General features: G+C 37.4%; 47 protein-coding genes, 3 pseudogenes, 1 riboswitch and 1 other annotated feature (1 of these 52 cut by a window edge). Of the genes and pseudogenes, 22 read left to right on the forward strand and 28 right to left on the reverse strand.

Translation table 11 applies throughout. From position 1 onward, the window contains the following. Together B2R82_RS02515 and asnB are read right to left on the reverse strand one after the other, a co-directional pair. Positions 1-230, reverse strand: a 230-nt coding sequence (locus B2R82_RS02515) for a hypothetical protein (protein ID WP_286923362.1), incomplete at its 3' end; no start/stop codon positions are given. A gap of 228 nt (positions 231-458) precedes the next feature. Next, positions 459-2,296, reverse strand: a pseudogene (gene asnB, locus B2R82_RS02520) (asparagine synthase (glutamine-hydrolyzing)). 292 nt (positions 2,297-2,588) lie between these two features. Here asnB and B2R82_RS02525 point away from each other — a divergent pair. Further along, positions 2,589-3,842, forward strand: a complete 1,254-nt coding sequence (locus B2R82_RS02525) for an NAD(P)/FAD-dependent oxidoreductase (protein WP_286923363.1) — start codon at positions 2,589-2,591, stop codon at positions 3,840-3,842. Between the two features lie 68 nt (positions 3,843-3,910). On the opposite strand, the gene B2R82_RS02530 is transcribed toward B2R82_RS02525, so the two are convergent. Both B2R82_RS02530 and B2R82_RS02535 read right to left on the reverse strand, forming a co-directional pair. Further along, positions 3,911-4,603, reverse strand: coding sequence for an AIM24 family protein (locus B2R82_RS02530; RefSeq protein ID WP_054771381.1), 693 nt, complete (start codon positions 4,601-4,603; stop codon positions 3,911-3,913). Between the two features lie 310 nt (positions 4,604-4,913). Continuing rightward, positions 4,914-6,185 carry an L-lactate MFS transporter gene (locus B2R82_RS02535; protein ID WP_286923364.1) on the reverse strand — a complete coding sequence of 424 codons (1,272 nt, stop codon included), beginning with the start codon at positions 6,183-6,185 and terminating at the stop codon, positions 4,914-4,916. Between the two features lie 912 nt (positions 6,186-7,097). On the opposite strand from B2R82_RS02535, the gene B2R82_RS02540 reads away from it, so the two are divergent. The 7 genes from B2R82_RS02540 to B2R82_RS02570 all read left to right on the forward strand — a co-directional run bounded on the left by B2R82_RS02540 (position 7,098) and on the right by B2R82_RS02570 (position 15,141). Next, positions 7,098-8,669: an ATP-binding protein gene (locus tag B2R82_RS02540; protein WP_286923365.1), complete on the forward strand. Its 1,572-nt coding sequence runs from the start codon at positions 7,098-7,100 to the stop codon at positions 8,667-8,669. Next, positions 8,666-9,334: a response regulator gene (locus B2R82_RS02545; protein WP_286923366.1), complete on the forward strand. Its 669-nt coding sequence runs from the start codon at positions 8,666-8,668 to the stop codon at positions 9,332-9,334. The genes B2R82_RS02540 and B2R82_RS02545 overlap by 4 nt, the downstream gene beginning before the upstream one ends. Positions 9,335-9,636: 302 nt before the next feature. After that, positions 9,637-10,680 carry a DctP family TRAP transporter solute-binding subunit gene (locus B2R82_RS02550; RefSeq protein ID WP_286923367.1) on the forward strand — a complete coding sequence of 348 codons (1,044 nt, stop codon included), beginning with the start codon at positions 9,637-9,639 and terminating at the stop codon, positions 10,678-10,680. Positions 10,681-10,737: 57 nt separating this feature from the next. Next, positions 10,738-11,781 carry a DctP family TRAP transporter solute-binding subunit gene (locus B2R82_RS02555; protein ID WP_286923368.1) on the forward strand — a complete coding sequence of 348 codons (1,044 nt, stop codon included), beginning with the start codon at positions 10,738-10,740 and terminating at the stop codon, positions 11,779-11,781. 403 nt (positions 11,782-12,184) lie between these two features. Then, positions 12,185-12,682: a TRAP transporter small permease gene (locus tag B2R82_RS02560; RefSeq protein ID WP_283869230.1), complete on the forward strand. Its 498-nt coding sequence runs from the start codon at positions 12,185-12,187 to the stop codon at positions 12,680-12,682. Next, positions 12,663-13,931 carry a TRAP transporter large permease gene (locus B2R82_RS02565; RefSeq protein ID WP_054771378.1) on the forward strand — a complete coding sequence of 423 codons (1,269 nt, stop codon included), beginning with the start codon at positions 12,663-12,665 and terminating at the stop codon, positions 13,929-13,931. The genes B2R82_RS02560 and B2R82_RS02565 overlap by 20 nt, the downstream gene beginning before the upstream one ends. A 10-nt stretch (positions 13,932-13,941) precedes the next feature. Further along, positions 13,942-15,141 carry an MFS transporter gene (locus B2R82_RS02570; protein WP_286923369.1) on the forward strand — a complete coding sequence of 400 codons (1,200 nt, stop codon included), beginning with the start codon at positions 13,942-13,944 and terminating at the stop codon, positions 15,139-15,141. Positions 15,142-15,183: 42 nt separating this feature from the next. Here the strand turns inward: B2R82_RS02570 and B2R82_RS02575 are convergent, their stop codons facing one another. From B2R82_RS02575 to B2R82_RS02590, 4 genes are all read right to left on the reverse strand, one after another. Next, a complete protein-coding gene (locus tag B2R82_RS02575) occupies positions 15,184-16,275 on the reverse strand; it encodes a DMT family transporter (RefSeq protein ID WP_286923370.1) in 1,092 nt (363 codons plus the stop codon). A gap of 269 nt (positions 16,276-16,544) precedes the next feature. Further along, positions 16,545-17,756, reverse strand: a complete 1,212-nt coding sequence (locus B2R82_RS02580; RefSeq protein WP_286923371.1) for an amidohydrolase — start codon at positions 17,754-17,756, stop codon at positions 16,545-16,547. Next, positions 17,753-19,003, reverse strand: a complete 1,251-nt coding sequence (locus B2R82_RS02585) for an amidohydrolase family protein (RefSeq protein WP_286923372.1) — start codon at positions 19,001-19,003, stop codon at positions 17,753-17,755. Before B2R82_RS02585 ends, B2R82_RS02580 begins: the two co-directional genes overlap by 4 nt. A 42-nt stretch (positions 19,004-19,045) precedes the next feature. Then, entirely contained in the window at positions 19,046-20,605 is a 1,560-nt protein-coding gene (locus tag B2R82_RS02590; RefSeq protein WP_286923373.1) for a glutathione ABC transporter substrate-binding protein, read from the reverse strand. Between the two features lie 182 nt (positions 20,606-20,787). On the opposite strand from B2R82_RS02590, the gene B2R82_RS02595 reads away from it, so the two are divergent. The 7 genes from B2R82_RS02595 to B2R82_RS02625 are packed head-to-tail and all read left to right on the forward strand — an operon-like array spanning position 20,788 to position 27,426. Then, positions 20,788-21,690 carry an ABC transporter permease gene (locus tag B2R82_RS02595; protein ID WP_286923374.1) on the forward strand — a complete coding sequence of 301 codons (903 nt, stop codon included), beginning with the start codon at positions 20,788-20,790 and terminating at the stop codon, positions 21,688-21,690. 13 nt (positions 21,691-21,703) lie between these two features. Next, complete coding sequence (nikB, locus tag B2R82_RS02600; RefSeq protein WP_286923375.1) at positions 21,704-22,624, forward strand: nickel ABC transporter permease; 921 nt, start codon at positions 21,704-21,706, stop codon at positions 22,622-22,624. A 14-nt stretch (positions 22,625-22,638) separates the two neighbouring features. After that, positions 22,639-23,652, forward strand: coding sequence for an ABC transporter ATP-binding protein (locus B2R82_RS02605; protein WP_286923376.1), 1,014 nt, complete (start codon positions 22,639-22,641; stop codon positions 23,650-23,652). Further along, positions 23,649-24,635: an ABC transporter ATP-binding protein gene (locus tag B2R82_RS02610; protein WP_286923377.1), complete on the forward strand. Its 987-nt coding sequence runs from the start codon at positions 23,649-23,651 to the stop codon at positions 24,633-24,635. Before B2R82_RS02605 ends, B2R82_RS02610 begins: the two co-directional genes overlap by 4 nt. 37 nt (positions 24,636-24,672) lie before the next feature. Continuing rightward, on the forward strand, positions 24,673-25,425 hold the full coding sequence (locus tag B2R82_RS02615) for a sensor histidine kinase (RefSeq protein ID WP_286923378.1): 753 nt from the start codon (positions 24,673-24,675) through the stop codon (positions 25,423-25,425). A 38-nt stretch (positions 25,426-25,463) separates the two neighbouring features. Beyond that, positions 25,464-26,162 (forward strand): response regulator transcription factor, encoded by a 699-nt coding sequence (locus tag B2R82_RS02620; protein WP_286923379.1) that lies wholly within the window; start codon positions 25,464-25,466, stop codon positions 26,160-26,162. 4 nt (positions 26,163-26,166) lie between these two features. Continuing rightward, the gene (locus B2R82_RS02625; protein WP_286923380.1) at positions 26,167-27,426 is read left to right on the forward strand and encodes a permease; all 1,260 of its coding nucleotides are present in this window, start codon (positions 26,167-26,169) and stop codon (positions 27,424-27,426) included. Positions 27,427-27,484: 58 nt separating this feature from the next. Here the strand turns inward: B2R82_RS02625 and B2R82_RS02630 are convergent, their stop codons facing one another. Together B2R82_RS02630 and B2R82_RS02635 are read right to left on the reverse strand one after the other, a co-directional pair. Then, positions 27,485-28,405, reverse strand: coding sequence for a DUF4181 domain-containing protein (locus tag B2R82_RS02630; protein ID WP_286923381.1), 921 nt, complete (start codon positions 28,403-28,405; stop codon positions 27,485-27,487). 49 nt (positions 28,406-28,454) lie between these two features. Then, positions 28,455-28,934, reverse strand: coding sequence for a sigma-70 family RNA polymerase sigma factor (locus B2R82_RS02635; RefSeq protein WP_286923382.1), 480 nt, complete (start codon positions 28,932-28,934; stop codon positions 28,455-28,457). 275 nt (positions 28,935-29,209) lie between these two features. On the opposite strand from B2R82_RS02635, the pseudogene B2R82_RS02640 reads away from it, so the two are divergent. After that, positions 29,210-29,509 (forward strand): annotated as a pseudogene (locus B2R82_RS02640) (IS3 family transposase); the annotation flags it as partial. 158 nt (positions 29,510-29,667) lie between these two features. Next, a pseudogene (locus B2R82_RS02645) lies at positions 29,668-30,003 on the forward strand (transposase); the annotation flags it as partial. 209 nt (positions 30,004-30,212) lie between these two features. On the opposite strand, the gene B2R82_RS02650 reads toward B2R82_RS02645, so the two are convergent. The 5 genes from B2R82_RS02650 to B2R82_RS02670 all read right to left on the reverse strand — a co-directional run bounded on the left by B2R82_RS02650 (position 30,213) and on the right by B2R82_RS02670 (position 37,533). Then, positions 30,213-31,070 carry a PhzF family phenazine biosynthesis protein gene (locus B2R82_RS02650; protein ID WP_286923383.1) on the reverse strand — a complete coding sequence of 286 codons (858 nt, stop codon included), beginning with the start codon at positions 31,068-31,070 and terminating at the stop codon, positions 30,213-30,215. A gap of 193 nt (positions 31,071-31,263) precedes the next feature. After that, on the reverse strand, positions 31,264-33,681 hold the full coding sequence (leuS, locus tag B2R82_RS02655; protein ID WP_286923384.1) for a leucine--tRNA ligase: 2,418 nt from the start codon (positions 33,679-33,681) through the stop codon (positions 31,264-31,266). Positions 33,682-33,771: 90 nt separating this feature from the next. Next, positions 33,772-33,983: a binding site (T-box leader), on the reverse strand. A 64-nt stretch (positions 33,984-34,047) separates the two neighbouring features. After that, a complete protein-coding gene (locus B2R82_RS02660; protein WP_286923385.1) occupies positions 34,048-35,787 on the reverse strand; it encodes a SulP family inorganic anion transporter in 1,740 nt (579 codons plus the stop codon). Positions 35,788-35,841: 54 nt separating this feature from the next. Next, the gene (locus B2R82_RS02665) at positions 35,842-36,189 is read right to left on the reverse strand and encodes an ArsR/SmtB family transcription factor (RefSeq protein ID WP_283869239.1); all 348 of its coding nucleotides are present in this window, start codon (positions 36,187-36,189) and stop codon (positions 35,842-35,844) included. Between the two features lie 165 nt (positions 36,190-36,354). Then, positions 36,355-37,533, reverse strand: coding sequence for an MDR family MFS transporter (locus B2R82_RS02670; protein ID WP_286923386.1), 1,179 nt, complete (start codon positions 37,531-37,533; stop codon positions 36,355-36,357). A 995-nt stretch (positions 37,534-38,528) separates the two neighbouring features. On the opposite strand from B2R82_RS02670, the gene B2R82_RS02675 reads away from it, so the two are divergent. Beyond that, positions 38,529-39,485 (forward strand): TIGR01212 family radical SAM protein, encoded by a 957-nt coding sequence (locus tag B2R82_RS02675; RefSeq protein WP_286923387.1) that lies wholly within the window; start codon positions 38,529-38,531, stop codon positions 39,483-39,485. Further along, on the forward strand, positions 39,482-40,060 hold the full coding sequence (locus tag B2R82_RS02680; protein ID WP_286923388.1) for a class I SAM-dependent methyltransferase: 579 nt from the start codon (positions 39,482-39,484) through the stop codon (positions 40,058-40,060). The genes B2R82_RS02675 and B2R82_RS02680 overlap by 4 nt, the downstream gene beginning before the upstream one ends. Before the next feature lie 136 nt (positions 40,061-40,196). Here B2R82_RS02680 and B2R82_RS02685 read toward each other — a convergent pair whose 3' ends face one another. The 3 genes from B2R82_RS02685 to B2R82_RS02695 form a co-directional block, all read right to left on the reverse strand. After that, complete coding sequence (locus B2R82_RS02685; RefSeq protein WP_286923389.1) at positions 40,197-40,829, reverse strand: superoxide dismutase; 633 nt, start codon at positions 40,827-40,829, stop codon at positions 40,197-40,199. A 170-nt stretch (positions 40,830-40,999) separates the two neighbouring features. Further along, positions 41,000-42,508, reverse strand: a complete 1,509-nt coding sequence (locus B2R82_RS02690; RefSeq protein WP_286923390.1) for an alanine/glycine:cation symporter family protein — start codon at positions 42,506-42,508, stop codon at positions 41,000-41,002. Between the two features lie 127 nt (positions 42,509-42,635). After that, positions 42,636-43,442: an alpha/beta hydrolase gene (locus B2R82_RS02695; RefSeq protein WP_286923391.1), complete on the reverse strand. Its 807-nt coding sequence runs from the start codon at positions 43,440-43,442 to the stop codon at positions 42,636-42,638. 134 nt (positions 43,443-43,576) lie between these two features. Between B2R82_RS02695 and B2R82_RS02700 the strand changes: the two genes are divergently transcribed. Then, a complete protein-coding gene (locus tag B2R82_RS02700) occupies positions 43,577-44,098 on the forward strand; it encodes a gamma carbonic anhydrase family protein (protein ID WP_286923392.1) in 522 nt (173 codons plus the stop codon). Positions 44,099-44,285: 187 nt separating this feature from the next. On the opposite strand, the gene metK is transcribed toward B2R82_RS02700, so the two are convergent. After that, entirely contained in the window at positions 44,286-45,482 is a 1,197-nt protein-coding gene (gene metK / locus B2R82_RS02705) for a methionine adenosyltransferase (protein ID WP_286923393.1), read from the reverse strand. Positions 45,483-45,976: 494 nt separating this feature from the next. Then, positions 45,977-46,094: riboswitch (SAM riboswitch) on the reverse strand. Between the two features lie 536 nt (positions 46,095-46,630). Here metK and pckA point away from each other — a divergent pair. After that, entirely contained in the window at positions 46,631-48,217 is a 1,587-nt protein-coding gene (gene pckA, locus B2R82_RS02710; RefSeq protein WP_286923394.1) for a phosphoenolpyruvate carboxykinase (ATP), read from the forward strand. Between the two features lie 222 nt (positions 48,218-48,439). Here the strand turns inward: pckA and B2R82_RS02715 are convergent, their stop codons facing one another. Together B2R82_RS02715 and B2R82_RS02720 are read right to left on the reverse strand one after the other, a co-directional pair. Further along, entirely contained in the window at positions 48,440-49,216 is a 777-nt protein-coding gene (locus B2R82_RS02715; RefSeq protein WP_286923395.1) for an alpha/beta hydrolase family protein, read from the reverse strand. Continuing rightward, positions 49,200-49,664 carry an NUDIX domain-containing protein gene (locus tag B2R82_RS02720; protein ID WP_286923396.1) on the reverse strand — a complete coding sequence of 155 codons (465 nt, stop codon included), beginning with the start codon at positions 49,662-49,664 and terminating at the stop codon, positions 49,200-49,202. The genes B2R82_RS02715 and B2R82_RS02720 overlap by 17 nt, the downstream gene beginning before the upstream one ends. 359 nt (positions 49,665-50,023) lie before the next feature. Between B2R82_RS02720 and B2R82_RS02725 the strand changes: the two genes are divergently transcribed. Further along, positions 50,024-50,413: a hypothetical protein gene (locus tag B2R82_RS02725; protein WP_286923397.1), complete on the forward strand. Its 390-nt coding sequence runs from the start codon at positions 50,024-50,026 to the stop codon at positions 50,411-50,413. A 93-nt stretch (positions 50,414-50,506) separates the two neighbouring features. On the opposite strand, the gene B2R82_RS02730 is transcribed toward B2R82_RS02725, so the two are convergent. From B2R82_RS02730 to B2R82_RS02760, 7 genes are all read right to left on the reverse strand, one after another. Beyond that, positions 50,507-51,430, reverse strand: coding sequence for an aminopeptidase (locus B2R82_RS02730; protein WP_286923398.1), 924 nt, complete (start codon positions 51,428-51,430; stop codon positions 50,507-50,509). Between the two features lie 13 nt (positions 51,431-51,443). After that, positions 51,444-52,205, reverse strand: a complete 762-nt coding sequence (locus B2R82_RS02735) for an IclR family transcriptional regulator (protein WP_286923399.1) — start codon at positions 52,203-52,205, stop codon at positions 51,444-51,446. Positions 52,206-52,552: 347 nt separating this feature from the next. After that, a complete protein-coding gene (locus tag B2R82_RS02740; RefSeq protein WP_286923400.1) occupies positions 52,553-53,824 on the reverse strand; it encodes a M20 family metallopeptidase in 1,272 nt (423 codons plus the stop codon). Continuing rightward, positions 53,814-54,770, reverse strand: coding sequence for a DUF1177 domain-containing protein (locus tag B2R82_RS02745; protein WP_286923401.1), 957 nt, complete (start codon positions 54,768-54,770; stop codon positions 53,814-53,816). Before B2R82_RS02745 ends, B2R82_RS02740 begins: the two co-directional genes overlap by 11 nt. A 153-nt stretch (positions 54,771-54,923) precedes the next feature. Continuing rightward, positions 54,924-55,910 (reverse strand): ABC transporter ATP-binding protein, encoded by a 987-nt coding sequence (locus tag B2R82_RS02750; protein WP_286923402.1) that lies wholly within the window; start codon positions 55,908-55,910, stop codon positions 54,924-54,926. Beyond that, on the reverse strand, positions 55,897-56,916 hold the full coding sequence (locus tag B2R82_RS02755; RefSeq protein ID WP_286923403.1) for an ABC transporter ATP-binding protein: 1,020 nt from the start codon (positions 56,914-56,916) through the stop codon (positions 55,897-55,899). The genes B2R82_RS02750 and B2R82_RS02755 overlap by 14 nt, the downstream gene beginning before the upstream one ends. Before the next feature lie 19 nt (positions 56,917-56,935). Continuing rightward, positions 56,936-57,671 carry the 3' portion of an ABC transporter permease gene (locus B2R82_RS02760; protein ID WP_286923404.1) on the reverse strand. It continues 131 nt past the right edge of the window, so 736 of the gene's 867 nt are visible here — the last part of the coding sequence; the start codon falls outside the window, past its right edge; its stop codon occupies positions 56,936-56,938.

Below are 57,671 nucleotides of genomic sequence, written 5' to 3' on the forward strand. Positions count from 1 at the left end.
GTTTTCACTGACAACGGAGCGGTTTTACTTGGCACCCGAGCAGTTTGGACTGACAACGGAGCGGGTTTACTTGGCACCCGAGCAGTTTTCACTGACAACGGAGCGGGTTTACTTGGTACCCGAGCAGTTCTGACTGGCAACGGAGCAATTTTATACAATACCCGAGCAATTCTAGCAGTCAACGGAACAGATTTACTCGTTACAAGTAAATTTAATTGCTTTCGCCACATGCAAACGCTGCCAAAGATAATTGTAAACAAGATATCATTTACGCCCCAGCGTAATTGCATAAACCACTTGTAATCTTAACATATTTATAGGTAAACAGACGCATTATTCTATCAAAAAGTTCTAGCTTTAGGCTAGTCCATCAAAAAGACAGTAAATTTATTTTTATTCTGATAATAAAATGCTCAAAATAATCGGTGGAGATTAAAAAACCTCCACCGACTCAGTAGCTATTTCATGTCTATAAAAAATTGTTTATACCATACTAAGAATACATAGGCAGTCCAAATATAGCGCCCACGATTTGCCTTACCTTCATAATGCTCATCGAGATAGCCTACTAATTGCTTTGTATCAAAGAATTTATTGGCAAAATCTGTTGTGAACATTTCTTTTACCATGTTGTAGTATTTCTCTTCACGTAGCCAATGACGGATTGGTACTGGGAAGCCTAGCTTTGGACGTTTTGCCCATTCCTCTGGTAATTCCTGATGAGCTGCTTGACGAAGCACATACTTCGTATCAATGTCGTTGACACGATATCTTGATGGAATGTTTTTCGCTAATTCCATTACTTCTTTATCTAAAAATGGTACACGTAATTCAATTGAATGCGCCATACTCATTTTATCTGCTTTTAATAAAATATCGCCAGGCATCCATAGATTTAAATCTAAGTACTGCATCTTTGTCACATCATCATCGCCAGGTACTTCATCATAGATACGCTTTGTTATGGACTTAACAGATGGACCATTTTTATAGTCTGGTTTTAATACATTTAATGCATCTTCTTCATCCCAGACAACCGCTTCACCTATAAAGCGTTCTTCGACTGATTGTCCACCTTTTATAAGGAAGTTTGTGTATTGATTTTTAGGTAATGCCTCTGCAAGACCTCGTAATGCCTTACGAATACCAAAAGGAATTTTTTCGTATTGTTGCATTTTACCTGAGTTTTGATACCATGAGTAGCCACCAAAAATTTCATCCGCTCCTTCACCTGAAAGGACAACTGTTACGTCCTTCGAAGCTAGCTCAGAAAGGAAATAAAGTGGTACAGAAGATGGATTGGATTGTGGCTCGTCCATATGCCATTGAATTTTTGGTAAAGCCTCAAAGCATTCATCAGCTGATATATATTTACGCTCATTTTGAATGTTTAATGTATCTGATAAATCTTTTGCTAAGTTTGTTTCATTAAACATATCTTCATAGTCAGAAAAACCAACAGAGAAGGACTTATCAGGACGCAGTAATGCCGTTATATAGCTTGAATCAATTCCTCCTGATAGGAATGAACCAACCTTTACATCGCTGATTTGATGTGCTTCTACTGATTCTCTTACTGTAGAACGAATGTCTTCTACATATTTTTCAATTGGTGCCTCTTTCGCATGGAATTTTTTATCCCAGTACTGCACGATTTTCTTTTTCCCATTTTGAATTAACATATAATGCGCTGGTGGTAGTTTAAACACACCTTTAAAGAAAGTTTCATCCATTGACGAATATTGGAAAGTTAAATATGGACGAAGGGCATTTTTATTTAATTCTTTAATAAAGGATGGGTGGGGTAAGAAGGATTTAATTTCTGAACCGAAAATAAAGGTTCCATCTGTTGTATTCTCTGAGTAATACAACGGCTTAATACCAAAACCATCACGGGCAATAAATTGTAAATCATTCTTTTTATCCCAAATGCAGAATGCAAACATACCTCGTAATTGTTTAACAAACTCTACACCATATTCTACATAACCATNNTATCAGATTGTGTTTTAAATGTATGTCCTTTAGCAATTAAATCTTCACGTAGCGCTTGGAAATTAAAGATTTCTCCATTAAATACAAGCACAATATTACCATCTGCACTGTACAATGGTTGATTTGCCACATCTGACAAGTCGATAATACTTAATCGTCGGAATCCCAACGTAACTTTATCGTCACTGTGAATACCACCGCTATCTGGTCCACGGTGAATAATTGTATTCATCATATTTTCAATCGTTTGATGATGATCGATTACATTTGTTCCATTAATATAGCCTATAAATCCGCACATTCTATTTTTCACCTCATAATTTAGTGCATAACCTTTTCCATAATAGCACGAATAGACGTTCATTTCATGCTGACAACACAGAAAAAAAAACTTTCATCGGGTAGCCTGTTTTACATAGATAATCGTATTCCGATTCTTGAATTAACAAAAAACTAACTTTTCATCGGTTTAGATGAGATAAGGAATTATAAAACACTTTCGTATTATTTTCAATGTGAAAGAAGCCCCTCTATATAGACTTCATGTATAATAGGAAGGATTCCTAATTTGAACAGAAAGTGAGTTTCTATATATGTATGATGTAATTGTGATAGGTGGAGGTCCCTCAGGCTTAATGGCTGCAATCGCTGCTGGAGAACGAAAAAAGAAAGTATTACTAGTAGAAAAAGGGAATAAGCTTGGTAAAAAGCTTGCTATTTCTGGTGGGGGTCGCTGTAATGTGACAAATCGTTTACCTATAGAAGAAATTGTTAAACATATACCAGGTAATGGGCGGTTTTTATATAGCCCATTCACAGTTTATAATAATGAGGATATTATTGCCTTTTTTGAAGGGCTTGGTGTTGCCCTAAAAGAGGAGGATCATGGGCGTATGTTTCCCGTGTCTAACCGCGCGCAAGATGTTGTTGACGCATTAATCCGTCAATTACAGCGTTTGCATGTAGAGGTTCGGTTAAATACCCCTGTCAGTAAGCTTTTAATGGATGAGGAAAAAATTCTTGGTGTACGCATTGCAGACGGTTTAGAAGTCCGTAGCGAGGCTGTAATAGTGGCTGTGGGTGGAAAAGCGGTTCCACAAACAGGCTCAACTGGTGATGGTTATCCATGGGCAGAGCGCGCAGGTCATACAATTACAACGTTATTCCCTACAGAGGTTCCTGTGCTTTCGAAGGAAGACTTTATACAAAATCGTGAGCTTCAGGGGCTGGCTTTACGAGAGGTTGCTGTTTCGGTTTTAAATAAAAAAGGTAAAGTGCTCGTAACCCATCAAATGGACATGCTCTTTACTCATTTCGGATTAAGTGGTCCTGCTATTTTACGCTGTAGCCAATTTATCGTAAAAGAATTAATGAAAACTGGCTATGAACCAGTGACAATCCGTATTCAAACACTTGTCCATTATAATGAAGAAACATGTCTGCAATCCTTAAATAAGCTATGGAAAGAAGATCCAAAGAGAGCGGTTAAAAACGTATGGAAAGGAATAGCCCCTGAACGATGGCTATTGTTTTTATGTGAACGTGCTGGCATTGATGTACAAATGACAGGCACTGAAATAGCACAGGAAAAAATTCGCCATTTAGCTCATTTGCTTGTCCATTTTACGATGACTGTAAGTGGAACACAATCTCTTGAAAAGGCATTTGTCACTGGTGGGGGTATTTCTGTTAAAGAAATAGAGCCGAAGACAATGGCCTCTAAGAAAAAGAATGGTTTATTCTTCTGCGGTGAAATCCTTGATATTCATGGCTATACAGGAGGCTATAATATTACATCTGCACTTGTTACCGGACGTATTGCTGGAATGAACGCAGGACTGAAATAATTTTCCACGCGAATAAGACACTTCTTATCATTGAAAAACGTGTCCTGAATAATTAGGACACGCTTTTTTTAGCTTTCGCTAGACATATAAACTTCCTCAAATGGTTGAATAATGACAAAACCTTCACCTGAAAATGCCATTTGAATGGATTCGCCACTTCCTCGACCGATAAATGTACGGAAGCTGATATCTGTTTTAAACTCAGGTGCTAAATTACCTGACCATGCTACTGTGGCATGAGGATCGGTATATACCGTCTCACCTGGGCGTACTAATAGTGTTAAAGGTTCAAAATGGGTGGTAATGGCTACCTTCCCTGTTCCTTTTAAAGTTACATTAAACAATCCGCCTGACATGATACCTGCCATTTTACGCATTAAATGAATATCCCAATCGATGCTTGGTTCAAATGCAAGCAAATCATTGCCATTGACGCAAATACTTTCATTTTTCAAATCGAAAATCGTAACCTTCTTCCCTTGATCAGCTAAATAAAGTCGCCCTTTACCTTTTGCCTTCATAAGCTGTGTTCCTTCACCTGTTAGTGCCTTTTTAAACATTTTTCCTAATCCATGCTCCAGTACACGCTCTCGCTCAAACTTAATGTCGCCTATGTAAGAAATCATAGCGCCCATTTTAGACCAAACCTCTCCATCTAAATTGATCTCTAGTACACGTTCCGTTTCTAGCTCAAAATAATCGTTTTCATTATCATCCTGCTGTGTTTTATTGATGAACTCATGTAAAGAAAATTTCCCCATCTTCTATCACTCCTTATTACCTTACATACGCTTTAGTCGAGGAAAAGATTCAACATTTCAACAATAGCTAAAATGTTGCTCCTAACTTCTATAGTTTGCTTTTCGTTTCGAAATTGCTCTTTTGGTAGCGAAATCACTTTATTTCCCGCAATGTTATTGACATTAGACAACCTCTGTTATACATTAAACAAAGATTAATCTATTGTTATATAACAATCGCTACAACAAAAAAACCATACAAGCATCATGTGCGAAATGATACTTATATGGTCAAGACCTAGTACCTTCAAGTGCGAATTGAAAGTAACGTTTATTGTGTAGCGGAGACGTCTCCAACATTTTGTGCTGCTGCTTTTAAAGCTGTTCGTTTACGTACATCTGCACGTAATGTTAATGAAATAATTAATGATGCTGCGATTAACCCAGCAAATACATAGAATACTGGAATGTAACTTCCATAAGCATTTTTAATTGTGCTCACCAGTAAAGGACCAAAAATACCGCCTAATGACCAAGTCGTTAATAAATAACCATGAATAACACCTAGTTGCTTTGTACCAAATAAATCACTTGCAAATGCAGGTAAATTCGAGAAGCCACCACCATAGCAACTAACAACTAAGAAAATAAGTGCTTGGAAAAGTATCACGTTCGTCGTATGTGGTAACACAATAAATGTAATTAACTGTGCCGTAAAGAAAATAACAAAGACGTTCGAACGACCAATATAGTCAGACACAGCCGCCCAAATTAAACGACCACCACCGTTAAATAACCCCATAATACCTACCATTGCTGCAGCTCCCGCAACTGATAATCCCACAATTTCTTGGGCCATTGGAGAGGCGACAGAAATCATCATAATCCCTGCTGTTACATTGACTAAATGCATTGACCATAGCATCCAGAAATGCTTTGTTTTAACAGCCTCACGAGCAGACATAACTGCTAAATCTTTTTTTACTACTTCTTTACCACCATTTGCAGCAGCCTTCATGTTTGCTGGCATATAGTCAGGTGCAGGCGGTGCAATATATAAAGCCCCTAAAATCATTAACGTGAAATAACTTGCCCCTAAAATAAAGTATGTTGTAGAAATTCCTACAGCCTCCATTAAGTTTGCTGCTACTGGTGCTGTAATTAATGCTCCAGATCCAAATCCAAGTACAGCCATACCTGTTGCCAAGCCTCTACGGTCTGGAAACCATTTTACTAATGTTGATACAGGCGCAATATAGCCTATCCCCATACCTAATCCACTTAGCACGCCATATGTTAACCAATACAATGTTACAGAATCCATTGAAATTGCTACACCAGCACCAGCTTGTCCCGCCCCAAATAGAACAGCTGCTACCATCGCAGATTTACGTGGCCCCAATTTTTCTACTAAACTACCAAATAGTGCGGCTGAAAAACCCGCAAGCCCCATCATAATCGTAAAGGCAACCGTTACCTTTGTTTCACTCCATCCCATCTCTGTGACAATCGGTAGCTTGTATACACTGTATGCATAAGCTCCACCGATTGAAAGGTGAATAGCGATTGCAGATAATGCAATTAACCATCTATTTTTATTCATAAATTCTCATTTCTCCCCTCTTTTGCTACCTGTGAAAATTCTATGAACGTCCATGTAAAACAATTTACCACTTAGAATTATTCAAATGCAAGATGTTTTTCTAAAAAATATTATTTCTCCAAAAAGTATTTTCTTTATCAGCGTATTATATCTCCGTCATAAATCCTACAGCCTCTAAGTGAAACAACGCTTATCAAAGAGAAATCGCAACATATTTTAGATAATAATATTTTTCTACTCTATTATCTCCATAACTTAAAATTATTTAAAAATAATTTTATTTGTGCATATATTCACATTCTCATGGCGTATATTACTCTTTTTTCGATTAGAATATTGACCACATTTCTCTCGAATAACAACATAATCAAATTTTTATCATAGAGAAATATTAAGAACGAAAGAGAATTTTAAAACTAAAATGCACAAAATTTATCTACACAAAGTGGAAGTAAAAAAGAAATCTAGTTATCAATTTTCCCTTTTTCTAGTTTAATATCCAAATAATTATAATGCATGTTTTGTATATTCCATTTCGAATAATCTTTTCTTATTCATTTTTATTATTCAAATATAAATTTTTCTTTAGGAAACAAGGGATACTCCTCTCCTCCTCATAATCAAATGATGCTATATAAAGTAATAAGAAAGCACTGTGTTTAATTACATCCACAAATTTGTTATAGTACACAAATGAAAACAGTACTTTTCAACTAAAGTTGTATTACAACAAACTAATTATTTATGTTAATTTATAATAGAATGAAATTCCTAGTTTGGTCCTCCCATGTACTCTTATCATTTTTTTACAAGAATTGTTCGTTCATCTAAGATTCATTGTCTTACAATTATCTTTATTTAAAGAGGTGTTGAATTAAGTAAAGGGGGTACTCCTATTCCTTTCACATTCCTATGAAAAATATTTCTTTACGACTAAAAATGTTTATTTTTTCATTCATAATTGTTATTTTTTCAATTGCCACAAGTGGAGCTATCATGATTCATAATCTTGGAGGAGCTTTTGAAAAAGAGTTTGGTGCACGAGCGATCGCAATTGCAAGAACTGTATCACAGCTTACAGATGTTCAAAATAATGTAGGCAAGCCGGCTGGTTTTGAAATTATTCAACCAATTGCAGAGCGTATTCGCTTAACAACTGATGTAGATTATATTGTGATTATTGATATGAATCGAATTCGTTATTCACACCCATCAGAAAGTAAGCTAGGTACAGTCTTTGAAGGTGGAGACGAAATAGAAGCCTTTTCTCAGCATGAGTATATATCGAAGGCAAGAGGTGTTTTAGGATATTCTATCAGAGCATTCGTACCTATAATGAATGAAGAAGGTACAAGGCAAGTTGGTGTTATTACTGTCGGATTACTTGCACCAAAATGGTATAACCTTGTAGATGAATATCAATTTGATATCCTGATGTCTCTTTTTTGGGGATTAATCATCGGCTTAGGTGGGTCTGTATGGGTTGCCAATCATTTAAAGCGCCAAACCTTTAATTTGGAGCCTTACGAAATAGCCCGATTAGTAGAAGAACGGTCTGGTATTATTCAAGCGATGGATATCGGGATCTTAGCAACTGATGAAAGCGGTAATGTCACCTTTATTAATCGTTTAGCAAGGCAATATACACATTTCTTCGGACAGAAGATTTCTAGAAAAGCTTTGTTTAAAGGAACCTGGCTCGCAGAGGATACGCTACAACAGCATGAAGTATATAGACCTCTATTGATGTTTGAGCAAATGTACTTAGTTCGCACCTTTCCTATTCGTATCATGGAACAAAATGCTGGCTACCTTATTATGCTAACCGATCGAAAAGAAGCAAATATGTTAGCTGAAGAATTAACTGGCATAAAAATACTAGTGGATTCATTACGTGCTCAGCAACATGAATATATGAATCGCTTACATAGTATTGCAGGATTAATACAATTGGAACGGGATGATGATGCTCTAAGCTTGATTATTGATGAAATTACAGATGAGGAAGAGATTATTCAAAGCTTGCATGACAAGATTCATGATTATTCGATTCAAGGATTATTACTTGGTAAATTTTCACGTGCAAAAGAGCTTGGTGTGGAGCTGACAATTGATGAGGACTCAAAGCTCGTTGATTTTATGAGTGGTTTTTCCAGTGGTGACATGGTAACTATTATTGGTAACTTATTGGACAATGCAATGGAAGCATGCTTTGAATGTGCTCATAAAGATGTTCATATTACATTAATTGGCCATAAACATCATTTATTCATTGAAGTACAGGATAGTGGTAAGGGAATTACTGGTTTGCCAAACCGGATTTTCGATTATGGCTTTAGCACAAAACAAAAGGATGGTCATGGTATTGGACTTGCTCTTGTGAAACAGATTGTGGAATCAAACAATGGAATTATTCTAGTAGAATCAACCGTCAATGTTGGAACAATCATTACAATAGAAGTAGGGGTGACTGAAGAACAATGAGTAATCTTTCAGTGTTTATCGTAGAAGACGATCCAATGGTACTTGAAGTAAATAAAGGGTTTTTAAATAAATTGAATGGTTTTCAGCTCGTGGGTGAATCAGTCAATGGTCGTGAAGCCTATGACAAAATTATAAGAAAGAAGCCAAATCTAATTTTACTCGATATGTTTTTACCAGATATGACAGGCATGGAACTATTCTTAAAGCTTCGTGCAGAACGTGTCCCCTCGGATATTATTATGATTACTGCTGCAAGAGATGCGCCAACAGTTCAGGAGGCACTTCGACTGGGAGCCATCGACTATCTCATCAAGCCATTTCGTTTTGATCGCTTTGAAAAAGCATTGCAGCAATACAAAAGCTCTACCAAAAAGCTACAAAGCTCGCAGGCATTTAATCAAGAGGACATCGACAAATGGCTAGGAATACAGCATGAAACAACGGAGCTTCCCAAGGGACTAAACACGATAACAATGCAACAGATTCTTGATTATTTAACGACACACCGTGCAGCTATTACCTCAGAGCAGCTAGCTCAAAATGTCGGAATGGCCAGAGTAACTGTGCGTAAATACTTGGATTTTTTGGCTACTAAGGGAACTGTCTCGATTGAATTACAATACGGGACAGTAGGTCGTCCGACAAAATACTATTCCATTAAGTAGAAAAAGATTTAGTTTATTAACTAAATAGCAAGAATCTGCCCTTCCTCGAATATATTCCAATTCCTACATAAGATTGAAATGTATTCTGTTAGCTTGTATCAAGGAATAAGGCAGGTTCTTTTTCTTTACAGATTTTTAATAAGGATTTCTTTTGGATCTGTTTTGTAACAGTTTTTTAAAATAACAAATTGTTATATACCATAAATACCAAAATGTCCATTAAAACCATAATATTGAGTATTTAATGAAATGAACTACAATGAAAATCGTTCACATCTTATAGAGATTAGGGGTGAATTTGTATGTGGAGTAATCGTTTTGCACGCAGTTTTGTTAGCGTTCTCATTTTCATAACAATTCTGTTAGTTTCATGTCAGGAAGACGTTTACCCTACCGACAATGAGCAGTTAAGTCATGAGGAACAAATCGTTATTCGATTTTCACATGTAGTTGGTGAAAATACACCGAAAGGAATGGCAGCCGTAAAATTCGCAGAGCTAATCAAAGAACGTAGTAATGGACATGTCGAGATTCAAGTGTTTCCAAATGGGGTTCTTTATAAAGATGGCGAAGAAATGAATGCATTATTACGTGGGGATATTCAAATGATTGCCCCTGCTATTTCAAAAATTACAACGCTTGTACCAGAGTGGTCAGTTATGGATCTACCCTATGCATTTAAAAATGCAGATGAAGTGCATACATATGTCAACAGTGATGTTGGTCAATCGTTAATGACAAAATTAAATGCTCATAATCTATTTTCCATGGGCGTTTGGGATAGTGGATTTAAGCAATTTAGTAATAGTATTCGACCTATAGAAACTGTGCAAGATTTGAATGGCTTGCGTATGAGGATTATGCCAAGTGATGTTTTATCTGAACAGTTTTCCATTGTTGGGGCCTATCCAAAACGCATTGACTTCAATACTGTTTTTCATCAACTACAAAGAGGCAATGTCGATGGTCAGGAAAATACGCTGACAAACATTACAAGCAAAAATTTACATTCACTACAAGACTACTTAACGATTAGTAACCATGGCTATCTTGGTTATTTACTGCTAATGAATCATGAATTTTGGAATTCCCTACCAGAAGATGTGCAAACTCTGCTCATAGAAACACTAAAGGAAGTACAAGAATGGGAATGGCAACTTGCAGAAAATTTAACAGCAGAGCGACTTGAAGAAATGGAAGCATGTGATTGCATTAAAATCTACAATTTATCAGATGAAGAGAAGGAAGAATGGGAATCTGCATTCGAGCCTGTTTATCGCTATTATGCAGAAAACTATGGGAAAAAATATATCCAAGCACTTCCTAAAAATCAATCACAACACTAGCATGGGTTAAAAAGGTTCACCTTTTAACTATAATCATAACATTTAGGGGGATATGTAATGAAAAAATGGCTTTTCATGTCACTTATGGCTGTACTAGTTTTAGCACTTGCAGCTTGTAGTGGTGACAAAAAAGAAACATCTGCACCAGCAGCTGAGGGTGATGGCGGATATACTAAGGACAAACCGCTTGTTATTAAATTCTCACATGTAACATCAATTGATAGTGTAAAAGGAAAAGCAGCTGATGCTTTTGCGAAATTAGTAGATGAAAAAACAGAAGGTAAAGTAAAAGTTGAAGTTTACCCTTCTTCACAATTATATGGGGATAATGATGAACTAGATGCGCTAGTATCTGGAAATGTTCATATGATTGCTCCTTCTGTAACAAAAATGGTTAAAATCGACCCACGTTGGCAATATGTTGATATGCCTTATCTATTTGAGAACGAAGAGCACGTACGTAAATTCTTTACTTCTGACGTAGCTAAAACAATTCTTGAATCGAATCAATTAGCAGCAAATGATATTAAAGGTTTAGTATTCTGGGAAAATGGCTTTAAACATTTCTCAAATAACAAGCATCCACTTGAAAAAGTAGAAGATTTTAAAGGATTGAAATTCCGTGCACAAGCAGGAAAAGTATTAGAAGCTCAATTTAAAGCGCTAAATGCCGGCTCTGCAACAATTGCATTTGGTGAAACATATGCTGCCTTACAACAAGGAACAGTTGATGGACAAGAAAATACATTCAACAACTTTGATACACAAAAATACCAAGAAGTTCAAAAATATTTCTCAGTATCTGAACATGGTCGCCTTGACTATGCAATCTTTGTTAACAAATCATTCTGGGAGAAAATTCCTGCTGATTTATTAACAGCAGTGGAAGAATCATTAGATGAAGCAACGAAACTAGCTTGGGATTTAGCTGCTGATGAAAATGCAAAATCATTCGAGAACATTAAAAACTCTGGTATTGAAGTTCTTGAGTTAACGACTGAACAAAAAGAAGCTATTAAAGCAAAACTTGAACCAGTATATGAAGAGTTTGGTGAAGTGATCACTGAAGAATTAATTAATGGTATTCGTGATCTAAAATAACGTAATTTTGGGTTATTAAAAAATCTTTCTATTCGGGGAATTAAATCGTTTAAATAAGAATCTGCTCATTTTCACGGATAAGCCACAGGGTTCATCATACAGATGAGCCTTGTAGGTATAATCCGCAGAATTCATGCAGATTCTTTTTCAAAATCCGTGCCATCCGTAGGGAATTGAGGTCAACATTATACACTACGCTTTGGCACAGTAAAGATCTGCTGAATAAAGATGGGGAATTATTGAATTTTAATAAATCGCTTACACAAAACCTGTACGAACGGGTGCTAAGACGCTCACTACAAGCAGCAACATTACTATAGTGGGAGATTAAGCACCCGTTTGTACTTAAATGATGAATAATCATCATTCCCTTTTCAAATATATACATGAAGGAGGCAATTGAATGAAGGCCTTACATAAAATCTGGGGCTATTTAGAAGAAATCCTAGCTGGAATCTTTTTTGTAGCAGGTGTAGTTCTTATTTTTTATGGCGTAATTATGCGTTACATATTCAATGAACCGCAAGCATGGGTAGAGGAATTAGCTCGTTATTCAATTATTTGGGGTACATTTCTAGGATTTGGCTTAGCCCTTCGCCACAATCAACATATTCAAGTAGATATTTTATACGATAAATTAAAGCCTTCTATGAAACGTGTACTGGATTTAGTAGCAACTGGGTTAAGCATTGCCTTTTGTTTAATTTATACGTATTACGGCTTTGTTTTAGTAGAAAACCGTTATACATCAGGCATGGTATCACTTGATATTGGGATACCAATGTGGATTGTATACTTAGTTTTACCGATTTCAGGCCTTTTATTTTTACTAAGATTCGTAGAAAGATTAATCAACATTCTACGAGGAAAGGACGAAGAATATGCTAATCCTCTTACTTAGTTTCTTTTTATTACTATTCCTACGAGTACCGGTCGCGATTAGTTTAGCACTATCGACAATTCTTGTGTTCTTCCAAATTGATTTTAATATGAATATGATTCCTCAGCGTATTTTTACTGCACTAGATTCGTTCCCGATGATGGCAATTCCAGGCTTCGTCCTTGCGGGGGTATTAATGGCGCGTGGCGGAATTTCAAAATATCTTATTGAAGCCTTACGTGCATGGATTGGCCATCTTCCTGGAGGTCTTGCTGTTGTAACAATCATCGCCTGTGCTATTTTCGCAGCGATTTCAGGCTCTTCACCTGCAACGGCTGCTGCAATTGGTTCTATCATGATTCCTGCGATGATTTCTGCTGGCTATAAGAAGCGCTACTCTATGGGGCTTGTTGCCGCTGGTGGTACATTAGGTATTTTAATTCCACCAAGTGTACCGCTAATTATTTATGGTATTACATCAGAGCAATCCATTGGTGAATTATTTATGGCTGGTGTTATTCCAGGACTTGCATTAACAGGCATTTTAATAGTGGCAGCTATTTTTTATGCGAAACGCAATGGTTTTAAAGGAGATGCACCAGCTTCTTGGAGTGAGCGTGGTCGTAAATCTTTAAAAGCAATTTGGGGTGCATTTTTACCATTTTTAATTTTAGGAACAATCTATTCAGGGGTTGTAACACCAACTGAATCAGCCGTTATTGCCGTTTTCTATGGTCTTATCGTATCCCTGTTTATCTATCGAGAAATGAAGCTAAAGGATTTCCGGGAGGTCTTGGTAGAGTCCATTAATATTACAGCCATGATTTTCTTAATTATCGGTGCTGCTTCATTATTTGGACTATATTTAACAAATGCACAAGTACCACAGCAGGTTGGCGCATGGATTGCCGAAAGTGATATGAACAAGTGGATATTCATGATAATTGTTAATATTCTATTCTTTGTTATGGGGATGTTCTTAGAGGCTGTATCCATTATTTTAATTACTTTGCCAATTCTATTACCGATTCTAGCACATTTCGATATTAACCTGATTCACTTTGCTATTATTATGACAATTAACATGGAGCTTGGCATGATTACACCGCCAGTGGGACTGAATCTCTTTGTCGTAAGTGGAATTGCTAAAGAAAAGCTAGGCGAGGTTGTAAAAGGGGTCATTCCTTTTATCGTTTTAATGATTATTTTCTTAGGTTTAGTGGTTTTATTGCCACAATTATCACTTTGGTTACCAGAGCAAATGAAATAAGGGCCTCTCTATGGAATCATTGACAAAGAGGTATTCGATTAAGGATCGCCAATTTTGGACAATTGTGATTAGCTTAGGAGGAGCTTCGGTGTTTGTATTTGCAGCAATGTACTCAGTACAGCCGCTGCTCCCCTTTTTTACAGAGCAATTTCAAATTTCTGTCTCCACTGCAAGTCTGGCCATGTCTGTAACAACTTTATCCGTAATTATCGGGTTAATTGTTTTAGGTTTTTTATCTGATCGATATGGACGAGTCCTGTTTATTCGACTTTCGATTGTTTTAACGATTATCCCTTTTCTCTTAATGCCTTTAACGGATTCTTTTTCTATGATTATTTTTTTGCGTTTTATCCAAGGCTTTGCGATTGCTGGTGTGCCCGCAGCAGCACTTGCCTATATCAGTGAAGAAATAAATCAACAATCAATGGGCTTTGCAACAGCACTTTACATTTCCTGTAATGCTCTAGGTGGAACAATTGGTCGTCTGATGATGGGCTATCTGACAGAAAATAAATCTTGGGAGGTTGCATTTTTCTCTTTAGCACTTTTGGGTGGCATTATATTCATTCTAGTGTGGCTTACCCTTCCAAAATCAAGAAATTTTTCAGTCCATCAGCGTACTATTCAAAAGGATTTACATGGTTTTTGGCTGCATTTAAAAAATCCAAATTTATTAATTCTTTTTGGATTTGGGATCATTTTGCAGCTATCTTTTACAGGAATGTGGTCATTTATCCCGTACTATTTAGCTGAACCACCGTTCTTATTATCGTTAAAAACGATTTCCTTTATTTTTTTAGCATATGGCTTAGGAATTATTGGTTCGCCAATTGCTAACTCCCTTGCAGGTAAAGTCGGCATCAATATGATCCGAACATTTGGAGTACTTCTATTAGTGTGCGGGATTTTATTAACGTTAAGCTCCTCCCTTATGATGATTATTGTTGGGCTCTGTATTGCATGCTTAGGTTTTTTCACCGCTCATGCCTTAACCTCTGCAACAGTTAGCCGGACAGCGATTCATCAAAAGGGGCTTGCATCCAGTTTATATCTCGTTTCTTATTATATAGGTGTTGCATCAGGTAGTACTTTACTCAGTCCAATCTGGCTGCATTTTAAATGGCAGGGAATTGTCATGATTACCGTACTCCTTCCTATCCTATATATCGCTTTTTTAAATTACACATTACACAAAAAAAATCAAAGCTAAGCAAGCTAAAAAGAGATGCTCTGAAACGATTCAAACATCTTTTTAGCTCGCTTTTCTTTTTATAAAAGATAAAGCTTTTATTTCTTTATAATAAACACATAGCAGAATACCTAAGAGAATCAATAAAGAGCCGTAAATCTGAATGATGGTGGGCAGTTGTTGTAAAAAAACGGCACTTAAAATCATCGCAATGGCTGGTTCAAAATTTAACAAAAGTGAGGCATTTGTAGAGCCAATATCTTTCATTTTTCTATTCCACATTAAATTACTAATCCCATGAATAATTATGGCTGACACGATTAAAAGGAACCAATATGGAAATTCCACTGGCATATTCTTTTGCGTCAATATAGTTGTACCAAATGGTGTAAGCGCGATTAATCCTACTAAATTTGTATAAAACGTAATAGCCTCAGCCGGAATTTTTAGACTAAGATGATTCACAATAATAAGGAACAGGGCAAAACTTAGCATTGTCACCAAGCTTAGAATCTCACCTTTACCAATTGAAATAACAAGTAAGGCTCCCTTCGTAATGATCAGTGATACGCCCATTAACGAAATAATAGTACCTATCCAAAAAATACTGTTTCGATATTCCTTATAAATCATTTTATTAAGTAGTGACGTAACAATTGGTGCACAGGCTAATATAAGGGCTGCTGTAATGGGAGAAGTATGCTGAAGACTTGCATAAAAGCTGTAATGATTAATGGCAACACCCAAAATGCCAGCAATCATTAATAATAAAAAATCATTACGCGTAAATGTTACATGGACAATCGCTTGCCAATGAATACACCCTAAAAAAAGAACAATGATTATTAGTCTGTAAATAGCAATTACTATAGGCTCCCAATGATTAATAAGGATAGAACCAATAATAAAATTACTTGCCCAAAAAAATACACAGCTAAATAAAATCATGTATGTCGTTAGTTGTTTCATCTCTTGCACCTTCTCACATGATAATGTCAATATACTAGCTTCATTGGAAAAAATCCGCTTCGCTTCCCATGCAAAGTAGCGCAATCGGTATGATAGCGAAACGGTAGCACGGAATGTAAGCGGATTTTCATCTATATCAATTTCGCCTTGGCGTAATTGCGTCCGGATTTTGAATTGTGCCTGCACAATTCATTCCTTTGAAAATCCGTGACATACGCTGGAGGCTTTATCTTCATTCAGTAGGTGTTTGGACACCCACTGAAAAGGAATCAACTGCATTCATCTCTCCAACTGTAGAGGTGAGAGTCTTCTGTATCTGCCACTGTCGCTACGCTTACACGCATAAAACATCTGCCGTTATGCTTTCGATACAAAAAACATTTGCTGAATGAAGATAAATTTGTATAAGGGGGTATAATTTAAATTGGCAACTACACAGTATGCAGTTCCAATGTCTAGCGAATAAATTTTCCTTTAGACATCACAATTCGATCTATTGGTCTTCTAGCAATGACCTCAGCACTTGATACCGCGTCAAAGAATACAAAGCTAGCTTCATCTTTAACATTTGGCCAAACCATTTGACCCTCTGTATCCAACGGCGTAATACCATTTGTAATATATTTCAGTACTTGGCGAATAGAGCGTTCATCAAGTTTTCTAGTTATATCTGCGAAGGTAGTTGCTTTTTCTAATACATCTCCTGACCCATATGGACTCCATGAATCATAAAATCCATCACAACCAAAATGAACATCGACACCATGCGCTGACAATAAATCAATCGGTGGCATTACACGATTAATATTAAATGGTACGGTTGACATGATTTTTATTTGTTGCTGTGCGAGTCTATCAGCAATTGTATGCTGCTCCATTAGAGAGACATCTCCTAATGCGAAGGCATGGCTAATTGCTGTTCGTCCTCGGTAATTTGCCTCTTCAACAATATCAATCCATTTGTCAATTGTATAGTAGCCAACATGTCCTCCATCATGTAAATGAATATCAACATCAACATTAAATTCATGTGCAATATCCATTGTCTCGTAAAGAGAACGTTCAATGGTGTTATCTATTCCTGCTGGATCAAGCCCACCAATCATTGTAGCACCGTTACGTAATGCCTCACGTAGTAGCTTTGGCACATCATCCCGTAATAAACCGTGCTGTGGAAAGGCAATGACCTCAGCTGTCAAAATATCTTTATAGTCATCTAAGGCTGCTAGTACACCCTCTAAATTTTTCAACCCTATATATGGATCAATATTGACATGTGTCCGAATATGATTAGTGCCATTACTAATGATTTTTTCAATCATAGCAAGAGCACGCTGTTTGCCTGTAGTAGCTAAAATAGGTAACTCTCTTGCTTCTTGCTCTAGTCGATCCTTTAGGTTTTTTGCTGGTACTACCGCTTTCCAAGGTAAGGAAAGATACGTTTTATCTAAATGATTATGCATTTCCTTAAAAGGAGGTAATAGTAGCTTCCCCTTCATATCTGTAACCTGTTGTGAAGAATCAATGGGTTGTGCTGCAGATATGATTTGTGAGATAAAACCATCAGTAATCTCAAGGTTAAAAAGCTCAACCTTCGTGCCAACTGTCTCATTCTCTTTTATATACTCTCCTGTTTCAAGTAGAACGTTTGTAAGCCATTGCTTCATCTGAATTCTCCTTTCAACTCTCCCACTTCCTGCTGGTGAATTACTTTGCCTTGAGAAATAACAGTAGATATCGGGCATCTTCTAGCCACAATATGGGCTGAGCTCACGCCATCTACTAAAAGCATATTCGCAGCATCACCAACCTTTGGCCATACACGCTCACCCTTATCATTAAGAGGTGTTATACCACCTGTAGCATATTTCCATGCACGACTTAAAGAATATTCATCCATGAAACGAAATCTTTCTGCCATAATATTTAATTTTGTAATTGTATTTCCTGTACCATAAGGGGACCAATGATCTGTTAAGCTATCATGCCCTACCGAAACGTTTACTTCATTGTCATATAAATAGGGAATTGGAATTGTAGAGCGATTAATAGCCACAGGCACTGTTGTTGTCACATCCATTTGTACAGAAGCCATCGCTTGTACTAGGCTTTCTAGCTGAGGCTGTGGTAAATCAGCTAGTGCCATCGCATGACTGATTGTAACCTGTCCTTCTTTTTTGGCCTGTTTTGTCAAATCAATCAACTTATAAAATTCAAATTCTCCCAATGTATTGGGTGTATGAATATGAATATCGATACCAGCGTTATAGTCCTGTGCAATGTGCATTGTTGTTTGTAGTGATCTTTCAATATCTCGATCAACGATGGATGGATCAACGCCACCAACAAGCGTTGCTCCCATTGTCATTGCCTCACGAATAAGTTCCTCCACATTGGATCGTAGTAAGCCATGTTGTGGGAACGCTACAATATCATAGGTGATCTGATCTTGATATTTTTCTAAAACTTGTTTCGTAATTTCAATATGCTTTGTCCCAATTTGTGGATCCACATTACAATGGGAGCGAATATGTGTATGTCCCTGTGCTATTAGCCACTTGACCATTTCTTCTGCTCGAAAGGCAGCTGTTGGCAATTGTTTTGGTAAAAGCGTTCTTTCTTCTTCAATACGCGTTAATATCCCTTTTGTAATCGGTCTTGGTGCCTGCCATTCTCCACCAAAATAAGTTTTATCGATATGAATATGCATTTCACGGAATGAAGGAACTAGTAGTTGCTTTTGAGCATCCAATACCTCTACATCTCCGTCAACCACTATATTTTTATCCACTTGTTGGACATGTCCACCTTCAATTAGGACATCATAAATAGCTGTACGAGTTCCGACAATATGTTCATTTTCGTACTCATAAGCTTCTTCTAATCTCACATTTTTCAGCAGTAGTTTACGCATAGTTTCCTCCTAATTGGTATTTTTATTGATCACCAAGTTTGATTATTCTACAATTTCAACGCCACTAATTATTGTGTAGTTTGATGCATCTAACCAGAAACCTTTCACAGCATTGCTGTAAACTGCTAAATGCTCATAGTTACGAACTGGCATATACACAGCATCTTCTAACTCCATTTGCATTGCTTTTTTGTAGATTTCATTACGAGTTGCTTGATCGGATTCAGAGCGTCCTTCCTCAATTAGCTTATCTATCTCAGGATTACTGTAATAGAAATGATTTCCTGGTGCACCCATAGAGGCTGAATGGAATAGATTGTATTGGTTATAATCAGCGTCACCTGTAGCATTGCCCCAGCCACTTATAAACAATTGATGCTGTTCTTTTGTGATTTCTGAGATAAATGCGCCATACTCCATAACTTGAATATCTACATCTAAGCCAATGCCCTTTAATTGCGATTGTACAACCTCTGCCATATTAATTCGTTCTTTACGATCACTTGTTAGTAGTTTAATTTTCGTTCCTTCTTTAATTCCTGCTTCTTTTAAAAGCTGTTTTGCTTTTACAACATCATAATCATATGCCTTCGTTTCGCTTGAATAGCCAATCACCTTTGGACTCATTGCTGAATTCGCAAGTGTCCCTACATTATCATAAATTCCGCTAATAATTGCTTCACGGTCAACTGCATAGCTTATTGCTTGACGTACTTTAACATCAGATAATAAAGAGTCTTTCACATTGAAACCAATGAATTCTACTGCAAGTCCTTCTGCACGGAATAGATTCATAGACGGTGAATTTTCAATGCGATCTATTTCTGTTACTGGTACTTGCTCAGCAATATGGGCTTCTCCGCTTTCAATCATTGCTAAACGAGTAGAATCTTCTGGTACCACTTTAAATGTTACTTTATCTACTTTCGGAACATTGCCCCAATAATCTTTATTTGTATTTAGTGTAATTTCCTGTCCAGATTTCCAAGATTCAAATACAAATGGACCTGTCCCTACTGGATGTGTTGCTAATTCATCTGCCGCTTCCGCAATAGCTTTCGGGCTGATCATACTTCCTTCTTGGCTTGCTAAAATAGATAAAAGCGGTGCATATGGTTCTTTTAACTTCAATGTCACAATATACGTATCATCTACTATTACTTCACTAATCATTGATAACTTATCACGCTGTGGTGAACCAGTTGCAGGATCTAAAATACGATCAAATGTAGCTTTTACAGCCTCTGCATTAAAATCTGCTCCATCATGGAATTTAATGCCTTCATTCAATGTAAATGTCCAAGTAACATCATCTTTTTGCTCCCACTCTTTTGCAAGTAATGGAACAATTTTTCGATCTCTATCAAAAGCAACAAGTGTTTCGTAAACCTTGCCATGAATAATATTTGCTGAAGGAATATCTGTAATAAAGTGTGGATCAAGGCTTGTCGCATCCGAAGCCCTTAAAATAACCAATTCCCCTCCTACACTTTTTGCCCCCTCTTTGGAACCCTCTGCACTTTTATTACTAGCAGTCGAGCATGCCTGCAAAACTAGAACTGTAATTAGTGTCATGAATAAAAACAGCTTCATTTTCTTCATAAACATTTCCTCCTTGTGTGATTTGATACTTACATTTCGAATTATAAAGAAATAAAATTCACTTGTTTTTTAAATTTTTTACGTGTTTTTTAAATTTTCTGACTAATATCCTCTAAAATATTTACATTCTTTACGCTTTTCACTAAATTGAAATCACATCAAATAGAAAAGGAGCATTCGGTATGAATAAAGTAACTACTACTATCGATCATTCTGTTTTAGTGAATGCACGCAAGGCATCTAGAAAAAAGAATCTTGTTTCATTCCTAAATAAAATCAAAAAAAATAAAGCAGCTGTCGCAGGAGGCATCATCATTCTTCTCTATATATTGATGTTTCTCATTGGGCCAATTATAGCCCCCTACGATCCCTTTGACGTACAGTTAGATCAAAAATTACAGGGACCGAGTTTAGATCACCTAATGGGCACTGATGACAAAGGACGAGATATTTTAAGCCGAATACTATATGGCTCACGTTTATCTATTGGTGTTGGTATTTCAGCTGTGTTGTTTGGTGGAACAATTGGAACACTTTTAGGGCTCATCTCTGGCTACTATGGCAAATGGGTTGATTCTATTATTAGTCGTATTTTAGATATCATGCTTGCCTTTCCAGGTATATTACTAGCTTTAGCGATTGTCAGTGCATTAGGACCAAGTCTTATTAATGTAACAATTGCAGTTGGCTTTTTCTCTATTCCAATGTTTGCTCGTATTGTACGTGGATCGACAATGGAAGTGAAAAAGTTGGAGTATATTGATGCGGTTAAAACACTTGGAGCGAATGATATGACTATATTAATCAAGCATATATTCCCGAATATTTTATCACCGATTATTGTTCAAGCATCTATGCGCTTAGCGACTGCTATTCTATCTGCTGCAGGACTATCATTCTTAGGGCTAGGTGCACAACCACCATCTCCAGAATGGGGTGCCATGCTATCAAACGGTCGTGATTTCCTGTTTACCGCTCCTTATATGGCGTTATTCCCAGGTATTATGATTTCTTTACTTGTACTCGGGTTTAACCTATTTGGCGATGGATTACGCGATGCTTTAGACCCTAGAATGAAAAATTAAAGGAGAGAAGACCATGACATTATTTATCCTAAAACGACTTGCTCAAATTATCCCTGTGACGCTCGGTGTAACGCTTGTTGTTTTCCTAATTATGCAAATGATCCCTGGCGACCCAGCGATAATTTTAGCAGGTGAAGGCGCTTCACAGGAAACTGTTGCAGAATTACGTGAAAATTTAGGGCTCAATAAACCTTTATCTGTTCAATACACAGATTACATTAAAAACCTACTACAAGGTGACATGGGGAATTCGTTAAAAAATAACCAACCTGTATTCGAGGAAATTACTGCTCGTTTACCTATCACAATTGAGCTAGCCTTTTATAGTATTTTAATCACAATTGTTCTAGGGCTTATTGCGGGCATCATCTCAGCAATCCGCCCCTACTCATTTATGGATGTTGGATTAATGGTTGTTGCATTATTAGGGATTTCTCTGCCAAGTTTTTGGTTAGGTATTTTATTAATGTATGTTTTCTCTGTACAATTACACTGGCTTCCTGTGGCAGGCTGGGATAGTGCCAAACATATTATTCTTCCAGCTGTTACGCTTGGTGCTGGTGGTGCTGCCATCGTTGCACGGATGACTCGTTCTAGTATGTTAGAGGTCGTAAACCAGGATTATATTCGTACTGCCAAAGCAAAGGGCTTAAAAGGTTACATTATCATTTTAAAGCACGCATTACGCAATGCCCTGATTCCCGTTATTACAGTTGTAGGTTTACAGTTTGGTAGTTTACTTGGTGGAACAGTATTAGTAGAATCTGTTTTTGCTGTCAATGGATTAGGGCGAATGATTGTAGATGCTATTCGTACACGAGATATACCAGTCGTTCAGGGTGGCGTTCTTGTCGCCTCATTAATATTCGTTTTCATTAATCTTTTCGTAGACATTATGTATCGATTCTTTAATAAGCGAATGGATTTAAACTAGGGAGGGGAAAAAAGATGAAACAAGAAACAGTGTTGGAAGTAAAAGACTTACAAACTTATTTCTATTCAAGTGAGGGAGTCGCCAAAGCAGTTGACGGTGTGTCATTTACACTTCAAAAAGGAGAAACGTTAGGCATTGTTGGAGAATCTGGTTGTGGGAAATCAATGACTTCCCTATCATTACTACGTTTAGTACCTTCACCTCCTGGTAAAATCATCAATGGTAAAATTCTCTTAAATAATACAGATATCTTGAAATTATCAGATGAAGAATTACGCAAAATACGGGGCAATAAAATATCAATGATTTTCCAAGAGCCAATGACAAGCTTAAATCCCGTGTTATCTGTTGGGGAGCAAATTGCTGAATCTATACGTTTGCACCAAGGCTTATCACGCAAAGAAGCATGGCAAAAGGCTGTCGACATGATTCGTCTTGTTGGGATTCCTGCACCTGAAAAAAGAGCAAAACAGGAGCCCTATCAGCTAAGTGGCGGGATGCGTCAACGCATTATGATTGCAATGGCACTTGCCTGTACACCAGACGTGTTAATTGCTGATGAACCGACAACTGCTCTAGATGTGACCATTCAGGCTCAAATTATTGATATTATTCAAAATCTGCAAAAACAATTAGGGATGAGTATAATCTTCATTACCCATGACCTTGGTGTAGTTGCAGAAATATGCGATAAAATAGCCGTTATGTATGCGGGTCAAGTTGTAGAGGAAGGGACAACAGAAAGTCTTTTTGAAAAACCGTTACATCCCTATACGAATGGACTCATTCAATCCTTACCAAAGCTATATGAAGATCAAGAGGAATTATCTACTATTCATGGAACCGTTCCAAGCCCATACAATTACCCAATTGGCTGCCGTTATGCAGAGCGCTGTCCATTTGCTACAGATTTATGCCATGAAAAACAGCCTGAACTCCTTACTGTTGAACCAGAGAAAAAAGTAAGATGCTGGATGTACAGTAATGAATGGCAAGGCGAAACACATATGAAGGAGATGACAGTATGACATCAAAGCAGCAACCTCTATTAGAAGTAAATAATTTAAAGCAACATTTTTTCTTAAAAAAAGAAAAGCTTTTCGGTCCACAGCAGGTTGTTAAAGCTGTGGATGGTGTTTCCTTCGCTATTCTTCCTGGAGAAACACTCAGCATCGTTGGAGAATCGGGTTGTGGAAAATCAACAACTGGTCGTTCAATTTTAAGATTGGATGAGCCTACCGCTGGAGAAGTGTTGTTATTTGGTAAAAACCTAGTGAACATGAACAAAAAAGAGCTGCGAGCTGCGCGTAAGGATATACAAATTATTTTCCAAGATCCCTATGCATCTCTCAACCCGCGACGAACAATTCGTAAAATGTTAATGGAGGCTATGTCTATTCAAAAAATAGTACCACCAGCGCAACAAGAGGCACGCATGATTGAGTTAATGTCGCTTGTGGGTTTACGTCCTGAATACTTAGAGCGCTATCCACATGAATTTTCAGGTGGACAGCGTCAGCGTATTGGTATTGCAAGAGCCCTTGCTGTCAATCCAAAAATAATTATTTGTGATGAATCGGTTTCTGCCTTAGATGTTTCCATTCAAGCACAAATTTTAAACTTACTGAAGCAACTACAAAAAGATTTAGATTTAACCTTTTTATTTATCTCTCATGATCTAAGCGTCGTTCGCCATATTTCAGATCGAATTATGGTCATGTATCTTGGAAAAGTGGTAGAAATCGCTGATAAGCATTCACTTTTTTCACAGCCACATCATCCTTATACAAAAGCACTTTTTTCATCGATTCCAGTAATCGATAAGCACCATCGCAAAGAGCGCATTATTTTGAAGGGGGACCTACCTTCACCACTTAATCCTCCTACTGGCTGTAGTTTCCATACGCGTTGCCCATTCGCAACAGATAAATGTAAAGCAGAGGTGCCAGCATTACGAGAAATTTCTGCAACGCATAAGGTAGCTTGCCATTTTGCAGAAAATTTAGTTTAATGTAACTTACACTAATAAAATAAATGGAGAGGTCATTATGTTACAACTAGAAACCTTCAACATATATATTCTCCTATGTGTAATTGCTCCAATTATTGGAGCTTTTCTGCTTACGTTTATTTTTATATTTGAAAAACAAATTGATAGCCTTGAGGAAGAGAAAAGGCATTTAGAGCTAGAGCAGGATTTACAAAGAGCCAATATTCTGCAATTAAATCAGCAAATACAGCCACATTTCTTTTTTAATGCCTTAAATTCATTACTGAGCCTTGCCCGCATCAATCGGAAGGAAGATTTGGTTGCGGGCATTGAGTCCTTAGCAACGTTTTTTAAATTTAAATACAATAATCACGAGGTATTAATTGCTTTAAAAAACGAGGTACAATTTGTCGATAGCTACTTAAATATTCAACAACTACGCTTCGGGCATCGTTTAACGATCCACAAGTATGTCGATGATGCGGCCCTATCCGTACAAATACCTCCATTTATTCTCCAGACCATTATCGAAAATGCATATAAACATGGCTTTGAAAAACATATAGGACCTGCAGAGCTATCCATTTTTATCAAAAAAATGGACAAGTTTTTATTAATAGAAATAAAAAATACACAACCATCAGCAAAAATAGAAACTGTTATTGAGCAGGTAGAGGATGAATTGCAACAAGGCTATGGTCTTGAAAATATTAGAAAACGACTTGAGCTCATTTATGGACTCGAAAATATTTTATTCTCGATTCAAAATAATGAACAGCTTTACACTGTAACGATCCATGTTCCCGCTTAGGCTTTCTAGAAATTTGAATGTGAAAGGAGAACCTCACCATGAATATATTAATCGCAGATGATGAGCCGTTAGAGCTTGAGCAAATGATTTATTTGTTAAAGCCTCATTTCCCTAATTGGACATTCCATACTGCTCAGGATGCCTCACAAGCTCTGCAATTAGCTAAAAAACACCGTATGACTATCGCCTTTTTGGATATTCAAATGCCTGGGAAAGATGGAATCACTTTGAGCAAGGAATTAAAAGAGCTTTATGAAGTAGACATTATTATGGTGACAGCTTATCAAACCTTTGAATATGCCCAACAAGCATTACGTATCGGGGTTAAGGATTATCTTACAAAACCTGTTATCGCTAGTGAGTTAGATGCTATCGTGGAGAAATATAAAGTATGGAGCTCTAACCATGATGCCATTCAAAGTGCTCTGTCCTATATTCATGAAAATTATCATGAAAAGCTAAGTTTAAATATTATTGCTGAAAAAATTCATTTGAATCCTAGCTATTTAAGTCGCAAATTTTTGGAGGAGCAATCCATCGGCATTAATGAATATATTAATAATTATCGCTTAGAGATGGCTATCAAAAAAATAAGTGAAAATCTAGACACAAGTATGTCTGCTATTGCTGAGAGCTGTGGATTCAATAGCCAACACTATTTTAGTGTAGCTTTTAAGAAAAAATATCATCAATCACCTCGCCAATATAAAACCTCTAAAATGAGTAAAGGGTATTAATTGTATGTTAAAAAAATCTTCATCGCTCATACCGTTTGCAAGTTTAAGCACAGCAGCAGGGGTCATTATTCTTTTAGCTAGATGGATTAATGGTAATTTACTATTGTCCTCTCCTTCCGCCCTTATTTCTTATGGTTTTATGGCAGGCATTTGTTACACACTAGCAACAGCCATATCGTTTATTGTGCTTGGTTCATTTTTAAAGAGAAGTGGCTTTACGCAAAGCCATAACAAACAAAGTTTTTTGATTCTGAAAATACAGGAAAAATTAAGTGGCATTAATTTAAAAGTCATACAATTATTCTATTTAGTAACAGGCGTTGAAATATGGCTAATTCAATTAATAACCGTTAGTGTTTTATCAACAATTATGTTTAATATACCAATGCCGATAACACTAATCGTATTTTTAATCGGAGTGTTATTATTGGATCGATTCCTATCGATAAAAGGAATATTATGGATGGATATTTTATTTATCGTTACACTTTTTTCTTTACTTATTTTTATCCCTATTTTTTATTTTGTACAAAATGGTGCTAGTACTGTATATGAAGGAATTCGATTGTATCATCCATATTTGTTTTATTTTAAAAACAGTGAAATCCTTTTGTTTTATGTTGTATTACAATTAGCAATTTTAGGACAAGTATTGTTCGATAAATCAACATGGTTTCTAATTGCTTTTATTAAACCTAAAAAAATACGTCGAAGTTTATTTTCGGCAGGCATTATTTTAGCTTTATTAACTCTATCCTTTACTGCTGTCTTAATGATCGCCCTATATAGCGGCTCTTATGGACAATTTCAAATTTTAGTCCTTACCTTTTTATATGAGGTACAGCCAGGTTTCCTTACTTTTGCTTTTTTTGTCTTTACATTTTTAGCTATTGTGACAACCTTACTTGTTGAAATGCGAGCAACGAAACGCTTCTTTTCCACAAAAAAACCCTATTATTACTACTTGATAGGCCTTATACTATTCTCGTTTACCTTATTTTTATCAATCGATATGACAATTTTAGGGGTTATTTACATCTTTGCTTTTCTTCACATCACCATGCTGCCCTTTATCATTATTCTTTTATTTACAAAGCGAATGATTCATAAGCATAGTTGGTTTGCAATATTTCTTTCTATAATAATCGGTGTCGGTATTGGTGTATACTTTAACTTTTTATATGGTCTAGCTGTTAGCTTTATGATCTCATGTATAGCTCAATTCTTGCTTCAGACTGAAAATATGGATAGTCGAAACATATGAGCTCGATTGAAATCGAGCTCAATGCTAACTCATCTTCCATTTTGCTAACCGAATACAGCTAAATAATATACATAAAGAATATAAAAAAAGCTAGAAGCATTACAATAGAAGAAATAATTGATACATAATGTCTTTTCTCTTTGCTGCCATAGTAATACTCAATCATTATAGAACTTATTATTTCTACAGCTAGAAATGCACATGTAGCAGCTGTATACAAGAACCAACCATTTATCGAAAATAACAAAATAAAAATTACATTCAGAAATTTCAAGATATACACGGAGCGTTGATGACCTTTATTTACGTATTTCGGCTCTTTAGGAATATTAAACTTCCTTCGCAAAAGTTTAGCAACTAGCCACCCGATAAAGATAAAAATAATTAAAAAAGTAATTAATTCAGAACTGTTAATAGAAAATTCACTTTTCTGTACAAGATTTTTATAAGCAGATGCTATGTTTTCATTCTTTACTTTGTAAGATATGTTTGTCTGTTGATCCGTGAAAACTAATTCGGTATCGTTTAAGTACATCTTTAGCTTTATGACCTGCTCATTATCAAACTCGACCCATATATCACTCTTCGCATAAGCGATAAAATTATTATCCCTCAGTGTAACAGTAGCTTGTTGAAATATTTGTTTCAGCAATTTTCTTTCTGATTCTTCTTTATACGCTTGCTGTCCTATAATCCAACCAGCTCTTCCAGCTTTAAAGGATCCCTCATCCCAATTCTGTACCATAGTAAACTGTTTAATTTCTGCCTGTTCTGCTAATTCAACAATCGTAGCAAGTTTCGTAGTTTCCACTTGTCCCCAAGGACCTATTACAAATAACCACAGTAGTGTTATCATGACTGCTCCAATAGCTATCAATGGATATTGCCTGCTTCTTCTCGTGTTGTGCTTAACATGCTGTAAAATGCGCTCTTGTAATGGCTGTGAAAACCGTGGCGTATCACCAAGCTCTTTATCCAATTTGTCCTTAAAGGATGTCATCCCCCAACACCTCCCAATCATTTCTATCTTATTTTTCTTGTAGCTTTTGTCTCGCTCTACGTAATCTAGTTTTTATTGTATTTTCCGTAGATGCTAGTATTTCTGCTATCTCTCGTATTTTTAATTCTTGGTAATAATAAAGAATAAGCACTTCCCTATAGGGTAATGGAAGTTCAAACAAAGCCGTTGTCAAAATCCGACGATCATCCTTCTCTACTAGCTCCTTTTCAGGTGTTCGCTTACTTACGCCAATATGCAATCTTTCTAATAACATATGACGCTTATTTTTCCAGCTTCGTAAATGATCGTGGCTCTTATGTACTGTGATTTTTACTAAATATGTTTTCAATGAGGATCGTTGTTCAAAACGCTCCTGTTGACGATAATAGGCGAAAAATACATCCTGAACAATTTCCTCCGCTACGGCCCAGTCCCTCACATAGAGATAGGCCACCCGTAAGCAATATTCACCATGCTCATCCATAATTGCTGCTAAATGCTCACTCAAGCAAACACCTCCTATTCCCATTCAAACTATAGTCGTAACAACATTTATATTAGTTTCAATATAATAAAAAAAGTGCCCAAATGTTTTTTATTAAAAGTCAACAATTTGTTTACAATTGTTAATGTAACAATACTTTTATAAAAGGTTGCACATAAAATTAAAAAAAATTAAGACTGAATCGAATCTAAACCCTATAAGATAGACACTTTGAAAAAAGTCTATCCTATAGGGCACTTTTGTTTATAATGAGAAAAAAGATGTAGGAGTAGAGTGTAATGACCAAAAGATACTTTACAAAAAATGAACAAAAACAGCTAAAATGGAATCCGAAAGTACAAGCAGTTAGTAAGAAAGCGATCACCTATACGGACGAATTTAAACGTCATTTTATTGCGGAAAATGGAAAAGGTAAGTTACCAGGAGAAATTTTTGAATTAATCGGAATAAAACGAATCGAATCTTCAGGAAATCGTTGGCGAGCTGCTTATCGTAACGCGGGTGTAGAAGGTTTACAAGATACACGTAAAATAAATTCAGGGGGACCTTCTGAACGCGAATTGACATTGGAAGAGAAAATGATGTTGGTTTAATAGAGTTTGATTATAGATCACTTGTATATAGCCATCATTTTGAATAAAGATTGATTGGCACTGACCTAAAAAAATGAGACAAATAAAAACACCTTTCGTTGAAAAATGGGTATTGTACCTTATCAACGTGGAGGTGTTTTTCTATGGGAACAAGAGTGAGTTACCCAGTAGAAGTGAAAATGAAAGCAATTGAAATGAGATTAGCAGGGATTCCTGTAAAACAAGTACTAGAGGAGCTAAATATTCGTAACCATTCTCAGTTAAAAACATGGATGAAATGGTACAGGAACGGCGAATTACATCAACTTGAACAGCCTGTAGGAAAACAATATACATTTGGCAAAGGACCTGAATATGAAAGCCGCTAAGTTACAAGCAGAGAATCGTTATTTAAAGCAACAAATTGAAGTGTTAAAAAAGTACGCAGAGTTGGAGAGGAAGTGGTCCCAAAAGTTGTAGTAGAGCTAGTAGAGGAATTAAAAGAAAAACGGAAACATACGGGACAACCAGCTCAACTTGCTCTTTAGACAAAAAAACACCCCTTTAGACCAATATAAATCTAAAGGGATGTTTCGTCCCAACTTTATTTCAAATCTACAGTAGAGTTAGAAAAGGATAAGGTACTACTTGAAAAAAGTTAGTACTAGAAATTATTTTCTCAACCTTTTTATTCGGTGTTTTTTTATTTTCACTCAATATTTTCTACATTTATACACTTAGTTTCACAGTAATAGCCTTTGCCACCAACATAAACTTTTTCTATTTTATTCTTGCTATTGGTTGCTAATTTAACTAATATTTCGGAAGGCGAGTGTAAAGAATAACCTTGTTCAAATACATAGACTTCTTTTTGCAAGTAGTGCTGTTCATAAATGTAGCAAGCTAATGCACCGTTTGAAGTTCCAGTCGCTGCTTCTTCATTGATGTCGTAGAGTGGAGCAAAATTTCTGCATATAATTCGATTGTCATTAAAAGTATATAGATGCATCCCGACAACATTATAATACTTGCTGATTTCTTTAATTTTTTCAAAATTAGGTTGCAGTGCATGTAATCGTGTTTCACTTTTTATAGGAATTAAAATATCTTTTAAGCCTGTGGAGACAATTTGAATTGGGTATTTATTGTCTATAGCTTTTATGTCAAAACAGTCGATGAACTCGTTTGGAGACACAACATCATAGAATATCGGTTTGTTTTGTTCCATGAATATGATGTCATCTTTTATGGTAATAGTAAGAACACCGCTGTTCGTTTCAATTGTATAGTGATTCCTGAAAAGTTTATTTAAATGCATCAGTATCGCGAAAGAGCCAATTGTGGCATGACCACATAAATCAACTTCTTCTTTTGGTGTAAAATACTCAAATTTATAATCAGCAATTTCAGATTCTGATATAAATGCGGTTTCCGCATAGCCCAGTTGTTTGGCTATTGCCATTTTTTGAGTAGTGGTCAAGGTATTCTCAAAAAATACCACTCCTGCTTTATTTCCGCCTTTATGATCCTTGCTAAATGCACTTGCAACATAAACGGATATTTTCATAAGAAACCTTCGTTCCTCACTTAAAGTAAATTGTAGCATAGAAAGCACTACGTCTAAATGTTGTTGGATAACTATAAAGAAAGAGACAAACTATTTTTAGCATCTGAACTCTCCAAAAATAGTTTGTCTACAGTCTGAAGGTACTAACTTTAAAAAAGTTAGTTTGTTACATAGTAGGACACATTTTTTATCTTTATTTTACTACGATATTGACAAGCTTACCTGGAATAACAATGACTTTTACTAAGTCTTTGCCTGTCATATGCTCTTGTACTTTGCTGTCAGTAAGTGCTACTTTTTCGATTTCTTCCTTAGAAGCATCTTTTGCTACGATAATTTTTGCTCGTACTTTACCTGCAACTTGCACAGCGATTTCCACTTCATCATCCACAAGCTTAGATTCATCATACACTGGCCACTGCTCATAAGAAAGTGTTGCATTATGTCCTAGTAGTTGCCATAATTCCTCAGCAATATGTGGGACGATTGGTGCTAGCATTTTTACGAAGCCATCCGCGTAAGCTGCTGGAATGACATCTGCCTTGTAGCAATCATTGATGAAGACCATCATTTGTGAAATAGCTGTATTAAAGCGGATGCCTTCATAATCCTCTGTCACCTTTTTCACTGTTTGGTGATAGGATTTCTCGAGTGTTTTATCATCTGAAACTTGAATTTTTGAAGAAATTGCACCATCTTCTTCATTGACAAATAAACGCCAAATACGATCTAAGAAGCGACGTGCTCCGTCTAAGCCATTTGTAGACCATGCCACAGACGCCTCAAGTGGTCCCATAAACATTTCATAAAGACGTAATGTATCCGCACCATGTGAAGAAATGATTTCATCTGGATTAACTACATTGCCTTTTGATTTAGACATTTTTTCATTACCTTCGCCAAGAATCATGCCTTGGTTAAATAATTTTTGGAATGGCTCTTTCGTGTGAACAACGCCTAAATCATATAACACTTTATGCCAGAAGCGTGCGTATAGTAAATGTAATACAGCGTGCTCTGCACCACCAATATAAATATCAACTGGTAACCAACGTTTTAGCAATTCTGGATCAGCTATTGCTTCTGAATTTGTTGGATCAATATAGCGTAAGAAGTACCAGCTTGAGCCTGCCCATTGTGGCATTGTATTTGTTTCACGGCGTCCTTTTTTACCTGTCTCTGGATCAACAACATTTACCCACTCTGCAATATTTGCTAATGGAGATTCACCTGTACCAGAAGGACGGATATTATCTGTTTTTGGAAGCATTAATGGTAATTCAGATTCAGGCACTGGTGTAATTGAACCATCTTCCCAATGAATCATTGGGATTGGCTCACCCCAGTAACGCTGACGAGAGAATAACCAGTCACGAAGACGATAAGAAATTTTCTTCTCCCCTACGCCCTTTTCCTCTAACCATTCAATGGCCTTCGCAATGCCATCTGCTTTATTTAAGCCATTAAGGAAATCGGAATTAATATGCTGACCATCACCTGTAAATGCTTCTTTACTAATGTCTCCACCTTCAAGGACAGGAATAATCTCTAAATTAAACTCTGTAGCAAACTCATAATCGCGTTCATCATGCGCTGGAACTGCCATGATAGCACCAGTACCATAAGAAACTAGTACATAGTCTGCAATCCAAATTGGCACCTTTTTACCGTTAATCGGATTCACTGCATAGGCACCTGTAAATACGCCTGTTTTTTCTTTTGCTAAATCCGTACGCTCTAAGTCAGATTTCATTTTTACCTTTTCTAAGTAAGCATCAACAGCTTGTCGTTGATCAGCCGTTGTAATTTGCTCCACTAATTTATGCTCAGGTGCAAGCACACAGTATGTAGCACCAAATAAAGTATCAGGACGCGTTGTAAATACTGTAAAACTTTCATCGGTGCCATCAATGCCAAATGTGACTTCAGCACCTTCAGAACGACCAATCCAGTTACGTTGCATATCTTTAATAGACTCTGGCCAATCAACTTCCTCAAGGTCGTCGATTAAACGGTCCGCATAAGCTGTAATTTTCAGCATCCATTGCTTCATTGGGCGACGCTCTACAGGGTGACCACCGCGTTCTGATTTTCCATCAATAACTTCCTCATTTGCCAATACTGTTCCTAATGCTGGGCACCAGTTTACAGCTACTTCATCTACATAGGCTAGGCCTTTTTTATATAGCTGAATAAAGATCCATTGTGTCCATTTATAATATTCTGGGTCCGTTGTGTTTATTTCACGATCCCAATCATAGCTGAAGCCAAGCTCTTGAATTTGACGTTTAAATGTCGCAATATTTTTTGCCGTAAATTCAGCAGGATCATTTCCTGTGTCAAGTGCGTATTGTTCTGCTGGTAAACCGAATGCATCCCAGCCCATTGGATGTAGCACGTTAAAGCCTTGCATGCGCTTGAAGCGTGACAGGATATCTGTCGCTGTATACCCTTCTGGGTGTCCCACATGAAGACCAGCTCCAGATGGGTAGGGGAACATATCTAGCGCATAAAATTTTGGTTTTTCTGCTTCATTTACTGTTTTAAACGTTTTATTATCAGCCCAATATCGCTGCCACTTTTTTTCAATTTGTTGATGATTAAAACTCATTTTTTTCCTCCTTTAATTGTGCCATGCTTTTCACCTTAAGAATTGACAAAATATTTAAAAAATAAAAAAACTCGCCCCTTTCTTCATTAAGAAAGGGACGAGAGAATTCGTATCTCCCGCGGTACCACCCAAATTAGTGATCACACTCGGCTCTAGCTTCCTTAACGCGGAAGGAACGGCACGCGTTGCTTCACGCGGGCAGACTCAGAAGGTGAGTTCGATTTGCTTTCTTACTAGCTTCCACCAGCCGCTAGCTCTCTAAAAAGAATCACAAATTTACTATTCCTCATCACTGTCTTTACATGTATTGCATTTATTCTAATGGAAAGTGTTGAAAAGCACAAGCCTTTGTTCATATACTAACCATTACTGTACAATTAAATCCCTTTTTTCCTTAGATTGTGATAATTCCTGACATTCACGGAAGGCAAAATGTTTACATCCTATACACTTATTTGTATCTAAATAGCGAAAAGCCTCATTAATTGCTTCTCCTGTATGTGGATAAAAATGAGCTTCCCCTATTTCATCATAGAGACCATTATGCTGAAGCGCGACTTTCATTTCATCCTGTAGTCCTGTTATTAAAATGGTACCACCTTGCGTTTTGAAATTCCGAATAATACTACCAAAATATGTCTCACCTGTTGAGTCCATAAAGGGCACTTTCCCCATTCGTAATATTAAAACTTTAGATTGGTGAGTGGGAGCGGCAATGGCCTGCTCGAAAGTAGACGCTGCCCCGAAAAAAAGCGGCCCCTCAATTGTATAGATACTAATTTGTGGACAATCATGCTGCTGATGAACAACGTGTGATTGTACTTTTTCATGCTTTAATGAGTGATCTGGTAATACTTTCGTGACGACAAGCTTCTCACTCATACGCTTTGCAAATAACACAACAGCTAACACCAGCCCAACCTCCACAGCTAGTGTTAAACTTGTAAAAACAGTCAGTAGGAAGGTAATAATTAAAACTAGTGAATCTCCTGATTTCAACTTCACAATATGTGCAAAATGCTTTTGTTCACTCATATTCCAGGCAACAACCATTAAGACAGGCGCCATACTCGCTAAAGGAATATGAGAAGCATACGGAGCTAATAGCAATAAAGTAAGTAAGACAAATACACCATGAATAATACCTGACATTGGCGAAACCGCACCTGTTTTGATATTTGTCGCTGTACGGGCAATAGCACCAGTTGCCGGAATTCCTCCAAACAATGGTGTAACAATATTCGCAATGCCTTGGCCAACAAGCTCTCGATTGCTATGGTGTTTACTATTTGTCATACCATCCGCGACAACCGCAGATAAAAGTGATTCAATACCACCAAGCATTGCAATAACAAAGGCTGGTCCTATAAGTAGCTGTATTCTTTCCAATGTGATATTCGGTATTGCAAAATCGGGTAAAGTGCTTGGAATTTGACCATAGGCAGTCGCTATTGTAGCAACTTGTCCTGAAAAAAAGAACGTTGCAATAAGTGTGGAAACAACAATACCTACTAACGCTCCTGGTACTTTCGGTAAAACTTTCGGTGTCAATAAAATAAAAACGAGACAAATAATTGCTGTGACAATACTATAAAAATTCGTTGTGCCAATATGCATCACAATTTCTTTTAAATTGGCAATAAAATACTCGTGCCTTGTCATATTTGTCAGTCCTAAGAAATTGGCAATCTGCCCCGTAAAAATAATCACGGCAATTCCAGCAGTAAAACCTACTGTTACAGGACGTGGGATAAACTTAATTAAGGAGCCTAGCTTAAAAATACCCATTAAGCACAGCATAATCCCTGCCATCAAACCAGCAATTAATAAATTTTCGTAGCCATATGTTAGAACGATTCCTAGAAGAATTGGCACAAATGCACCTGTTGGACCACCAATTTGATATTTCGAACCACCAAAGATTGAAATAAGTATACCAGCAATACAAGCTGTATATATTCCATACTCTGGCTTGACACCCGAAGCAATCGCAAAAGACATTGCTAGCGGGATTGCTACGATTCCGACAATAATCCCCGACAGTAAGTCTTTCTTAAAATGATGAACTGAATATCCTTCAAATCTCCCTATTATCAGTGACTTCATACATAAATCTTCCCTTCGAAATAATAAGCAAAGCAAATTTTTCAAAAAATATGATTATATATTTTCTTCGTCACTTCCATTAATGGTCATTTCTTCCAATCTTGTAATTGTATTAATTAAGTGATTGTTAAAAATCTCCTTGGCTACTCCAAGCAGCTCACCAATCATCGGATCACTTAAGGAGTAGTAAACTTTTTTTCCCTCTTTTATCCCATAAACGATATTTTTTGCTCGTAAAACACTTAACTGCTGAGAAACAGCCGAGCCCTCTTTTTCTAAACAGCTTTGTATCTCATTGACACTTTTTTTACCATCTACTAATAATTCTAGTATTCTTATTCGTAATGGATGAGCTAAGGCTTTAAAAAAATCTGCCTTAAACTGCTGTAATCCCTCTTCCACTTTCATCCCTCCAAGGAATTTCACTTCAACATATTCAAATATTTGAATATGTATGATTGTACGCCCGTTTTTACTTTTAATCAATATCCAATCAAAAAAAGAGTGAAAACTATACTTATTGCATAGTTTTCACTCGTTTACATACTTTTTTTGTTAAATCAACCATCATTCGGTGGATGTTTGATGTTTTCGTAAAGGATAGTCATAGATTAAACATGGCACAATGGCAAACAATACAATGATTACTAGTATTAAAACAAGTACGATCATCCCAAACTGATCAACCATAATACCACCAAACAGGGGTCCAATCATCCTACCAGCTGTTGCCGCACTGTTGATAATTCCTTGGTAGAAGCCCTGTCGTCCCTTGGGTGCAAGCTGATTTGCAATCGTTGGCAAAGCAGGTGTATAAAACATTTCGCCGAAAGTTAAGACAACCATAGCAGCCGCAAACATTGTAAAATCACTCGCAAAGGCAATAATTCCAAATGAAAGTGCAATCAACGTAACGCCAAATACTAATTGACGTTTTAATGTATGCTCCCATCGCTTGACAAGTGGCGCAATAAGTGGTTGCCCAATAACAATGAGAAGACCGTTAATTGTCCACAGTAGGCTATATTGTTTCAAGCCTAATCCTAAATCCTGTGTATACGAAGAAATAGTCGCGCTCCATTGCGAATAAGCCACCCAGCATAGCACAGAGGATGCACTAATAATTAATAATGCATAAAATGGTGCTTTATTAATGATTTTCTTACTCTCACCTACCACATTTTTCGGCGCAATACTGCCTACCTCTAATCGCTTAAAAGTAAATAACGCTATAAAAAAGAATAAAATATACATGACTAGATTTACCTTGAATACGTAGTCAAATTGATAGTCAGCCACGATTCCCGCAAGTGCTGGTCCGATAGCAACCCCTACATTTTGAGCAAGATAAATAGCATTAAAGGCCTTTCTTCCGCCCTCAGGCCATGCCGTTCCAGCTAAAGCAAACATTCCAGGAAATACGATACCTCCACTAAAGCCAAGAATCGTTAAGAACCATACATAATGCGGCCAGCCATGCCAAATCGTTAACCCTATTAATGAGGCAATCGTTAAAAGAATGCCAAGCATAATTGACTTATAGCCACCTATTCTATCAAATAAATAACCACCTAATAGATTACCTAGTACCCCAGCAGCAGAATTCAACATTAATACAAAGCCAGCCATCGCCAGTGACTTCCCTAAATAATCGTGCATATAAATGGCGTTCAAAGGCCATAAAAATGAATTGCCCGTTGTGTTCACAAGCATTCCAATAATTAAAAACCAAACACTTTTTGGCATAGAATGACCTCCATTATTTCGCTACTCTAAATAGTTAGTTTATGCTGAAAAATACAAAAGCACAAGGAAAATAATTTTACCTTTTTTACAGTGACAACACAATATAAAAAAGTGTATCTGTGTTTAAGCTAATTTCTTTGTTTTCTCTTTATTTTGCTCGGGGTGGACGTCTTTTCGCTCGGCTTTCCTCTTCGTATTCGCTCGGGGTGACCGGCTTTTGCTCCGTTTTCCTCTTCTTCCGCTCGGGGTGACCGGCTTTTCGCTCCGCTTTCCTCTTTACCAGCTCAGGGTGACCGGCTTTTGCTCCGCTTTCCTCTTCATCCGCTCGGGGTGACCAGCTTTTCGCTCCGCTTTCCTCTATATCCGCTCGGGATGACCGGCTTTTCGCTCAGCTTTCCTCTTTACCCGCTCGGGGTGACCGGCTTTTCGCTCCGCTTTCCATATCATCCGCTCGGTCTAACTGGTTTTCAGCTCCGCTTTCCATATCATCCGCTCGGGATGGCTAACTTTCCGCTCCGCTCTCCTCTTCATCCGCTCAGGGTGGACGGCTTTCCACTCTGGCTTCCTCTATATCCGCTCGGGGTGGCTGGCTTTCCGCTCCGCTTCCCTCTTTATTCGCTCGGGGTAACCGGCTTTTCGCTCCGCTCTCCTCTATATCCGCTCGGGGTGGCTGGCTTTCCGCTCCGCTTCCCTCTTTATTCGCTCGGGGTGACCGGCTTTTCGCTCCGCTTTCCTCTATATCCGCTCGGGTGGCTCAACTTTTCGATCCGCTTTCCTCTTCTTCCGCTCGAGTAGCTCAACTTTTCGCTCCGCTTTCCCTTTTTCTGCTCAGGTTGCCTAAAATTGAAGCAACTTTACGTAAAATGAATTGGTGTAAAATACCCCTATGGGAATACAGAAAATACCTCTGTTTGAAGTTTCGCTTTATTGAATTCTTCCCTCATGACGGAAAGCACTAGTACATGATAAAATATAGTGTTAGAGGAGTGAAATAAATGACAGAAACAAGCTTTCCTTTTCCTTCAGATGGGAAAAGATACTATACATGGAATCGCTATTTACGTGAGCAATTTGGTCATAAAGTCTTTAAAGTAGCACTGGACGCAGGCTTCGATTGTCCAAATCGTGATGGTACCGTTGCTTTTGGTGGCTGTACTTTTTGCAGTGCAGCAGGCTCTGGTGATTTTGCTGGCAATAAAGTCGATCCTATAGATGTGCAATTCGCTGAAATTCGAGACAAAATGCATCAAAAATGGAAGGATGGCAAGTACATGGCTTATTTCCAAGCTTATACAAATACACATGCCCCACTTCCCGTATTAAAAGAAAAATTTGAAGCGGCACTGGCGCAGGATGGCGTTGTAGGTTTATCGATTGCTACTCGTCCAGATTGTCTTCCAGATGACGTAGTAGAGTATTTAGCTGAATTAAATGAGCGTACTTATTTATGGATTGAGCTAGGTCTTCAAACAGTGCATGAAAAAACAGCAAATCTAATAAACCGTGCCCATGATTATGCCACATATGTTGAAGGTGTTGAAAAGCTTCGAAAACATGGTATACGTGTATGCTCACACATTATTAATGGCCTTCCTCTTGAAGACTATGACATGATGATGGAAACTGCACGTGAAGTGGCAAAGCTTGATGTACAAGGCATAAAAATTCACTTGCTACACCTTTTAAAGGGGACGCCTATGGTCAAACAGTACGAAAAGGGCATGCTAGAATTTTTAGATCAGGATGTTTATACAAAGCTTGTAGCAGATCAACTTGAGATTTTACCTCCGGATATGGTGATTCACCGTATTACAGGGGATGGACCCATTGATTTAATGATCGGCCCAATGTGGAGCGTTAATAAGTGGGAAGTATTAAATGGCATTGATGCAGAGCTTGAACGCCGTGGAAGCTGGCAAGGGAAATTTTATCAGGCTGAGGTTGTCAAATGAAGCTACAACGTGTTTTACAATATGCTCAACAACTGTTAAAGGCTACAGTTGAGGAGGGTGATACAGTGGTCGATGCCACTGCAGGTAACGGTCATGATACATTATTTTTAGCACAGCTTGTCGGGGATAGTGGTCAAGTATATGCCTTTGATGTTCAAAAAAGTGCTGTGGATGCCACACTACTTCGCCTGCTTGATCATGGCTTAGAGCATCGTGGACTTGTCTTACATAGAGGGCATGAGGAAGTTGCTAAATATGTACACAAGCAAGTGGCAGCCGCCATATTTAATTTAGGTTATTTACCTGGTAGTAATCACGATATCATTACAAAGCCAAATACGACAATAGTTGCCATTCAAGATTTACTAAAGTTACTGAAGATTGGTGGACTGATTGTTTTGGTCATTTACCATGGTCATCCAGGTGGCAAGGAGGAACGAGATGCTGTCATAGAGTATGTAAGTCAGCTTCCTCAAAAATATGTACATGTACTAAAATATGAGTTTTTAAATCAACAAAATGATCCACCTTTTATTATTGCTCTGGAAAAAATGAAAGATTACCCAATCGAATAATTTTAAGGCATGGCTTCGATTCTTATCGAATTCATGTCTTTTTTGCTTATCAAAAGGAAATATCCCCCGATGGCGCGGGGGATAGGGAGGAGTTACTTATTTTCATGTCAAATTACCTTCATTAACTTAGCTTAAGTTAACGTTTTAAAGATTGTTGTTTCATTGCTTCTACATAGCGTTGATTAACTTTATCCCAATCGACAGTATTCCACCAATTTTTAACAAAATCAGGGCGACGATTTTGATAGTTCAAATAATATGCATGTTCCCACACATCGATTACGAGCAAAGGAATTTTTCCTTCAATTAAAGGTGTATCTTGGTTAGCTGTACTCATAATGCTTAGTTGATTATCCTCCAGCACTAGCCATCCATATCCACTTCCAAAGCGAGTAATTGCTGCTTTAGAAAGCTGATCCTGAAAATTATCAAACGTTTTAAAATAATATTCAATTGCCTGTCCAATATCAGCATTAGCCTCACCACCGCCATTGGGACTCATCATTTCCCAAAATAAACTGTGACAGTAGTGTCCTCCACCATTATTTTGTATGGCAGTCTGAATGTCAACTGGAAGCAAATCAAGATTACTTAATAAATCTTCCAATGATTTATTTTGTAGGTCATTATAGCCTTCTAAGGCCATGTTTAAATTATTTACATATGTTGCATGATGCTTTGAATGATGAATCTCTAACGTTCTAGCGTCAATATAGGGCTCTAATTGATCGTAGTCATATGATAGTTGCGGTAAATGGAACACAGTCATTTTTTCACCACCTTCTAAAAAGTTTCTTAAAGGAAAAATAATTTCCTTAATACAAAATATATATTCTTTTTCCATTGTCGTCAATAGGAATTTTATTTTCTTTTTGCAAAAACAAAAAAAGCTATCAAATAGAAATAAAACATTCTATTTAATAGCTTTCCCTATATTACCTATTTATTTTGACGTTTTTTATTATAATCAACCCAGAAATCTGCCCCTTTAATACCAAGTACTTGAGGATCAAAAACAGGATCTTTTCCTTCTTTTTTCTGTTTCTCATAATCCTTCAATGCCACTATTGCAGGTTTCATAATGATTAAAATTGCTATAACGTTAATCCATACCATCAGTCCAAGTCCAACATCCCCCATTGCCCAAGCAAGGTCTGAAGTACGAATTGTACCATAGAATGCAGCTATTAAAATCGCAAACTTCGCAATCCATATGACGACTTTTTCAGCTGAACCAGAGAACAAATAAGCCACATTTGTTTCAGCAATATAGTAATAGGCCATAATTGTTGTAAAAGCAAAGAAGAATAATGCAATTGCTACAAATGGACCACCGAATCCTGGTAATGCAGAATCTACAGCAAATTGTGTGTATGCTGCACCTTCCTTAATACTTTTTGCAAATGTTAGTTGATCTTCTCCAGAAAGGCCATTTTTGTTAAATTCTCCAACGTGAATAAATGGATCAGTACCTTCTGCTGCCTTTTCATCCTGTACATTATACATGCCCGTAAATAAAATCATAAATGCTGTAGCTGAACAAATTAATAATGTATCAATGTATACGGATGCTGCTTGCACAATTCCCTGTTTTGCAGGGTGCGATACTTCTGCTGCTGCCGCTGGGTGCGCTCCAGTTCCTTGACCAGCCTCATTTGAATAGATACCACGCTTAACGCCCCAAGCAATTGCAGAGCCAATAATCCCACCAAAAATTTCTTGAGCACCAAAAGCGCTAGAAAAAATAAGTGCAAATACGGATGGGATTTCTGTGATATTCATCCCAATAATAATGATAGCCATAATAATATAAGCTAAAGCCATAAACGGAACGATAATCTGTGCAGCATTCGCAATCCATTTAACTCCACCAATAATAATTGCACCTAATAATACAACAATAATAAGACCCGTAATCCAAGTTTGAATACTGAAAGCGTTTTCAACAGCAGTTGCAATTGCATTGGATTGAACACCTGGCATCAAGATTAACATTGCTATTAAGGCAGCAATTGCAAAAATTATTGCGAACCATTTTTGACCCATTCCCTTTTCTATGTAAAAGGCAGGTCCACCGCGATATTCAGTATCTTTCTCTTCTTTATAAATTTGTGCTAACGTTGATTCTACATATGCAGTTGCTGCGCCAATAAAGGCGATTGCCCACATCCAAAAAACAGCACCAGGTCCCCCCATACCGATGGCTGTAGCTGTACCAGCAATATTACCTGTACCTACTCTCCCAGATAACGCAATAGACATTGCCTGGAAAGATGAAATCCCTTTTTCCGATTTTTCGCCTTTAAACATTAAAACAAACATATCTTTAATGTGTCTTACCTGTAAGAACCGCGTAATGATTGAAAAAAACAATCCAATTAACAAAATACCATAAATAAACCACGGTCCCCACAAAATATCATTCAATTTTCCAACAATTGCCTCCATTTTACCCCTCCAATGTGAAAATTCTATTTTATAAGTCATTATAGTATTACACTTTTCTGAAAATTACAACATTATATTTCAGGAATAATAAATTAGTAATTTTCTAGTAAATTGGAGAGGTCAAACATTACTCAATAATATAGCCAATTCTACGAAGAGCATTGTTGATAAAATCACGAATATAGACAAAAATCTCTTCCCGCTCTAGTTCATGAAATAGATTATGATAGCAATTCGCCCATTCCTTAAACTGAAACTCTGTAAATTCCTGCTGATGAAGCCAATTACGAGTTTGTTTAGTTTCCGTTATACTATCTTTTTCAGCTGTCATTACAAGCATAGGCATATTTGGGAATTCAGCCTTTGGTAATAATACTAAATTCCGCATCATTTGCTGTAGCTCTCGATACCATTTCACTGAGACAACTGACATAAAAGGAATCTCATCCTTCATCTCTTCTCTCCCTTCTACACTGCGAGTCAATTTCTCCAATGTAATTTCATGTGTTATTTTAACATTAGCTGTAAGCGCACTTAAACTTGTTAAAGCATTTGATAGTTTACCTGGCAACAGCTTTAATTGAAGCCATGGTGAAGTTAGTATAATGCCTGCACTTTCATATTTTTTCTTGTGCATAGTATGTAGTAATAATGTTGCACCAAGCCCATGCCCTATTAAAAACACAGGTAAATTATATGAAAAAGCATTCTCCATTAAATGTCTAGTATACTTGTTGTATTCTTTAAAATCCTCATCATGAACACGTGAAAACCTTGCATTGACACCATGATTCGGTAAATCCCCCATGACAATGTGGAAGCCTTCCAATCTAAGTTTTTCTATCAGCCATGCATACCAGCGGTGATTTTCATATGCACCATGAAGAATAGCAACCACAGCCTTTGCTTGTCCATCAGCTTCCCATTTCCACATTTACATAGTCCTCCTAAAAAAATTATTACATATTGATTATAACGAAATACTTAACTTCATTAATTTTATATTTCCATCAAGTTACGTATTTGATACGATAATATTACATCATAGAAAGAAAAGAGGCGATTCTCATGATCTATCCATTTAAAGGTAAAACACCAACCATCGATCCATCCGTTTTTATTGCTGATTATGCGACCGTTACTGGCGACGTTACAATAGGTGCTGAAACAACTATTTGGTTTAACACTGTTATTCGTGGTGATGTGTCACCAACAATTATCGGTAAACGAGTAAGTATTCAAGATCTTTGTTGCTTACACCAAAGTCCGAAATACCCGCTAATTATTGAAGATGAAGTAACAGTGGGACATCAAGTAACTTTACATAGCTGTACAATTCGCAAAAATGCCTTAATAGGTATGGGATCAATCATATTAGACGGAGCAGAGATTGGAGAGGGTGCATTCATAGGAGCTGGCAGTCTAGTACCTCCAGGTAAGGTCATTCCACCGAATAGCTTAGCATTAGGTCGTCCGGCTAAGGTTGTTCGTGAATTAAATGCTGAAGATAAAGAAGATATGGAACGTATCGTCCGTGAGTATGCAGAAAAAGGACAATATTATAAATCTCTTCAAGCAAACAATAAATAATACTAAGTAGCCCCATTTCATCAATTCATCTCTTCACCTGTAGAGAGTCTTCTGTATCTTCCGCTGCCGCTACGCGCATAAAACATCTGCCGCTGTGCTTTTGATACAAAAAACATCTGCTGAANNCCCTTTCTAATTAATACTTTAATATAATTTATAATTCACTTTAACACTTTAGCGGGATAGTTTATAAACGTGCTCTTTCTCTTAAAGCCTCTGCTCTATCTGTTTGCTCCCAAGGCACATTTAAGTCAGTACGACCGAAATGTCCATATGCAGCAGTTTGCTTATAGATAGGGCGACGTAAATCAAGCATTTTAATAATCCCTGCTGGACGTAAATCAAATAGCTCACGTACCCACTCGACAATCTCGCTTTCCTTCACTTTTCCAGTACCAAATGTATCAACAGCAATGGATACCGGCTGAGCAACACCAATTGCATAGGCTAATTGTACTTCAGCTCGTTCTGCTAAACCTGCTGCCACAATGTTTTTGGCTACATAACGTGCTGCATATGCTGCTGAACGGTCAACCTTTGTTGCATCCTTTCCAGAGAACGCACCACCGCCATGACGCGCATAGCCACCGTATGTATCTACGATGATTTTGCGTCCAGTTAGACCGGCATCACCTTTCGGACCACCGATAACAAAACGACCAGTTGGGTTAATGAAATATTTAGTATTTGCATCTAGTAATTCACTCGGAACAACTGGTGCAATTACGAACTGTTTTAAATCTTCCTGAATTTGCTGAAGTGTTGCCTCTTCATCATGTTGTGTTGAAATGACAATCGTATCTACTCGTACTGGTATATTGTTTTCATCATATTCAATCGTCACTTGCGTTTTTCCATCGGGACGTAAATACGCTAGTTCACCAGATTTGCGCGCTTCTGTTAAGCGACGTGCTAATTTATGCGCTAGACTAATTGGTAAAGGCATAAGCTCGGGTGTTTCATTACATGCATAACCAAACATTAAGCCTTGGTCACCCGCACCGATTGCTTCAATGTCAGCGTCTGTCATAGAGCCTTCACGAGCCTCTAGTGCTTGGTCAACTCCCTGTGCAATATCTGGTGATTGCTCACCAATCGCTACAAGCACTGCAAGATTTTCTGCATCAAAGCCATATTTCCCACGTGTATATCCGATTTCGGCTACAGTATCTCGGACAATACCTTTAATATCTACATAGGTAGAAGTAGTAATTTCCCCTGCTACTAATACTAAACCTGTTGTTACTGTTGTTTCACACGCTACACGTGCATTTGGATCTTCTGCTAAAATGGCATCTAAAATGGCATCCGAAATTTGGTCACAAATTTTGTCTGGATGTCCTTCTGTCACGCTCTCTGATGTAAACAGTCGACGGTTTGTCATTTGGTTTTCCTCCTATTACTCTTACAAAAAGTATTTGTGAATACGGTACTCATTACCCATGTCAAGTCCGATCCTAAGGATTGAACTCTCAAGCCGTTACTGCTGTCGCTTCGCTTTCGTATCAATTTCGCCTTGGNNCTTTGAAAATCCGTGACATCCGCCAGAGGCTTTATCTTCATTCAGTAGATGTTTGGACACCCACTGAAAAGGAACCAAAATCGCATTTATCTCTACCTCCTAAAGGTGGAGTCTTCTGTATCTGCCGCTACGTTTACGCGCATAAAACATCTGCCACTTTGCTTTTGATACAAAAAATATCTGCTGAAAGAAGATAAAAACAGCTGATGCTTTTAACACGAGGATTTCGAAAGATCCGTCATTATAATAAGGAAAGAACTACATATACTTACCTTTATATTTGTTTTTAACAATAAAAAAATCCTTTTCTCACGCTTACTACATGAGGAAAGGAATAATGACTTCGTAACCTTTCACTCTTATCGTTCAAGGGGTTTCCCTTGCATCAGGTTGGCACCAACGCATGTCGTGAAATAGTTCATGCAGGTTGCCGGGTTTCACAGGGCCTGACCCTCCACCAGCTCGGGATAAGAGTATCCGTTCAATATCTCATATTACGTAAAAGGTCGAACGTTGTCAAATATTTTTTACTGTATTATTGTAAAGGTATGAGAGAAACTTTTTGGTCCCAATACGATTAGCACCTGGGTGATGCTGTAAATAGAAGCAAATTAATCCCTATTACTACCTTATATCCTGTGTTAACATAAAAAGTGACCTAATATCTTTATCATAAAGCATACTATTTGTGGCTTTGAAGACTACCCACCCCTACATGCGGGAAGATGAATTCAGTTTTGCTCTTCTAAACTTGAGTTAATAACCTTCCATCTTGTGCGAACCTCATGTTGGTCAAACGTCTTCAAACGCTGTTATGCTCTGGTGAATGAATGATGACATCTCTCATTATTAATTTACTTTTTGTCGTTTTCTTGAAAAGTAATAAAATCTCAAAAATAATTTCTGAATTAGTATAGATTATTTAAGCAATTGTGTTATACTATTTTTGAAATTAAGAAATTCTCCCTCAAACTCAAGGGAATACTATAAAAAAGGATGGTATTTAATCGATGAATTCAGTAGAAATTGCAAACGAACTGAAGGAATTATTAAGCGGCGGTAACATTAATGTTCAACTTTCAGTACCACAATTAGCTGAAAAGGCTACATCTCGTGGTGAGGCTATGTTAACAGTAGATGGCGCAGTTCGTGCAGAAACTGGCAAATACACTGGTCGTTCACCTAAAGATAAATATACGGTAGAAGAAGAAAGCACAAAGGATAAAATTGACTGGGGAAAAGTAAACCAACCAATTTCTTCTGAAGTGTTCGATAACTTATATGTAAAAGTAGTAAAATATTTAAAAGAACGTGACGAATTATTTGTATTCAAGGGCTTTGCTGGTGCCGACAAAGATTCACAACTAAGCATCCAAGTCATCAATGAATACGCTTGGCACAATCTTTTTGCTCATCAATTATTTATCCGTCCAACAGAAGAAGAGTTAGCTTCCCATGTCGCTGACTTCACAGTTATCTCAGCTCCAAACTTTAAAGCAGACCCTGCTGTGGATGGTACAGCTTCTGAAACTTTCATCATTGTCTCTCTTGAAAAGAAAACCATCCTAATTGGTGGAACTGAATATGCTGGTGAAATTAAAAAATCAATTTTCGGTATTATGAACTACTTATTACCACAACAAGGCATCCTTTCTATGCATTGTTCAGCAAACGTTGGTGAAGCTGGAGATGTAGCATTATTCTTCGGTTTATCTGGTACTGGTAAAACGACTTTATCAGCTGATCCTGATCGTAAGCTTATCGGTGACGATGAACATGGTTGGTCTGATAACGGTGTATTCAACATTGAGGGTGGTTGCTATGCAAAAACAATTAACCTTTCTGCTGAAAAAGAACCAGAAATCTACAATGCAATCCGCTTCGGTTCTGTTTTAGAAAACGTAGCTGTCGACCCAGAAACTCGAATTTGTGATTATGATGACGGTTCATTAACAGAAAATACACGTGTCGCATATCCGATCCAATATATTGATAATATTGTTGATCCATCTGTTGCAGGTCACCCAAAAACAATCATCTTCTTAACAGCTGATGCATTTGGCGTATTACCTCCAATCAGTAAATTAACAAAAGAGCAAGCAATGTACCACTTCCTAAGTGGCTTCACATCAAAACTTGCTGGTACAGAGCGTGGTGTAACAGAACCAGAACCAGTATTCTCTACTTGCTTCGGTTCTCCATTCCTTCCACTTCCAGCAACTGTCTATGCTGAAATGTTAGGTCAAAAAATTGACGAACATGGTGCGCAAGTATACTTAGTGAACACAGGTTGGACTGGTGGCGAATATGGTACTGGTAGCCGTATGAAGCTTTCTTACACTCGTACAATGGTACGTGCAGCAATCGATGGCAAATTAGCTGATGTTGAAACAATCCAAGATTCAGTATTTGGATTACATATTCCAACTGCTGTTGAAGGTGTACCAACAGAAGTACTTAACCCTCGTGATGCATGGGCAGACAAAGCAGCTTATGACAAAAAAGCGACTGAGCTTGCTGGTCTATTCAATGAAAACTTCAAGAAATTCTCTAATGTCTCTGAAGCTATCACTACACTTGGTGGGCCATTAAAATAATTTGCTTATACAAAGGGAACGATTTGTAGTCGTTCCCTTTTTTCTTTTTCTTTTACAAAATTTCGAATCGCTACACGAGGCTAACTATGCAGGTAGTGGTATTTTGAAGATGAGAGAGGAGCAGAGACGGTTGTTGGAGATAATTATTAGGAAAAGTATGTAATTGTTTCCTCCCACCATATCCTCGTTATGAACGCACAATTTGAGGTATGGTGGGCCCAGTTACTGACGTTTCATCCATTCGCAAAGAGCACGGACGGTCTCACGATTTTTTGCTGGAGGATATTGATGGGCAAAATGACGGTCATACCATGTTTCGTAAGTTTTATTGGCATCCTGTAAATAAAATTCTAATTGTCTAGCATGCTCGATATCTACATTTTCATCTAGATACCCATGAATAATAAGCACCGGCGCTGTAATATGCTCTATTTCAAATAATGGTGTTCGCGCGTCATAAGCCTCTGGCACACGATTAGGCGTTCCTCCTATAACTCGCTTCATCATTCGGCGCATATCTATCCGCTCCCAATAAGTAGCAGTTGCATCAGAAACGCCTGCCCACGTTACAACAGAGGTGATATCTCTGCGTAATATGGCTGTCCAAAGTGCCATAATCCCACCACGTGAGAAGCCAAAGACATGTATATTATCATTGCAGTACTGCTTTAACACGTTTACTCCGTAAACAGCATCATATCGATCAGCACCTGCAAACTCATCTCGCCCCTCCCCACCACGATTCCCTCGGTAATACGGTGCAAAAACAATAAAGCCCTGTGCTGCAAATTGTGCGACACGTGAAGGTCTAACCATTCCAATACTCTGCATGCCTCCACGTAGATATAAAAAGCCATCATATGTACCTTCAGCTTTTGGCTCAGCCAATAAACCTTTCACACGAAGACCCAAAGATATATAGGTAATTTCCGTTAACCGAACAGCTGGATTCGGCGAAGGATAGGTGCGTTTTTCAACGATTTCACCATTGATCATCATGTTTCAACTCCTCCAGCATTTTTTGCATGCCTTCATCCTTCATATGAAAGCTTAAATTTGGATGATTCGCAAATTCATCGTCGGTTAACCAGATCATCCCTGATGTCTCTAAATCAAACTCTATGTCCTCTTGCCCTGCAAATTGAGCAGTAAAAACCGTTTTACAAAATAACACTTCATCATGAACGGCATATTCTGCAAACCACTTTAAATTTTTTACATGAACTCCTGTTTCTTCAAACACTTCTCGAATTGCTGCCTCTTCCAAAGTTTCTCCAGGCTCTTGCTTTCCACCTGGAACCTCGACGCCACGTCTTTTATGAATCGTACATAGCCATTTGTTATCATATTTCAAAAAAACAAGAACATGTCTAGGTTCAACTGTTAATTCTCCTCTTGTAAAGCTTAAATCCACTCGTAAACCATTTAAATCTGTAAATGAGAACATCCTTTTCAGCTCCTTCTCTTATTTTTGGGTCGAATCAATTTCTAAAAATATTGGCATTCTTCAGCAGTTAGATTGTATCTGCCTCAAAAAAAGAAGGAAATCCCTCCGTAATTCTCCATTCTTCACGTTCTTTTGGGGATACAGTTATTTTTAATATAGTGTAATTATGCAATGACAATCAACAAATAATCGCTAATAATTTCCTCTATAGGGTAAATGGGAACACAAGTTTCAAAAGAAAGTCATTTAAAATTAAATTTTCCATAAAAATAAATGAGGAAAGTATAATTTTTAATCAGGTAGGATTATGTAACTTTTTTAGATTTAGAAATGTCAAATACATAGGGAGGGTAACATAAGTGAAAAAGCTAAAATTTATTTATCTATTAATTTTTTCTTTATTCGTGTTAATTGGCTGTGCTGATAAAAATAAAGATATTACCGTTTTTACAAGTAAAAACCCTGATGCACAGGAAGTATTGTCATTAGATAGTAATGCGGATATATTTCAATGGAATGATATCATCTATAAAACAAATATTGATTGGATTAAAGAACTCCAGTTTACTGAAAATTCAAAGGTTGGAAAAATTGAAGCTAACTCTTCAATTGCAGCGGAATTTAAAAATGGAACAGCAAACAAGTTATCTGTGGGTACTGAAATTTTTACAGTAAAAGAACGAAATGATGTGTTAATGGTGAAAGATGATGGAGAAGTTAAATTTTATTATTTATTAGCTGAAGGTTAATAAAAATCTTTGCAATATGTCACACAAAAAAGCGTATTCGATTTAATTTGAATACGCTTTTGCACTTGGTTGAAACAGGAACAGTACTTATTCCTAAATAACTTGTTTGCCATCAAAATAGACGGTTGGATTTTTGACGACACAATCAATATGAACATCTGCTGCATTTGCGCCACCAAATGGTACATTACTGCCAAATGCAATATGAATGGTACCAAATACCTTTTCATCCTCAAGGACATTCCCACATAATATAGCACTTTTGTTTGCACCAATCCCAAACTCTGCAATGATACGGCCATTGCCCTCCCCTAGTAATTCAAGTAATTTCGGGCCATCTGAACCGATTGCATCCTCTAGTCGACCATTGTGAAGCTTTAGTAATAATGGTTCTTTCAACACACCAATATTGGCAATAGAGCCATCAACTAAAATCTCACCATTTGCAGATGTTTCAATGGGAGCAATGTAGGATTCACCTGATGGAATATTACCATATTCTCCGGAATTGCGTACAATACCTGTTGAACGAATACCGGAACGATTTTCTACGCTAAACGTCAACTCATACCCATCTTTTACAATGTGAACATCCTTTGCAGTATTCAGTAGATTGACATAGCTTTCTACAAGTACTTCTATTTCATTTGCATCAGCATGAAGTGCCCCTTGCTCCAGCATTGCGAATGTAACGCCTGGCATTGTGGCAACTCGCCCGCCATTTTCACACGCCTTTTTTCGAGCCATTGTATGTGTTAGAGAATGGGAGGTAATGCATAAGGTAACATCTACTTGCGACATCAGTGACGATATAGCGTTCACTGGTTCATGTCCAGATTTCTTCAGTAGTGGCATCACAACTAGTATTGTGTTTTCCGTTATGCTTAAACCTGCCTGATGGAAAATTTCAGCAATCTCTTGTTTGTGAACATCTGTTAGAATCATCAGTGTTTCTGAGGATTGAACATTTAAATTATTTTTTAAGATATTCAGTGCAATCTCCTGTAAATGCTGCATGTATTTTTTCTCCTTAATTAAAATTCAAATGATACCTACGTATGATATTTTCAACCTCTTGTCTCGCTTGTGTTAGCGGTTCCAAAACTTCTGGAATACGTTGCTCTGTAAAACGGTAAGTAGGGCCTGATACAGTAACTGAACCTACCACTTCTTCTTCACTATTAAATACAGGCATTGCAAGTGCCAGTACATCCGCAGTATATTCACCTTTACTAACTGCATAGCCACATTCTCGTATCTTTACGAGTTCATCTCGAATTTCAACTGTATCTGTCATAGTATTGTTTGTGTAGGCGATTAGTGGCACATCAATCACTTTTGAAATTTGCTCTTCATTGAGGAAGGCAAGCATTGAACGGTAGGAGGCTCCTACATAAAGTGGTGTTCTACTTCCTCTAGATACTGTGAATTTCACCTTATTGACAGGCTCTGCCTTGAGCAAAGTTAACGCCTCTAAGCCATTTAATACTGTAAAAATAGCAGTTTCACCTGTTGTATCCTTTAATTTTTCGAGAACTGGCATGCAAAGTTGATCAATGTTTAAAGAATCATACATATTCATCCCAATTTCCCATAAGGCAATGCCTAATGAATACTTTTTAGTTATAGGATCTTTCGTAATAAATCCATTATTCTCAAATGTTTCAAGAATACGATATAAATTTGTATGATTCATATTCATTGCCATTGCTAGCTCACGACCACCCCATGTGGGCTTTTCCTTTGTAAACATCTTTAAAACGGCAATAGATAAATTTAAGGTTTTTAGCATCTCTCTCATCCTTTTGATCTATTTATCTGACAGTAACGGGCAGTTCTATCAAGTTTGGTGAGGAATTAACTGCCCGCACATGCCTGATTCGTAAAGTTCTAATCTGTAGGGATGAGGAAAACCCTTCTAATTAGAACTTTACTTTTTCTTGTACAAAAGATTACCTTTACGGTTACTTCAATAAGGGGGAATTATCGAGATAGTATCATGTATGGCAACCGTTTGTACAAGATCGTTTAACTTTAATCAGTGGAGGATGAAGTTTGGGCTCGTAATGACCCGTCCTATACGTCATCCCCCACCGATTAAAATTCATTATCAAAAGTAAGAGAGGAGGTAGCTCCCCCTTACTTTTGATGTAAAAAATCTATGGCAGCCGTAATATAAACTTTTGCACAACGTATGATATCCTCTACACGCACTTTTTCATTATAGCCATGGATACTTGGCAAATAGGCTGGACCATATTGTAGTACTGGAATATTATATTGTCTGAAATGACGAGCATCACTACTTGCCCATTGCATCACACCATATGCCTCTTTACCAGTAACAAATGAGATATTATCTACGATTGCTTGGCATACAGGGTTTTCAGCTGGTGTATAGTTGGCCACACTTTTAAATCCAAAACGTTTTATCGAATAATCAATATTTAATGCATCTAATTTACTTGCCAATATATCAGTAACTTGTTCTTGTGTAATACCAAAAGGTAAGCGGCAATCTATTTGTACCTTACAATAATCAGGAATAACGTTGGACTTCGTACCTCCCTCAATTGTACCAATATTTACAGTAATTTTCTCTAATACTTCTTGATATTTCAAACGGTCTTTTTCCACTTCTCGCATGTATTTTTTAGATACTTCAATTAGGGGCTGTACTTCCTCTGGAATTGTAATCTCTAAATCCCATAAGGTACGTATTTCATTTATAGCAGCAATCGCATCTATAATAGCATTTCTTCCTGCTAATGGTGATAGGCTTCCATGACCAGGTTCCCCACGTACCTCTAATTCAAACCAGTACGAACCTTTTTGACCAATCGTAGGATTTAATGGTGATGAAGGCTCCGCAATTAAACAGCCATCACCCTTTACTAGATTTCGTTCTAATAGCCATGGGACTCCATACTCTCCACCTGTCTCCTCATCGGGAACGATCGCTAAAGTCAGTTTTCCTGGTAGCTCAATATTCAATTTCTTTAGCATCTTAGTTGCAAAAATAATTCCTGCTAATCCTGCTTTCATATCACTGGCGCCACGACCAAGCATCCATCCGTCCTTTACTTCCCCTGAAAATGGGTCGAAATCCCACTTAGCCAAATCGCCAACAGGTACCACGTCTGTATGGCCACAATAAACTAGCTCTTTCCCCTCTGTATTTCCAATAGAGGCTACTAAATTAAACATTTTATCCGCAGATTCATATTTTTCATATGGAATATTTATCTCATTTAAATAATTTTCAATAAAAGTTGTTATTTCCGTTGTATCTCCTGGTGGATTGACGCTTGGAATTTGAATTAATTTTGAACATAATTCAATCAACTCATCTTTATTATGTTCAACTTCTTCAATTAGTTGTAACTTGAGTGCGTGTAAATCATTGTTCATGAGCAGGTACCTCATTCCCTTTTGTTTGTAAATGATTCATGCTTCCATATAAAATTTCGATAAGAGCAAATTGCTTTTCATCATAGAATGAACATTTTTTTGCACCAAAAACCTTAGCTACTTCTAAGACAAATCGAACGACATTTTCTACATCTGTTACATGTGTGGCACCTGTTGCACAGCCTGCTACCACAGATTCTGTTGTAATGGCAACGCCTACAACTGGGCTTGTTGTGGCAACAGCCGGTTGTAAAATACTATTAACATGGAATAGACCATTTCCATATGGTGTAATATCTTGCGTAGTAATTGGCATGACAACAGGAGAAATTCCTGCCGATTGAGTATACACATGTAGTAAATCATCACTAACCTTCAAAATATAGCCTTCCTTAACGGTTGGGGTGATGGCAAACCCTTTATGATTACATATTTGATTACCCTTTGTTGTATCAATCGATAATATAGCATCCATCGTTTCATCAACTTCATTATCATTCATAACACTAATATCTACTGGCGAATTCATAAATGGTACTGGCTCGTGTGGTAAAGTTGGGGCTGTTGGACAAATATGTGTAGTAAAAATAACGTCCCCCTCTAGCTGATCGCCCTTTAAAGCCATATCAATTGTTTTTGCTGCACTTGCCATACAGGCTAATGCACCATCACCATCAGAAACGAAGCCTGTCATTTCTGGGCGTGCTCCAATTCCACCTAAACGTCCAATAATACCTAGTGTTGGGGCGCTCCCACCTGATGATTTACCGTTTTTCCCCTTGACCAAAACTCTTACAAAATCAGTGGAGCCATTGTCACCCTTAATCGTTTTTACAGTAACATCTGCAGAAGGGTCAATATTGTGTAAGTAATCTTTAACAACCTCCCCATTTACATAGATACTATCCATTAATTCGTATAATTCCATAACATGTTTCAATGACATATTCTTGTGCTCCTTTTTTATTACCTCACAACATTTGATAGCACTTCGTGAAATCGTTTGATAGACGTTTTCCCAAGCTTCTAATAAATGAATGCTAATGAGGCTTTTTTTTCATGTTGTATTTTCTTAGGCATACCCTAAGCTACTGCTATCTTAATTAGCATTATATAAATGACAAGAGACCTGATGTGTTGCTGTAACTGTATCTAGAGTAGGCTGAACTTGTGCACATTTTTCTGTCGCGAATCGGCAACGTTTATGAAATGCACAGCCGCTCGGTGGATTGACTGGACTTGGAACGTCTCCAGTTAAAATAATGCGCTCCTTATTATCAAAGGGATTATCCTTTGGAATTGCTGATAATAAAGCCTGTGTATATGGATGTTGAGGATTTCCATATATCTCTTCATACGTGCCAATCTCTACTATTTTCCCTAAGTACATTACAGCAATCCGATCACACATATAATTGACAACATTTAAATCATGTGAAATGAAAATATAGGTTAGCCCAAATTCCTTCTGTAAATCTTTCAATAAATTAATAACCTGTGCTTGTACAGATACATCCAATGCTGAAACTGGCTCATCACAAACAACTATATCTGGATTTAATGCAAGTGCACGAGCAATATTAATGCGCTGCCTTTGTCCACCTGAAAATTCATGTGGATAGCGCTTAGCATGATAGGCACTTAAACCAACTGTCTCCAGCAATTCAATGACACGTTTTTTGCGTGAGGCATCATCTCCAATACGGTGAATGGCAAGTGGCTCAGCAATTAAATATTCAATCGTTTTTCTAGGATCCAATGAGGCATATGGATTTTGAAATACCATTTGTATGGATTTTCGTGCCGAACGAATATCCTTTGTATTTAAATTTGCTAAATTTGTTCCGTTAAACTCAACTATTCCTTCTGTGGGGGTAATTAATTGATTAATAAGACGTGCGACCGTTGATTTACCGCAGCCAGATTCTCCAACAATGCCTAATGTTTCTCCTTTATATAATTCAAAGCTTACACCATCCACCGCTTTTACAAATTGTGTTGTCTTTTTAAAAGGAATAGAACTTTTAATAGGGAAATGCTTTTTCAAATTGCTTACTTTCAAGACCAGCTCTCTATTTTGCTGCATTAAAAATTCCCTCCTTACGCTCTACAATTTGCTCTTTCGATTGCAGATGGCAAGCCACAAAATGGTTTTCTCGTACCTCTTGTAATTCTGGTATTTTACTACGACAAATATCTGTTGCCATTGGACAGCGAGAAGAAAAATGGCAGCCATTGTGTGGCATCGTTAAATCAGGTGGACTACCTGGAATCGCTGGTAGCCTGTTTTGCTCCTGTGTGCCCATCGTAATTTGTGATTCTAGTAATCCCCATGTATAGGGGTGCAAAGATTGCTCATATAATTGCCTAGTTGTAGTAGATTCTACTGTACGTCCTGCATACATCACATTTACCTTGTCACAAAGTTCCCATACAACGCCTAGATCATGAGTAATCATAATAATAGCTGTATCGTGCTCCTGCTGTAGCTTCTTCATTAAATCGAGAATCTGTGCCTGCACAGTTACATCTAGTGCAGTTGTTGGTTCATCTGCTATGAGCAGCTTAGGATTGCATGCTAGTGCAATGGCTATCATAACTCGTTGTCTCATACCACCTGAAAATTCATGAGGATACATTTTTAGGCGTTTTTCAGGCTCTGGAATCCCCACCATTTTTAACATATCAACGGCTTTTTCATTGGCTTCTTTTTTGGATAAACTTTCATGCGCACGAATAACCTCAATAATTTGATTGCCAACTGTAAGAACTGGGTTCAAGCTTGTAATGGGGTCCTGGAAAATCATCGACATTTCATTGCCTCGCACATTGCGCATTTCCTTTTCTGAAATTCCTAGTAACTCGCGCCCATTAAAGTGAATTTTTCCATTAGTAATTTTTCCTGGCGGAGATGGGATTAAACGCATTAATGCTGTAGCTGTAACACTTTTTCCCGATCCTGATTCCCCTACAATTCCAAGTGTTTCTTTTTTATTCAATTGTAGATTTACGCCATTTACAGCTTTCATCGTTGAGCCGCCACTTTTAAATTCAACCGTTAAATTTTCAACATCTAGTAAACGTTCAGTCATGATGCCACCCCCTTCCCTATCAAACTTTCATTTTTGGATCTAATGCGTCACGTAATCCATCACCTAATAGATTAATACCTAGCACTGTTAGTAAAATACAGATTCCAGAGAATGTTGCCATTTGAGGATTCAACACTAGAAAATCCTTACCATCCTTCAGAATACTGCCCCATGAAGCAGTAGGTGGTTGTATACCTAAGCCTAAAAAGCTAAGCGCTGCCTCAGAAATAATGGCCCCAGCCGTACTCATTGTGCCGTAGACAATTAACGGCGCAAGACAGTTTGGTAAAATATGACTAAAAATAATACGTGTATGTGTAGCACCTAATGAATGAGTTACTTCAATAAACTCCTCCTCTTTTACGCTTAACACTTGTCCACGCACCAATCGTGCAAACCCTGGTATATTGGCAATACCAATGGCTACGATAACGTTTACTAATCCTTGACCTAGCACTGTCATTAATGTAATAGCTAATAAAATAAATGGAAAAGCAAACAGACCATCCATTGTCCGCATAATGATAGAATCTAAACGCCCACCAAAATAGCCTGCAACTAATCCAAGTAATGTCCCAAATACTGCCCCAAAGAGTACAGCCGCAACACCAACAACCATTGAAATGCGCGTACCATACACTAAACGACTAAACAAATCTCGACCATAGTTATCTGTACCAAGTAAATGTCCATCTGTATTCATTGGTAAAAATGATTTACCAACAGTCATTTCATTTGGTGGATGGGTCGCAATA

Source organism: Lysinibacillus sp. UBA6686, from assembly GCF_002455205.1.
In the GTDB taxonomy this organism is placed as follows: Bacteria; Bacillota; Bacilli; order Bacillales_A; family Planococcaceae; genus Lysinibacillus; species Lysinibacillus pakistanensis.

Excerpts from the sequence above, each read along its gene's own strand:
- B2R82_RS02615 (WP_286923378.1), top strand. The coding sequence starts at position 24,673 with ATGTTACAACTAGAAACCTTCAACATATATATTCTCCTATGTGTAATT.
- B2R82_RS02745 (WP_286923401.1), bottom strand. The coding sequence starts at position 54,770 with ATGTCATTGAAACATGTTATGGAATTATACGAATTAATGGATAGTATC.
- B2R82_RS02625 (WP_286923380.1), top strand. The coding sequence starts at position 26,167 with ATGTTAAAAAAATCTTCATCGCTCATACCGTTTGCAAGTTTAAGCACA.
- B2R82_RS02685 (WP_286923389.1), bottom strand. The coding sequence starts at position 40,829 with ATGACTGTGTTCCATTTACCGCAACTATCATATGACTACGATCAATTA.
- B2R82_RS02540 (WP_286923365.1), top strand. The coding sequence starts at position 7,098 with ATGAAAAATATTTCTTTACGACTAAAAATGTTTATTTTTTCATTCATA.
- B2R82_RS02715 (WP_286923395.1), bottom strand. The coding sequence starts at position 49,216 with ATGATGATCAATGGTGAAATCGTTGAAAAACGCACCTATCCTTCGCCG.
- pckA (WP_286923394.1), top strand. The coding sequence starts at position 46,631 with ATGAATTCAGTAGAAATTGCAAACGAACTGAAGGAATTATTAAGCGGC.
- B2R82_RS02595 (WP_286923374.1), top strand. The coding sequence starts at position 20,788 with ATGAATAAAGTAACTACTACTATCGATCATTCTGTTTTAGTGAATGCA.
- B2R82_RS02740 (WP_286923400.1), bottom strand. The coding sequence starts at position 53,824 with ATGAACAATGATTTACACGCACTCAAGTTACAACTAATTGAAGAAGTT.
- B2R82_RS02690 (WP_286923390.1), bottom strand. The coding sequence starts at position 42,508 with ATGGAGGCAATTGTTGGAAAATTGAATGATATTTTGTGGGGACCGTGG.
- metK (WP_286923393.1), bottom strand. The coding sequence starts at position 45,482 with ATGACAAACCGTCGACTGTTTACATCAGAGAGCGTGACAGAAGGACAT.
- B2R82_RS02565 (WP_054771378.1), top strand. The coding sequence starts at position 12,663 with ATGCTAATCCTCTTACTTAGTTTCTTTTTATTACTATTCCTACGAGTA.
- B2R82_RS02670 (WP_286923386.1), bottom strand. The coding sequence starts at position 37,533 with ATGCCAAAAAGTGTTTGGTTTTTAATTATTGGAATGCTTGTGAACACA.
- leuS (WP_286923384.1), bottom strand. The coding sequence starts at position 33,681 with ATGAGTTTTAATCATCAACAAATTGAAAAAAAGTGGCAGCGATATTGG.
- B2R82_RS02695 (WP_286923391.1), bottom strand. The coding sequence starts at position 43,442 with ATGTGGAAATGGGAAGCTGATGGACAAGCAAAGGCTGTGGTTGCTATT.
- B2R82_RS02580 (WP_286923371.1), bottom strand. The coding sequence starts at position 17,756 with ATGAAGCAATGGCTTACAAACGTTCTACTTGAAACAGGAGAGTATATA.
- B2R82_RS02570 (WP_286923369.1), top strand. The coding sequence starts at position 13,942 with ATGGAATCATTGACAAAGAGGTATTCGATTAAGGATCGCCAATTTTGG.
- B2R82_RS02750 (WP_286923402.1), bottom strand. The coding sequence starts at position 55,910 with ATGCAGCAAAATAGAGAGCTGGTCTTGAAAGTAAGCAATTTGAAAAAG.
- nikB (WP_286923375.1), top strand. The coding sequence starts at position 21,704 with ATGACATTATTTATCCTAAAACGACTTGCTCAAATTATCCCTGTGACG.
- B2R82_RS02735 (WP_286923399.1), bottom strand. The coding sequence starts at position 52,205 with ATGCTAAAAACCTTAAATTTATCTATTGCCGTTTTAAAGATGTTTACA.
- B2R82_RS02550 (WP_286923367.1), top strand. The coding sequence starts at position 9,637 with ATGTGGAGTAATCGTTTTGCACGCAGTTTTGTTAGCGTTCTCATTTTC.
- B2R82_RS02650 (WP_286923383.1), bottom strand. The coding sequence starts at position 31,070 with ATGAAAATATCCGTTTATGTTGCAAGTGCATTTAGCAAGGATCATAAA.
- B2R82_RS02585 (WP_286923372.1), bottom strand. The coding sequence starts at position 19,003 with ATGCGTAAACTACTGCTGAAAAATGTGAGATTAGAAGAAGCTTATGAG.
- B2R82_RS02610 (WP_286923377.1), top strand. The coding sequence starts at position 23,649 with ATGACATCAAAGCAGCAACCTCTATTAGAAGTAAATAATTTAAAGCAA.
- B2R82_RS02660 (WP_286923385.1), bottom strand. The coding sequence starts at position 35,787 with ATGAAGTCACTGATAATAGGGAGATTTGAAGGATATTCAGTTCATCAT.
- B2R82_RS02560 (WP_283869230.1), top strand. The coding sequence starts at position 12,185 with ATGAAGGCCTTACATAAAATCTGGGGCTATTTAGAAGAAATCCTAGCT.
- B2R82_RS02730 (WP_286923398.1), bottom strand. The coding sequence starts at position 51,430 with ATGCAGCATTTACAGGAGATTGCACTGAATATCTTAAAAAATAATTTA.
- B2R82_RS02590 (WP_286923373.1), bottom strand. The coding sequence starts at position 20,605 with ATGAAGAAAATGAAGCTGTTTTTATTCATGACACTAATTACAGTTCTA.
- B2R82_RS02680 (WP_286923388.1), top strand. The coding sequence starts at position 39,482 with ATGAAGCTACAACGTGTTTTACAATATGCTCAACAACTGTTAAAGGCT.
- B2R82_RS02675 (WP_286923387.1), top strand. The coding sequence starts at position 38,529 with ATGACAGAAACAAGCTTTCCTTTTCCTTCAGATGGGAAAAGATACTAT.
- B2R82_RS02755 (WP_286923403.1), bottom strand. The coding sequence starts at position 56,916 with ATGACTGAACGTTTACTAGATGTTGAAAATTTAACGGTTGAATTTAAA.
- B2R82_RS02620 (WP_286923379.1), top strand. The coding sequence starts at position 25,464 with ATGAATATATTAATCGCAGATGATGAGCCGTTAGAGCTTGAGCAAATG.
- B2R82_RS02605 (WP_286923376.1), top strand. The coding sequence starts at position 22,639 with ATGAAACAAGAAACAGTGTTGGAAGTAAAAGACTTACAAACTTATTTC.
- B2R82_RS02720 (WP_286923396.1), bottom strand. The coding sequence starts at position 49,664 with ATGTTCTCATTTACAGATTTAAATGGTTTACGAGTGGATTTAAGCTTT.
- B2R82_RS02555 (WP_286923368.1), top strand. The coding sequence starts at position 10,738 with ATGAAAAAATGGCTTTTCATGTCACTTATGGCTGTACTAGTTTTAGCA.
- B2R82_RS02700 (WP_286923392.1), top strand. The coding sequence starts at position 43,577 with ATGATCTATCCATTTAAAGGTAAAACACCAACCATCGATCCATCCGTT.
- B2R82_RS02525 (WP_286923363.1), top strand. The coding sequence starts at position 2,589 with ATGTATGATGTAATTGTGATAGGTGGAGGTCCCTCAGGCTTAATGGCT.
- B2R82_RS02535 (WP_286923364.1), bottom strand. The coding sequence starts at position 6,185 with ATGAATAAAAATAGATGGTTAATTGCATTATCTGCAATCGCTATTCAC.
- B2R82_RS02530 (WP_054771381.1), bottom strand. The coding sequence starts at position 4,603 with ATGGGGAAATTTTCTTTACATGAGTTCATCAATAAAACACAGCAGGAT.
- B2R82_RS02545 (WP_286923366.1), top strand. The coding sequence starts at position 8,666 with ATGAGTAATCTTTCAGTGTTTATCGTAGAAGACGATCCAATGGTACTT.